The sequence below is a fragment of the Hoeflea sp. EC-HK425 genome (assembly GCF_902498795.1).
GTDB classification, from domain to species: Bacteria; Pseudomonadota; Alphaproteobacteria; order Rhizobiales; family Rhizobiaceae; genus Hoeflea; species Hoeflea alexandrii.
In genome coordinates this window covers 394,002-449,621 of the sequence record NZ_LR701572.1, presented here as the reverse complement: position 1 = coordinate 449,621, position 55,620 = coordinate 394,002, and the positions used below count along the sequence as shown (strand labels likewise).

55 protein-coding genes (2 of these 55 running past the window's edge) are annotated in these 55,620 nt (G+C 61.8%); 33 read left to right on the top strand and 22 right to left on the bottom strand.

What is annotated here, in order from left to right; translation table 11 throughout:
* Positions 1 to 1,773 carry the 5' portion of a DNA primase gene (gene dnaG, locus SPHINGO391_RS05020; RefSeq protein ID WP_152007799.1) on the bottom strand. Its footprint begins 249 nt before the window's first position, so 1,773 of the gene's 2,022 nt are visible here — the first part of the coding sequence; its start codon is at positions 1,771 to 1,773; the stop codon falls past the left edge of the window.
* A 356-nt stretch (positions 1,774 to 2,129) separates the two neighbouring features.
* Here dnaG and SPHINGO391_RS05015 point away from each other — a divergent pair, with 356 nt between their 5' ends.
* On the top strand, positions 2,130 to 3,941 hold the full coding sequence (locus SPHINGO391_RS05015; RefSeq protein WP_152007798.1) for a bifunctional diguanylate cyclase/phosphodiesterase: 1,812 nt from the start codon (positions 2,130 to 2,132) through the stop codon (positions 3,939 to 3,941).
* Between the two features lie 22 nt (positions 3,942 to 3,963).
* Here the strand turns inward: SPHINGO391_RS05015 and SPHINGO391_RS05010 are convergent, their stop codons facing one another.
* From SPHINGO391_RS05010 to SPHINGO391_RS05000, 3 genes are all read right to left on the bottom strand, one after another.
* A complete protein-coding gene (locus SPHINGO391_RS05010) occupies positions 3,964 to 4,704 on the bottom strand; it encodes a LuxR family transcriptional regulator (RefSeq protein ID WP_152007797.1) in 741 nt (246 codons plus the stop codon).
* Positions 4,701 to 5,171 (bottom strand): PAS domain-containing protein, encoded by a 471-nt coding sequence (locus SPHINGO391_RS05005; RefSeq protein WP_152007796.1) that lies wholly within the window; start codon positions 5,169 to 5,171, stop codon positions 4,701 to 4,703. The genes SPHINGO391_RS05010 and SPHINGO391_RS05005 overlap by 4 nt, the downstream gene beginning before the upstream one ends.
* Before the next feature lie 292 nt (positions 5,172 to 5,463).
* Positions 5,464 to 5,913 carry a GatB/YqeY domain-containing protein gene (locus tag SPHINGO391_RS05000; RefSeq protein ID WP_152011433.1) on the bottom strand — a complete coding sequence of 150 codons (450 nt, stop codon included), beginning with the start codon at positions 5,911 to 5,913 and terminating at the stop codon, positions 5,464 to 5,466.
* A gap of 307 nt (positions 5,914 to 6,220) precedes the next feature.
* On the opposite strand from SPHINGO391_RS05000, the gene carA reads away from it, so the two are divergent.
* Positions 6,221 to 7,417 (top strand): glutamine-hydrolyzing carbamoyl-phosphate synthase small subunit, encoded by a 1,197-nt coding sequence (gene carA / locus SPHINGO391_RS04995; RefSeq protein WP_152007795.1) that lies wholly within the window; start codon positions 6,221 to 6,223, stop codon positions 7,415 to 7,417.
* A gap of 110 nt (positions 7,418 to 7,527) precedes the next feature.
* Entirely contained in the window at positions 7,528 to 7,944 is a 417-nt protein-coding gene (locus SPHINGO391_RS04990) for a VOC family protein (protein ID WP_152007794.1), read from the top strand.
* 93 nt (positions 7,945 to 8,037) lie between these two features.
* Here SPHINGO391_RS04990 and SPHINGO391_RS04985 read toward each other — a convergent pair whose 3' ends face one another.
* Positions 8,038 to 8,463 carry a hypothetical protein gene (locus SPHINGO391_RS04985; protein WP_152007793.1) on the bottom strand — a complete coding sequence of 142 codons (426 nt, stop codon included), beginning with the start codon at positions 8,461 to 8,463 and terminating at the stop codon, positions 8,038 to 8,040.
* A 153-nt stretch (positions 8,464 to 8,616) separates the two neighbouring features.
* Here SPHINGO391_RS04985 and SPHINGO391_RS04980 point away from each other — a divergent pair, with 153 nt between their 5' ends.
* Positions 8,617 to 9,423, top strand: coding sequence for a helix-turn-helix transcriptional regulator (locus SPHINGO391_RS04980; RefSeq protein ID WP_152007792.1), 807 nt, complete (start codon positions 8,617 to 8,619; stop codon positions 9,421 to 9,423).
* Here the strand turns inward: SPHINGO391_RS04980 and SPHINGO391_RS04975 are convergent.
* Positions 9,420 to 10,808 carry an MATE family efflux transporter gene (locus SPHINGO391_RS04975; RefSeq protein ID WP_152007791.1) on the bottom strand — a complete coding sequence of 463 codons (1,389 nt, stop codon included), beginning with the start codon at positions 10,806 to 10,808 and terminating at the stop codon, positions 9,420 to 9,422. The genes SPHINGO391_RS04980 and SPHINGO391_RS04975 overlap by 4 nt on opposite strands.
* Positions 10,809 to 11,008: 200 nt before the next feature.
* Here SPHINGO391_RS04975 and SPHINGO391_RS04970 point away from each other — a divergent pair, with 200 nt between their 5' ends.
* Complete coding sequence (locus SPHINGO391_RS04970; protein ID WP_152007790.1) at positions 11,009 to 12,331, top strand: mechanosensitive ion channel domain-containing protein; 1,323 nt, start codon at positions 11,009 to 11,011, stop codon at positions 12,329 to 12,331.
* Positions 12,332 to 12,462: 131 nt separating this feature from the next.
* On the opposite strand, the gene SPHINGO391_RS04965 is transcribed toward SPHINGO391_RS04970, so the two are convergent.
* The 3 genes from SPHINGO391_RS04965 to SPHINGO391_RS25355 form a co-directional block, all read right to left on the bottom strand.
* The gene (locus tag SPHINGO391_RS04965; protein WP_152007789.1) at positions 12,463 to 14,718 is read right to left on the bottom strand and encodes a methyl-accepting chemotaxis protein; all 2,256 of its coding nucleotides are present in this window, start codon (positions 14,716 to 14,718) and stop codon (positions 12,463 to 12,465) included.
* Positions 14,719 to 14,901: 183 nt separating this feature from the next.
* Entirely contained in the window at positions 14,902 to 15,816 is a 915-nt protein-coding gene (locus tag SPHINGO391_RS04960; protein ID WP_152007788.1) for a neutral zinc metallopeptidase, read from the bottom strand.
* A 68-nt stretch (positions 15,817 to 15,884) separates the two neighbouring features.
* Positions 15,885 to 16,793 (bottom strand): DUF2306 domain-containing protein, encoded by a 909-nt coding sequence (locus SPHINGO391_RS25355; protein ID WP_152007787.1) that lies wholly within the window; start codon positions 16,791 to 16,793, stop codon positions 15,885 to 15,887.
* A 135-nt stretch (positions 16,794 to 16,928) separates the two neighbouring features.
* Here SPHINGO391_RS25355 and SPHINGO391_RS04950 point away from each other — a divergent pair, with 135 nt between their 5' ends.
* Together SPHINGO391_RS04950 and SPHINGO391_RS04945 are read left to right on the top strand one after the other, a co-directional pair.
* The gene (locus SPHINGO391_RS04950) at positions 16,929 to 17,831 is read left to right on the top strand and encodes a LytTR family DNA-binding domain-containing protein (RefSeq protein ID WP_152007786.1); all 903 of its coding nucleotides are present in this window, start codon (positions 16,929 to 16,931) and stop codon (positions 17,829 to 17,831) included.
* Positions 17,832 to 17,920: 89 nt separating this feature from the next.
* On the top strand, positions 17,921 to 18,292 hold the full coding sequence (locus SPHINGO391_RS04945; protein WP_244615116.1) for a hypothetical protein: 372 nt from the start codon (positions 17,921 to 17,923) through the stop codon (positions 18,290 to 18,292).
* A gap of 4 nt (positions 18,293 to 18,296) precedes the next feature.
* On the opposite strand, the gene SPHINGO391_RS04940 is transcribed toward SPHINGO391_RS04945, so the two are convergent.
* Positions 18,297 to 19,391, bottom strand: coding sequence for a phosphatase PAP2 family protein (locus SPHINGO391_RS04940; RefSeq protein WP_152007785.1), 1,095 nt, complete (start codon positions 19,389 to 19,391; stop codon positions 18,297 to 18,299).
* A 642-nt stretch (positions 19,392 to 20,033) separates the two neighbouring features.
* Between SPHINGO391_RS04940 and carB the strand changes: the two genes are divergently transcribed.
* Complete coding sequence (carB, locus tag SPHINGO391_RS04935) at positions 20,034 to 23,516, top strand: carbamoyl-phosphate synthase large subunit (RefSeq protein WP_152007784.1); 3,483 nt, start codon at positions 20,034 to 20,036, stop codon at positions 23,514 to 23,516.
* A gap of 34 nt (positions 23,517 to 23,550) precedes the next feature.
* Here carB and SPHINGO391_RS04930 read toward each other — a convergent pair whose 3' ends face one another.
* Positions 23,551 to 24,378, bottom strand: coding sequence for a hypothetical protein (locus SPHINGO391_RS04930; protein WP_152007783.1), 828 nt, complete (start codon positions 24,376 to 24,378; stop codon positions 23,551 to 23,553).
* Between SPHINGO391_RS04930 and SPHINGO391_RS04925 the strand changes: the two genes are divergently transcribed.
* The 3 genes from SPHINGO391_RS04925 (at position 24,366) to SPHINGO391_RS04915 (ending at position 26,489) form a co-directional block, all read left to right on the top strand.
* A complete protein-coding gene (locus SPHINGO391_RS04925; RefSeq protein ID WP_152007782.1) occupies positions 24,366 to 24,614 on the top strand; it encodes a hypothetical protein in 249 nt (82 codons plus the stop codon). The genes SPHINGO391_RS04930 and SPHINGO391_RS04925 overlap by 13 nt on opposite strands.
* A 91-nt stretch (positions 24,615 to 24,705) precedes the next feature.
* A complete protein-coding gene (locus tag SPHINGO391_RS04920; protein WP_152007781.1) occupies positions 24,706 to 25,149 on the top strand; it encodes an SRPBCC domain-containing protein in 444 nt (147 codons plus the stop codon).
* A 113-nt stretch (positions 25,150 to 25,262) separates the two neighbouring features.
* Positions 25,263 to 26,489, top strand: coding sequence for a DUF2235 domain-containing protein (locus SPHINGO391_RS04915; protein WP_193217192.1), 1,227 nt, complete (start codon positions 25,263 to 25,265; stop codon positions 26,487 to 26,489).
* An 87-nt stretch (positions 26,490 to 26,576) separates the two neighbouring features.
* Here SPHINGO391_RS04915 and SPHINGO391_RS04910 read toward each other — a convergent pair whose 3' ends face one another.
* Together SPHINGO391_RS04910 and SPHINGO391_RS04905 are read right to left on the bottom strand one after the other, a co-directional pair.
* Entirely contained in the window at positions 26,577 to 27,938 is a 1,362-nt protein-coding gene (locus tag SPHINGO391_RS04910) for an FAD-binding oxidoreductase (protein WP_152007779.1), read from the bottom strand.
* A 120-nt stretch (positions 27,939 to 28,058) separates the two neighbouring features.
* Complete coding sequence (locus tag SPHINGO391_RS04905; RefSeq protein ID WP_152007778.1) at positions 28,059 to 29,102, bottom strand: endonuclease/exonuclease/phosphatase family protein; 1,044 nt, start codon at positions 29,100 to 29,102, stop codon at positions 28,059 to 28,061.
* A 261-nt stretch (positions 29,103 to 29,363) separates the two neighbouring features.
* Here SPHINGO391_RS04905 and greA point away from each other — a divergent pair, with 261 nt between their 5' ends.
* The 4 genes from greA to SPHINGO391_RS04885 are packed head-to-tail and all read left to right on the top strand — an operon-like array spanning position 29,364 to position 32,929.
* Positions 29,364 to 29,840: a transcription elongation factor GreA gene (greA, locus tag SPHINGO391_RS04900; protein WP_152007777.1), complete on the top strand. Its 477-nt coding sequence runs from the start codon at positions 29,364 to 29,366 to the stop codon at positions 29,838 to 29,840.
* 38 nt (positions 29,841 to 29,878) lie between these two features.
* A complete protein-coding gene (locus SPHINGO391_RS04895; RefSeq protein ID WP_152007776.1) occupies positions 29,879 to 30,949 on the top strand; it encodes a glycosyltransferase family 4 protein in 1,071 nt (356 codons plus the stop codon).
* On the top strand, positions 30,942 to 31,889 hold the full coding sequence (locus SPHINGO391_RS04890) for a glycosyltransferase (RefSeq protein ID WP_152007775.1): 948 nt from the start codon (positions 30,942 to 30,944) through the stop codon (positions 31,887 to 31,889). The genes SPHINGO391_RS04895 and SPHINGO391_RS04890 overlap by 8 nt, the downstream gene beginning before the upstream one ends.
* Positions 31,886 to 32,929 (top strand): glycosyltransferase family 4 protein, encoded by a 1,044-nt coding sequence (locus tag SPHINGO391_RS04885; protein WP_152007774.1) that lies wholly within the window; start codon positions 31,886 to 31,888, stop codon positions 32,927 to 32,929. Before SPHINGO391_RS04890 ends, SPHINGO391_RS04885 begins: the two co-directional genes overlap by 4 nt.
* A gap of 14 nt (positions 32,930 to 32,943) precedes the next feature.
* Here the strand turns inward: SPHINGO391_RS04885 and SPHINGO391_RS04880 are convergent, their stop codons facing one another.
* Together SPHINGO391_RS04880 and SPHINGO391_RS04875 are read right to left on the bottom strand one after the other, a co-directional pair.
* Complete coding sequence (locus tag SPHINGO391_RS04880) at positions 32,944 to 33,708, bottom strand: glycosyltransferase family 2 protein (RefSeq protein ID WP_193217191.1); 765 nt, start codon at positions 33,706 to 33,708, stop codon at positions 32,944 to 32,946.
* Positions 33,709 to 33,798: 90 nt separating this feature from the next.
* Positions 33,799 to 34,269, bottom strand: a complete 471-nt coding sequence (locus SPHINGO391_RS04875; RefSeq protein WP_152007772.1) for an Lrp/AsnC family transcriptional regulator — start codon at positions 34,267 to 34,269, stop codon at positions 33,799 to 33,801.
* A 299-nt stretch (positions 34,270 to 34,568) separates the two neighbouring features.
* Between SPHINGO391_RS04875 and trxB the strand changes: the two genes are divergently transcribed.
* Positions 34,569 to 35,543 carry a thioredoxin-disulfide reductase gene (gene trxB / locus SPHINGO391_RS04870; protein WP_152007771.1) on the top strand — a complete coding sequence of 325 codons (975 nt, stop codon included), beginning with the start codon at positions 34,569 to 34,571 and terminating at the stop codon, positions 35,541 to 35,543.
* 54 nt (positions 35,544 to 35,597) lie between these two features.
* Complete coding sequence (locus SPHINGO391_RS04865; RefSeq protein WP_152011431.1) at positions 35,598 to 36,494, top strand: LysR family transcriptional regulator; 897 nt, start codon at positions 35,598 to 35,600, stop codon at positions 36,492 to 36,494.
* A gap of 393 nt (positions 36,495 to 36,887) precedes the next feature.
* Here the strand turns inward: SPHINGO391_RS04865 and SPHINGO391_RS04860 are convergent, their stop codons facing one another.
* Complete coding sequence (locus SPHINGO391_RS04860; protein WP_152007770.1) at positions 36,888 to 37,931, bottom strand: NAD-dependent epimerase/dehydratase family protein; 1,044 nt, start codon at positions 37,929 to 37,931, stop codon at positions 36,888 to 36,890.
* A 99-nt stretch (positions 37,932 to 38,030) separates the two neighbouring features.
* Here SPHINGO391_RS04860 and SPHINGO391_RS04855 point away from each other — a divergent pair, with 99 nt between their 5' ends.
* The 3 genes from SPHINGO391_RS04855 (at position 38,031) to SPHINGO391_RS04845 (ending at position 40,543) form a co-directional block, all read left to right on the top strand.
* Positions 38,031 to 38,936 (top strand): LysR family transcriptional regulator, encoded by a 906-nt coding sequence (locus SPHINGO391_RS04855; protein ID WP_152011430.1) that lies wholly within the window; start codon positions 38,031 to 38,033, stop codon positions 38,934 to 38,936.
* A gap of 154 nt (positions 38,937 to 39,090) precedes the next feature.
* Positions 39,091 to 40,041 (top strand): diacylglycerol kinase family protein, encoded by a 951-nt coding sequence (locus SPHINGO391_RS04850; protein ID WP_193217190.1) that lies wholly within the window; start codon positions 39,091 to 39,093, stop codon positions 40,039 to 40,041.
* Positions 40,042 to 40,138: 97 nt separating this feature from the next.
* Positions 40,139 to 40,543, top strand: a complete 405-nt coding sequence (locus SPHINGO391_RS04845; protein ID WP_244615115.1) for a DUF2177 family protein — start codon at positions 40,139 to 40,141, stop codon at positions 40,541 to 40,543.
* Positions 40,544 to 40,611: 68 nt separating this feature from the next.
* Here the strand turns inward: SPHINGO391_RS04845 and SPHINGO391_RS04840 are convergent, their stop codons facing one another.
* Positions 40,612 to 41,814, bottom strand: a complete 1,203-nt coding sequence (locus SPHINGO391_RS04840) for a pyridoxal phosphate-dependent aminotransferase (protein ID WP_152007768.1) — start codon at positions 41,812 to 41,814, stop codon at positions 40,612 to 40,614.
* Positions 41,815 to 42,000: 186 nt separating this feature from the next.
* Between SPHINGO391_RS04840 and SPHINGO391_RS04835 the strand changes: the two genes are divergently transcribed.
* Positions 42,001 to 42,945: an EAL domain-containing protein gene (locus SPHINGO391_RS04835; RefSeq protein ID WP_193217189.1), complete on the top strand. Its 945-nt coding sequence runs from the start codon at positions 42,001 to 42,003 to the stop codon at positions 42,943 to 42,945.
* 113 nt (positions 42,946 to 43,058) lie between these two features.
* A complete protein-coding gene (locus SPHINGO391_RS04830; RefSeq protein WP_152007766.1) occupies positions 43,059 to 43,307 on the top strand; it encodes a hypothetical protein in 249 nt (82 codons plus the stop codon).
* Here SPHINGO391_RS04830 and SPHINGO391_RS04825 read toward each other — a convergent pair.
* A complete protein-coding gene (locus SPHINGO391_RS04825) occupies positions 43,282 to 43,797 on the bottom strand; it encodes a hypothetical protein (protein ID WP_152007765.1) in 516 nt (171 codons plus the stop codon). The genes SPHINGO391_RS04830 and SPHINGO391_RS04825 overlap by 26 nt on opposite strands.
* A 127-nt stretch (positions 43,798 to 43,924) precedes the next feature.
* On the opposite strand from SPHINGO391_RS04825, the gene SPHINGO391_RS04820 reads away from it, so the two are divergent.
* From SPHINGO391_RS04820 to SPHINGO391_RS04790, 7 genes are all read left to right on the top strand, one after another.
* Positions 43,925 to 45,091 (top strand): PQQ-dependent sugar dehydrogenase, encoded by a 1,167-nt coding sequence (locus SPHINGO391_RS04820; RefSeq protein ID WP_152007764.1) that lies wholly within the window; start codon positions 43,925 to 43,927, stop codon positions 45,089 to 45,091.
* Positions 45,092 to 45,152: 61 nt separating this feature from the next.
* Positions 45,153 to 45,644 carry a DUF1499 domain-containing protein gene (locus SPHINGO391_RS04815; RefSeq protein WP_193217187.1) on the top strand — a complete coding sequence of 164 codons (492 nt, stop codon included), beginning with the start codon at positions 45,153 to 45,155 and terminating at the stop codon, positions 45,642 to 45,644.
* Between the two features lie 120 nt (positions 45,645 to 45,764).
* Entirely contained in the window at positions 45,765 to 46,649 is an 885-nt protein-coding gene (locus SPHINGO391_RS04810; protein WP_152007762.1) for a DMT family transporter, read from the top strand.
* 303 nt (positions 46,650 to 46,952) lie between these two features.
* Complete coding sequence (locus tag SPHINGO391_RS04805) at positions 46,953 to 47,195, top strand: DUF1344 domain-containing protein (RefSeq protein ID WP_152007761.1); 243 nt, start codon at positions 46,953 to 46,955, stop codon at positions 47,193 to 47,195.
* A 256-nt stretch (positions 47,196 to 47,451) separates the two neighbouring features.
* Positions 47,452 to 47,694: a DUF1344 domain-containing protein gene (locus tag SPHINGO391_RS04800; RefSeq protein ID WP_152007760.1), complete on the top strand. Its 243-nt coding sequence runs from the start codon at positions 47,452 to 47,454 to the stop codon at positions 47,692 to 47,694.
* Between the two features lie 367 nt (positions 47,695 to 48,061).
* The gene (locus SPHINGO391_RS04795; RefSeq protein WP_152007759.1) at positions 48,062 to 48,274 is read left to right on the top strand and encodes a cold-shock protein; all 213 of its coding nucleotides are present in this window, start codon (positions 48,062 to 48,064) and stop codon (positions 48,272 to 48,274) included.
* Positions 48,275 to 48,479: 205 nt separating this feature from the next.
* Positions 48,480 to 48,941 carry a BA14K family protein gene (locus SPHINGO391_RS04790; RefSeq protein ID WP_152007758.1) on the top strand — a complete coding sequence of 154 codons (462 nt, stop codon included), beginning with the start codon at positions 48,480 to 48,482 and terminating at the stop codon, positions 48,939 to 48,941.
* Between the two features lie 140 nt (positions 48,942 to 49,081).
* Here the strand turns inward: SPHINGO391_RS04790 and SPHINGO391_RS04785 are convergent, their stop codons facing one another.
* From SPHINGO391_RS04785 to SPHINGO391_RS04775, 3 genes are all read right to left on the bottom strand, one after another.
* On the bottom strand, positions 49,082 to 49,729 hold the full coding sequence (locus SPHINGO391_RS04785) for an MBL fold metallo-hydrolase (RefSeq protein ID WP_152007757.1): 648 nt from the start codon (positions 49,727 to 49,729) through the stop codon (positions 49,082 to 49,084).
* A 97-nt stretch (positions 49,730 to 49,826) separates the two neighbouring features.
* Complete coding sequence (locus tag SPHINGO391_RS04780) at positions 49,827 to 50,726, bottom strand: mechanosensitive ion channel domain-containing protein (RefSeq protein WP_152007756.1); 900 nt, start codon at positions 50,724 to 50,726, stop codon at positions 49,827 to 49,829.
* Between the two features lie 150 nt (positions 50,727 to 50,876).
* The gene (locus tag SPHINGO391_RS04775; protein WP_152007755.1) at positions 50,877 to 51,335 is read right to left on the bottom strand and encodes an Lrp/AsnC family transcriptional regulator; all 459 of its coding nucleotides are present in this window, start codon (positions 51,333 to 51,335) and stop codon (positions 50,877 to 50,879) included.
* Positions 51,336 to 51,497: 162 nt separating this feature from the next.
* On the opposite strand from SPHINGO391_RS04775, the gene hppD reads away from it, so the two are divergent.
* Positions 51,498 to 52,607 carry a 4-hydroxyphenylpyruvate dioxygenase gene (gene hppD / locus SPHINGO391_RS04770; protein WP_152007754.1) on the top strand — a complete coding sequence of 370 codons (1,110 nt, stop codon included), beginning with the start codon at positions 51,498 to 51,500 and terminating at the stop codon, positions 52,605 to 52,607.
* A gap of 78 nt (positions 52,608 to 52,685) precedes the next feature.
* Here hppD and SPHINGO391_RS04765 read toward each other — a convergent pair whose 3' ends face one another.
* A complete protein-coding gene (locus SPHINGO391_RS04765; protein WP_152007753.1) occupies positions 52,686 to 53,576 on the bottom strand; it encodes a branched-chain amino acid aminotransferase in 891 nt (296 codons plus the stop codon).
* Between the two features lie 209 nt (positions 53,577 to 53,785).
* On the opposite strand from SPHINGO391_RS04765, the gene SPHINGO391_RS04760 reads away from it, so the two are divergent.
* The 3 genes from SPHINGO391_RS04760 to SPHINGO391_RS04750 all read left to right on the top strand — a co-directional run.
* Entirely contained in the window at positions 53,786 to 54,319 is a 534-nt protein-coding gene (locus SPHINGO391_RS04760) for a MarR family transcriptional regulator (RefSeq protein ID WP_244615113.1), read from the top strand.
* Complete coding sequence (locus tag SPHINGO391_RS04755; protein WP_152007752.1) at positions 54,316 to 55,023, top strand: response regulator; 708 nt, start codon at positions 54,316 to 54,318, stop codon at positions 55,021 to 55,023. Before SPHINGO391_RS04760 ends, SPHINGO391_RS04755 begins: the two co-directional genes overlap by 4 nt.
* 255 nt (positions 55,024 to 55,278) lie before the next feature.
* Positions 55,279 to 55,620: the 5' end (the start) of a methyl-accepting chemotaxis protein gene (locus SPHINGO391_RS04750; protein WP_152007751.1), read on the top strand. 1,515 nt of this gene lie beyond the right edge of the window; 342 of the gene's 1,857 nt are visible here — the first part of the coding sequence; it begins with the start codon at positions 55,279 to 55,281; the stop codon falls past the right edge of the window.

Genomic DNA, 55,620 nt, shown 5'->3' with positions numbered 1-55,620 from the left:
CTCGGCCGCGGCCTCCACCGTCGCCGTCCAGATCCGCGCATTGCGGATCTGTGCTTCGAGCCGGGCAATGAACTCGGCCTGCCCCCCGGCTTCAAGCGCCTCAAACAGCCGCTCGCGGTCAAACCGGCCGCCGACCGAGGCCGCGTCAAGCATCACCTGCCAGACCCGCATCAGGTTCTTGTCGTCAAATTCGAGCGCCGCCAGTTCATCAAACTCGTCGTGCAGCATCTGCGGGTGGTTGGCGACCGTCATCACCAGCACCGTTTCGCGCAGCGACGGCATCGCGCCATGGCCGCGCACCAGACCCGATTGCGTCAGCCGCTCGGAAACCGCCACGGTGCGGCCCGACTGCAGGCCGCCGCCACGCCCCTCGCCCGGTCGCCCGCCGCCGCCATAGGATCCGCCGCCACGCCCGTAGGATCCACCGCCGCTTCGGCCGTAAGACCCGCCGCCGGCCTTGCCCGGCTCGCGATTGCCATAGCCCGTCCCGCCGCCGAAGAAGGCCCGCATCCGGTCGCGCATGTCCTGCTGGTAGTGGCGGCGCAGACTTTCATCGGCGATCTGCCCCGTGGTCTGCCTGAGTTTCGCCTCGAGCTCGGCCCGGCTCTCCGGTGTCTCGAACACGCCGCTGCCGGCTTCGCGCGACCAGACCACATCGGCCAGTGGCCGCGCCGAGCCAATCACCTGGTCAAAGGGTTCGCGCCCGTCATCACGGACAAGGTCGTCGGGATCCTTGCCCGGCGGCAGCACCGCTATCCGAAGCGAGCGGCCCGGCGCGATCAGCGGCAGCGCCAGATCAACCGTCCGGTTAGCCGCCCGTTGTCCGGCCTCGTCGCCGTCGAAGCACAGCACCGGTTGCGGCGTCACCCGCCAGAGCAGCTTGAGCTGGTTTTCACCTAGCGCCGTGCCCAGCGGCGCCACCACATTGTCGATGCCCGCCTGCGCCAGCGCAATGACGTCCATGTAGCCCTCGACCACCACCAGCGTACCGTCCGGTCCGCAGGCGCGGCGGGCGCGGGCATAGTTGTAAAGCACGTTGCCCTTGTGGAAGAGCTCGGTCTCGTTGGAATTGAGATACTTGGCAGGCGCGCCGGGCGAGAGCGCGCGTCCGCCAAAGGCAATGACCCGCTCGCGCGCCGAAAGGATCGGGAACATGATCCGGTCGCGGAAACGGTCATAGGAGACGGCGATCTCGGGCCCGTGCACCACCAGGCCGCAGGCCTCGATCTGCTCCTTGTCGACGCCGCGCGAGGCCAGGTGCTCCTTGAGCGCACTGCGGCTGTCAGGGCCGAAACCGAGGCGGAAGGCGGCGATGGTGCGCCCCGACAGCCCGCGGTCGCGCAAATAGGCCCTCGCCTTGGCGCCCTGTGGTCCCTGCAGCTGGTTTTCAAAGAAAGAGGCCGCCATTTCCATGACATCCTCGAGGCTGGCGCGCTGGCGCTCGCGCCGTGCCTCCTGCGGGTCCTGCACCGGCATCGGAATGCCCGCCATGTCCGCCACCCGCTGCACCGCTTCTGGGAAATTCAGGCTTTCGAGCTCGGTGAGAAACTTGAAATGATCCCCCGAAACGCCGCAGCCGAAACAATGATAGCGGCCCTTGCGGTCCTCGCAGTGAAAACTCGGGGATTTTTCGCCATGGAACGGACAGCAGGCCCACCAGTCACCACGCGAGGTGTTGGTTTTCTTCCGGTCCCACGTCACATGCCTGCCAATCACGTCCGAGATCGGAACGCGTTCGCGGATATCGTCGAGAAAGGACGGTGAAAACCGCAATATCGGGGCGCCTCCGGCGCAAGCAGTGGGTCTGAGTGAAGATCTTGCCTATATAGGCACGCCAGGCACCGCTGGCAAAGGCCTTGGCGCCTCACTCCCCGTTATGCACACCGGTGAGCCACCTGAAGACTTCAATGCCCTTGGCCGGTAAAAAAACACCGATGCCTAAAATTATACGCATATTAGAAAACACCAATAAATAATTTGGTCTTAAATATTCTCCGAGGCAATGAGAAAGAGAACAGCGGTCATGAGCCCGCCCTCCATTGCAGAGCCGCGAGAACCGGCATGTTCAGGGTAACTTCACATGAGTGCGGGCCGGCGGTTTGCCGGATTTGAGCCTCGGGGCGGCGTCTATGGCTTGGAAAGCAGTTCGTTACGGCATCGGTACCAATTCCCTGGGGTTCAGGCTGACGGCGATCTATATCGCGCTTGCAGGCATTTGCCTGGCCCTTGCCACCATACCGTTTCTCTCCGAGCACAGCGTATCGGACGTCGCGCTGCACATGAACATGGCGATCGCCGGTCTCATCGGGACAGCGATCCTCATGGCACTTATGAGCCGCCGGCTCACCGGCCCGATCCGCAAGCTGACCGAAGTCGCCAGAAAGGTCGCAGAGGGTCATCTCAATGTGAAGGTGCCGGTCGATTGTTCCTGCGAAATCGGCGAGCTTGGCGCAAGCATGCGCACGATGGTCGCCCGCTTGCAGGCTTCGACGACCGAGATAAGCGAACTGGCCAATCATGACCTTGTCACCGGCCTTCCCAACCGGAACCGGTTGCAGACCCTTCTCGAGCGACAGACCGGCCTCGTCGGCGCCGATGGCGCCCCGGCGAGCGGTTCGGTGTTTTTCATCGATGTTCTTGAGCTCCGCAAGGTCAACGACCGGTTCGGCCACGAGACATCCGACCAACTTCTCAAGACAATCGCCAGCCTGCTCGTCGCGGCCTCGCCCTGCAAAAGCCATGGTGACAACCTGCGCAGTTCAAGCAGCGAGGACGACGCCCTCCGCGAACCGGTCCTCGCGCGGTTCGGAGGAACCGAACTCGTGCTGTCCGTTCCGGATCTCACTGACCCGGACGGGATCGCCTCGGTGGCGAGGCGGCTGCACGCCGCACTGGCCGGCGGTGTCAAGGTCGGCGGACGGCAGTTCCATCCTTCCATCGCGATCGGCATAGCCCGATACCCGCAGGATTCGGCCTCGGCCATCAAGGTCAAACAATACGCAGCACTTGCCTGCAACAATTCGATCGCGCTGCAGGAAACAGAGAGAACCGTCCTGTTCCAAAGCTGGATGATCGAGGTGATCAAGTCGCGCGAAACCATGGAGCGCGATCTTCGCACCGCCATAGCCGATGGCCACTTCGAGGTCTATTACCAGCCCAAGGTCAGCGCTCATGACTGGACCGTTACAGGCGTCGAGGCGTTGGTCCGGCTCAACCACCCGGAGCGCGGCCTGGTGGGTCCCGGCGATTTCATTGAGATCGCCGAAATGACCGGGCTTATCTACGATATCGGCCTGATCGTGCTGGAGGAATCCATTTGCCAGTGCGCCGAATGGCACCGCGCCGGCCAGTCGACCGAAGTCTCGATCAATGTCTCAATCGAGCAATTCAGGAATACCGAATTCTCGAACCTGGTCATCTCTATTCTCAACGAACATGAATGCCCCGCCGATCTCGTCACCATCGAGATCACCGAAACCATCGCTCACACCAACATTGTCAGTGTCTCCGACCATATCAAGGTGCTGAGGGCGGTTGGCGTCCGCATCGCGATTGATGATTTCGGGACCGGATACTCGAACCTTGCACAACTCACCGGCCTGAAGTTCGACATTCTGAAAGTCGACCGCTCCTTCGTTTCCGGCATCGACAGCGAGGGCAAGGCGCGGGAAGTGTCCAGAGCCATCATCCAGCTCGGCAAGAATCTCGGATGCCGGGTCGTGGTCGAGGGTACCGAAACACCGGGACAAGTGGCCGCGGCGGCGCAGCTCGGATGCGATGAGATCCAGGGATTCTTCTTCTCAAAGCCGATGAAACGCAGCGACTTCGACACCTGGAAACAGCTTCGGGCCAGCAATCCGGTACGCAATGCACTGGACAGCATCGTCGCCGGCGGCCTTACCAAGATCATCCCGCCGCAAGGCAGGCTGACCGCGGGTTAGAGAATGGCCAACCCGGCCGGCCCTACTTGAACAACCCGAGCCGGATCGCGTAGACCACGGCCTGCGTCCGGTTGGAGCAGCCAAGCTTCTTGGTCGCAATCGTCGCGTAGTGATTGACCGTATGTTCCGACAGCCCGGTGATGCGGGCGATCTCGGGACTGGTCTTGCCCTCGGCAGTCCATTTCAGGATTTCGACTTCCCGGTCATTGAGAACCGATTTCGCCGCATGATCGGCAACGCTGATCTTGGAAATCTGCTCAACCAGCATGGTCGCAAACAGCGACAGCGTCGACAGCTCCTCTGCAGAAGGAGAATCACGGTCGCCCATGAAGGACACCGCGTGACGCAGGCCGTGATTGTCGTGAACCGGAAAGTACACGCCCATGGTCAGGTCAAAACGGCCGAACAGCTCGTTGGCGTTCTGCGGTTCCTCTCCGGGGCGGTTGCTGTTGACATCCGCAACCTCGAACACGAGCGGCGTAATCCGCTTGCGCAACTGGTCCAGAATCGGGCTGTTCCTGGCGAGGCCCAGCCGGTCGTAACCGGCGATCAGCTCCGGCGGCCAGCTTGAAATCGTCGCCATGCTGGCAATCGAGCTGTCATCACCTGAGACAGCCGAGGGCAACGTGATCACAGAAAAATAGCGAAACCCGTAACTCAGGCAAACCTTGCGCAACACCTGCATGGCATCGAAGATGGTGCGGATATCCTTGATGACGCCGAAGGGTTGGGCTGCATAAGCCGGGCTCTGAAAGAGAGTCACGGCGCCTCCCCTTCCAGTACCACCGCCCGCACCATATCCTGGTACTCATGGCAGTATCCGATCAATTCGCCGTCATTGTCAGCCCTGTATCGGCCCGCCACGGCAATCAGTCGATAAGATCCGGAGCCCCCCTTCACCCTCATGACGAATCGGAAGCCGTTGCGCCGGGTTGTCGCCGATTCCAGCAATGCCTCAATCACTGCCACATCCTCCGGATGATAGCAGGTCAGTATCTTTACCAGGCTGACCGACCCGTTGGTGGCCTCCATGCCATGGATACGCGCCGCATCCTCGGACCAGAACACCAGCCCCGTCGCGATATCCAGCCGCCAGATCCCCAAAGGCACAATGGAACCAAGCAGATCCACAACTTCGCCGCTGGTGACGCCGACGTGCTCCCAGCACTGTTCCGGAAACCGGCGATGAACCTGGTCGAAATGAATTTGCGAGGCGGTATTGAGCATCATGAGTTGTCCTATCCGCGGATCGAATCCGCGCTTTAGCGCGAATCATCTCACCGCCGTATCTCATCGGTTACAGGCGAGGGTTGCGTTGGGATACTCCCAGAATTTAGGGTATTAGACCACCGCGAAATGGTTGTGTACCCGACGCCCGGTCGCCGAAGATACCACCGCAGATTAGGGTGCCCACCCGGACACGCAAGAGATACTTTTCACTTGCAACCCGGTGCCTGATTCCAGTGGCCCGCGGCTCCGCCCGGCCGCAGCGCACTGCATTCCCGGGCGAACTCCCGACAAGCTACTGCAGAAGACCCTTGACCATACCGCAAGCCTTGGAAAAATCCATCTGGCCCGGATAGCGCTCTTTCAGCACGTTCATGCACTTGCCCATGTCGCGCAGGCCCGAGGCTCCGGTTTCCGAAACCACGGACTTGCACAACTCGCGCACTTCCTCCTCCGGCAGCTGCTGCGGCAGGAACTGACGGATGATGGCAATTTCGTCCCGCTCCTGCTGGGCAAGCTCGAGACGTGCATTTTCTTCATAGATCGCAGCCGATTCCTCGCGCTGCTTGATCATCTTGGTCAGGATCTGAAGGATATCATCGTCACTGACGGGATCCTTGCCGGCACCGCGATTGGCGATGTCACGATCCTTTATGGCAGCCTGAATCAGCCGCAATGTCGACATGCGGCGCGAATCCTTGGCGCGGATGGCATCCTTGAGCGTTTCGCTAAAACGTTCACGCATCATCTAACTATCTCCGGCAGTTCCTTCTCGACCCTTTCGGGGCTGCATATGCAGGAGCAGAGGATTACCCCTTTGGCTGCATCCTGTTCAAGCGATTTATTGACAAGGACACAGGACTGTCCTGATTGACCGCAGCCTGCACCTTCTCTATTTACCGGCACTTGAAAGACCGGACCAAGATCCATCCATCGCGAGAACTGCTGACCGCTGGTGGCTTCCGGATGTCTTAAATGGCGATGCCCCGACCAGAGATCAAGGGGCCTCAGCCCGGTGTGACGCCGGCTACTCAGCTGTGAACGGAGTTGACATGACCACGAGCCCCTGGACTGAAAAAAAGCCGACCGCCGTCCTGGTCTTTGCTGACGGAACGGTTATCCGCGGCCATGGTGTCGGCGCCACCGGCCAGGCCCGTGCCGAGGTCTGCTTCAACACGGCGCTGACCGGCTACCAGGAAATCCTCACCGACCCCTCTTACCTGGGCCAGATCGTCACCTTCACCTTTCCCCACATCGGCAATATCGGCGCCAATGCGGAGGATATCGAGGACCTCACCCCCGCAGCCCATATCGGCGCGGTCGGCGTGATCCTGAAGGCCGACATCACCGAGCCGTCGAATTACCGCTCGGCGGAGCATTTCGACGCCTGGCTCAAGGCCCGCGGCATCGTCGGGCTGTCGGGCGTCGATACCCGTGCATTGACCGCCTGGATCCGCGAGAACGGCGCCCCGAATGCGGTCATCGCCCACGACCCTTCCGGCGAGTTCGACATTGAGGCGCTGACCGCAAAGGCCGCCGAATGGAGCGGTCTCGAAGGCCTGGACCTTGCCAGGGACGCCACCTCCGGCCAGTCCTCGACTTGGACCCAGGCCCCCTGGGTGTGGAACGAAGGCTTTGCCGAAACCGGCGAACCGGTGGCCCACATCGTCGCCATCGACTATGGCGTCAAGCGCAACATCCTGCGGCTGTTCTCGGGCCTTGGCTGCAAGGTCACGGTGGTTCCGGCCAGCATGAGCGCCGAGGACATTCTCGCCATGGCGCCCGACGGGGTTTTCCTGTCGAACGGCCCCGGCGACCCGGCAGCGACCGGCGAGTACGCCGTGCCCGTGATCCGCAAGCTGATCGAAAGCGGCATTCCGATCTTCGGCATCTGCCTGGGCCACCAGATCCTGGCGCTGGCGCTCGGCGGCACCACGGTCAAGATGCACCAGGGCCATCACGGCGCCAATCACCCGGTCAAGGACCACACCACCGGCAAGGTCGAGATCGTGTCGATGAACCACGGCTTCGCGGTCGATGCCAAGAGCTTGCCCGAAGGTGTAGAGGAGACCCATGTCTCGCTGTTCGACGGCTCCAACTGCGGTCTGCGGCTGGTCGGCAAGCCGGTGTTCTCGGTCCAGCACCACCCGGAAGCCTCGCCCGGCCCGCAGGACAGCCACTACCTGTTCCGCCGCTTCATGAACATGGTCGGTGAACGCAAGGGCCTGCCCGCACTCGCCGAGCGGTGAAATCCGAAGGCCGGCATCTGGCTGGAGCGGCATGCAAATTCCCGGTCCCGGCAAGGTCGGGATGACGGAGTGAAACCGGCCCCGGCGGTCATGATACACGGAGAAGCGCGATGATTGGCTACGTCACGGTCGGTGTTGATGATCTCGCGCTTGCCGAAAGCTTCTATTCGGCATTCCTGCCGGGTCTTGGCTACAGTCTCGACGTCTCCTCTGAAGGCCTGAGCTATTCGATCGCCGTCACCCCTGACCAAGGGTATCAACCGCCCGATTTCTACGTCAAACCGCCCTTTGACGGGCAGCCCGCATCCACCGGCAACGGCGCCATGGTGGCTTTCGAGGTGCCGACCCAGGCGATGGTCCGCAAGCTTCACGCGGCAGCCCTTGCTTCCGGCGGGCGAAACGAAGGCGCGCCCGGTTTTCGGGCCGCCTACAGCGCGCATTTCTATGTCGGCTATCTCCGCGATCCCCAGGGCAACAAGATCGCATTGTACTGCAGCAGCCGTGACGAGCCCGGACGGCCGGACTGACGGCTGCCGTCAATCAGCCGATTGGCCCGATGCCGACAGACACCGCCGCGACAGGTGAGACCCGCCGCGACGATTGGCCGGAACCTGCAACGCTCAGGCGTGAGCCTGCCGCGGGCGGCGGAACACCAGCAGGAACAGAACCACGAAACTGACATTCGCAACCGCGTTGAGCGGCACGCCAGCTGCAATCGACCCGATCGAATCCACCACGAACCAGGAGTAGAGCCCGGTCATGGTGATCGATCGGACGGCGGCCGGATGCTCGGCCATCAGATGCTCCGCCAGTTTCCACAGCGTTACGCCCCAGCCGACCATGACACCGCCGGAAATCGCCATGAAGACGCGAGTCTCCGGTGCTCCAAGCGTTTGCAATCCGTCGAGCGGCCAGATGATCAGGTCGGCGAGGAACACCACCGGCGCGGCCAGCGGCGGCAAGGCCCCGGCTGCCAGAAGCAGCCCGACGCCGATGACGATACCGGCTGCCGCCTTGAGCCAGGATTGCGTATATGCGATTTCCATGTCGAAACTCCCTTGTTGACCATCCCATGAGAGCTTTACGGCTGACGCTGCGCAATTACCTTGAAGGTAAGTGACAGGCCTTGCCGCCGGTCTATGATGGATCACGGTCAGGCGCCTGAACAAGCGCCGGGCCGGGTGGCGAAGGAGGCGGCAATGACCACGCAATTCGGTGATCTGCTCAGGCACTGGCGTGAGGCGCGAAAGCTGAGCCAGCTTGACCTCGGTCTGAACGCCAATGTCTCGGCCCGGCACATTTCCTTCCTGGAGACCGGCCGCGCCCGCCCCAGCCGCGCCATGGTGCTCAATCTTGGCGGCGTGCTCGACGTGCCGCGCGGCTCCCGCAACGCACTGCTGCATGCAGCCGGATTTGCGCCGAACTATCGCACAAGGGCGATGGACGAGGCCGAAATGGTCCCGATCACCGCGGCGCTCGGCTGGATGCTGGACCGGCACATGCCCTACCCGGCCATGGTGCTCGACCGCCGCTGGACCATCGTCCGGGCCAATGCCATGGCGACGATGATGCTCGGGCAGATGGGGCTTTCCGTCGACGCGAACCTTGTGGAGGCACTGATGGACGAGACCGGGCTGCCGGCACTGATCGAGAACTGGCAGGAGGTGGCCCATCATCTGGTCCACCGCCTGCGCGCCGAAGCGGCCCATCTCGGCGGCGACGCCTGGCTCGGGGAGATGGCAGACAAGCTCGCCGGACGCATTGACACCGCGGTACCGGGAGCGGGCGTCGGCAGCGAGGCCGTCATCCCGACACGCTACCGACTGGGAGAGGTAACGCTGTCCTTCTTCTCGACCATCAGCCAGTTCTCCACCGCGGAGGACATCGCGCTCGCCGACTGGAAGATCGAGCACCTGTTTCCCGCCGATGAAGCGACACGGGACATGGTCGTGGCGCTGGCCCGGGACATGAACCGAAACCCGACGGCGCCTGACCCGCCCGCCTAGGCCTTCGCCACATCCAGATATCGGTCGCGGTTGACGAACCTGAGATTGAGCAGCACCGCTGCCACGCCCAGCCCGATGGCCAGCCCCGCCCAGATGCCGGGGCCGCCATAGCCGAGGCCGAAGCCGAGCCCGTAGGCCGCCGACAGGCCTATCGGCCAGTAGCTGATCACCGCGATTATCATCGGCGTGCGGGTGTCCTTGATGCCGCGCAGCTGACCCGCGGCAATCGCCTGGACCGCGTCGACCAGCTGGAACGCCGCCGCCACCAGCACCAGCGGCACCGCCACCTTCAGCAGTTCCGCCGCATCGGCATTGGCCTCGTCGAGGAACAGGCTGACCAGCGCCTCCGGGAAAACCCAGAACAGCGCGCCGGAGGCAAGCGCGATGACCACCGACAGACCCATCACCGTGTGCGCCGCGCGCGCCAGGCCTTCCATGTCGCCGCGGCCATAGGCCTGGCCGATGCGCACGGTTGCGGCATGCGACAGCCCCAGCGGCACCATGAAGCTGATCGAGGCAAGCTGGATGGCGATGCCGTGGGCGGCAAGCGGCACGGTGCCGAGCCAGCCCATCATCACCGAGGCCGCCATGAACAGCCCGACCTCGGCCAGGATGGTGAAGCCGATCGGCAGTCCGAGCCGGAAGACCTCGAAGAAGGCCGGCCACTCCGGCCGCCAGAAGCGCTGGAACAGCCGGTACTCGAGATGCCTGGGATGCAGCACCGCCCAGCCCGCCATGATCAGGAAGATCACCGTCGAGCTGACCACCGATGCCACCGCCGCGCCGCGCACGCCCATCTCGGGAGCGCCGAAATGGCCGAAGATCAGCGCATAGTTGAGAACGCCGTTGACCAGTGTGCCGATCAGCGCCGACCACAACACGATGCCCGCCCGCGAGCGTGCTGCAAAGAACGAGCGCAGCGCCATCATCATCAGCGCCGGGAACATGGCCCATTGCGCGATCCGGATGTAATCGCTGGCAAGTGCGGCCAGTTCGGGCTTCTGGCCAAGGCCGATCAGCGCCGGTTCGAGAAACCACAGGAACGGCATCACCAGGACCGCGTAGAGCAGCAGGATCCACATCCCCATCCGCACCGAGCGGCGCACATGGGTGGGATCATTTCGGCCCTCGGCCTGCGCCGCCAGCGGCAGGATCGCGCTGGCAAAGCCGGCACCGAAAATGTAGACGACGAAGAAGGCCTGCGAGCCAAGTACGGTGGCGGCCAGTTCCTCAGTGCCGTACCAGCCGAGCATCACCACATCGGTGGTGGCAATCGCGATCTGGGCGATCTGGGTGCCGACCAGCGGCACTCCGAGCGCCAGTGTCGCCCAGATATGAGCGCTCCAGCGCTGCTCTTTCCGCATGTCCGGCGATAATGCGGTCATGAAAAACTCCCAAATCAAAGACCTGCTTATGGTCGGCGGATGTCGTCTTGGCAAGCGGGCAAGCGCCCGAAACACCCCTGACGAAAACGCGGCGGTGAGGCCCGGGAAAGCGACCAGCGAACGGCCCGGCAATCCCACCAGGCGGGGCCGGTATGAACTCGACGCTTCTCATACACGCCGATCGCTCTCATAATGGGGCCATGCAGACCATCGACCTTCCCGCCTTGCTTGACGCCGTGCTCGCCTTCGCCCAGACCGCGAAGGCCTATTTCGGCCTGCCCTGGACCTACTACCAGATCCTGATCATCGGGGGCTGCTACCTCGCGGGATGGCTTGTCTCGCGCAGGGTTGAACCCTGGCTTGATGACTGGGCGCGCACGATCAAGGGTAAACCCGGGCTGCTGCGCCTTCTCATTGCCGTCATGCGCCGGACCAACTGGATCTTCTTCTTGCTATTCCTGGCCGGCGCCCGGCTGGTCACGCTGGAGCTGACCTGGCCGTCCCGCACCTATCTCATGGCATTGGCGCTGGCGCTTGGGTCTGCCTGGCTTGCCATATCGGTGTCGAGCCGGATCATCCAGAACAGGACCATCGCCCGTCTGGTGGCCTTTGCGATCTTTGTCTATGTGGCGCTCGGCATCCTCGAACTGCGCACCGAAACCGCCGATTTTCTGGATCAACTGGCGCTGCAGCTGGGCGATTTGCGTATTTCCGTGCTGTTCGTGTTGCGCACGGTGATCATCACCGCGGGCTTCCTCTGGGTTGCCAACCTGCTTGGCAATTTCTTCGAAAGCCGCATCAGCCAGGTGGAGGATCTCTCACCCTCCTTCAGGGTTCTGGCCGGCAAGGTGGTCAAGATCGGCCTCATCATCGTCGCCGGCATGATGGCGCTTTCCTCCACCGGTATCGACCTGACCGCACTGACGGTCTTTTCAGGTGCCGTCGGCGTCGGCCTCGGCTTCGGCCTCCAGAAAGTCGTGTCCAACTTCATTTCCGGGGTCATCATTCTCATGGACCGGTCGATCAAGCCCGGCGACACCATCGCGCTCGGTGAGACCTTCGGCTGGATCCGGGAACTGCGCGCCCGTTTCGTTTCGGTGATCACCCGCGATGGCCGCGAATATCTCATACCGAACGAGGATTTCATCACCCAGCAGGTGGTCAACTGGTCGTTCTCCGACAAGCTTGTGCGCCTCGATGTGGATTTCGGCGTATCCTATGACAGCGATCCGCACGAGGTCACCCGTCTTGCAATCAGCGCAGCAACTTCGGTTGACCGGGTGCTCTCCACACGGCCGCCGGTCTGCTGGATGACGCAGTTCGGCGCCTCGTCGCTGGATTTCAAACTGCGTTTCTGGATCTCCGACCCGCAGGCGGGCCTGACCAATGTCCGCGGCAAGGTGCTGATCGCGCTCTGGGACATCTTCAAGGAAAACGGCGTCAACATCCCCTTCCCGCACCGCGAGATCATCATGCGTTCGCCGGTGGAGGTGGTCAGCCGCGATGCGCCGGAGGCGGACTGAGAACGCCAGCGGCTTTGTTCAGCCCTGCAGGCCCGGGACAATCAGGGCATCAGCCCCTCACCGTTTTCAAAAAAAGCCGGGAACCCTGAGGTTCCCGGCAAGTTCCTGAAAACACGATGATGCCCAGAAGATCAGAACTCCGACCATTCCTGTTCGACTGCCGCGGAGCCGCCGGATGAGAACGCCTGCCTGACCTGGTTGACCATCTTGTGGGCCGGAGAAGGCCGCGCAACCGAAGCCGGGGCGGCAGCCGCCGGACCGGAAACCCTGCGGCTGGCCTGTGCCGATCCACGGGCCGACGCGGAAACGTGCGCAGCTGCTGATCCGGCTTCCGCAAGCTGGAACCTTTTGACGAGCGACGTCAAACCGGTTGCCTCGTCAGACAGCCGGTGTGTCACGGCTGTGGTTTCCTCTACCATTGCCGCGTTCCGCTGCGTCACCTGATCCATCTGGCTGACCGCCGAGCTGACTTCCTGCAAACCGGTCGACTGCTCCCTGGCGGCCGTCGCGATCGAATGGATATGCTCGTTGATCTCGCCGACCAGTCCCGCGATGGTCCCAAGGGCCGTACCGGTCTCCTTGACCAGGTCGACACCACTGTCCACCGCTTCGGATGATTTGCCGATCAGGGTCTTGATCTCCTTGGCAGCCGTTGCCGAGCGTTGCGCCAGTTCGCGCACCTCCTGGGCGACCACGGCAAAGCCCTTTCCCGCCTCGCCGGCCCGCGCCGCTTCCACCCCGGCATTGAGCGCCAGCAGGTTGGTCTGGAAGGCGATTTCGTCGATCACGCCGATGATCTTGGAGATTTCTTCCGACGCACCCTTGATGTTGCCCATCGCCTGCACCGCATCCGCGACGACTCGGGTCGAGGCATCGCTCGCTGTCTTGGCTTCCGACACCTTCAGATTGGCGTCCTGTGAGCGGTCTGCAGAGCTTTTGACGGTCGAACTGATCTGCTCGAGCGCCGCAGAGCTTTCTTCGAGGGCTGCAGCCTGCTGTTCGGTCCGTTTCGACAGATCATCGACCGCGCTGCGCATTTCCTGCGAATGCCCGAAGATGCTGTCGGTATTGTGCGTGATCTCGATGAGTGTCTCGCTGAGCTTCTCGACGGAGCTGTTGAACGAGGTGCGCAGACTGTCGAGTTCGCCGACGAAGGGCTGGGAGATATGCGCAGTCAGGTCGCCATCGGCGAGCCTGCCGAGCGCATTGTCGAGCGCCCCGATGGCTGTCTCCAGATTGCGCTTGCGCTCTTCGTCCTGACGCGCGGTCTCTTCCCGGCGCTGCCGGTCCGCGGCATCACGTGCATTGGCCTCTTCCTGTTCGCGGCGGGCCTTTTCAACGGCCAGCGCCTGGCAGGCCTCGAAGGCGACGGCAATGCCGCCGATCTCGTCCTTGCGGTCACGGCCTTCGATGACAACGCCGGTTTCACCGCGCGCAAGCGCCTGCAGTGCCTCAACGGTTGCCGCCAGCGGCTTGCCCACCGACCGCGCAACCAGGATGGCCACGGCGCCGATGATCAGCATGGCAAGGCCGGTCACAATGATCACCAGCTGGCCGATACTGGCCTTGGTGGCGGCCAGTTCCTTGGCGGTGGCATCGCGGCGCTCGGTCAGGAATGTCCGGATTTCCGCCAGCACAGGCTCGATTTCCGCGTAACTGGCCGACAGTTGCGACCGCAGTTCGCGTTCTTCCAGCGTTGCCGAGGCAAATTTCTGGAAATCGGACTGATAGCTGTCAATCAGCGAAAACACTTCATCCCGTTTGCTGGCGGAATCGAACAGCGCTGTCGGAAACTGCTTGAACTCGGCCACGCGGTCATTGAGTCGGCCGACGTATTTTTCGTCGACGCGCATGATGAAATCCTTCTCATGACGCCGCATCATCAGCATCTTGACCGTCAGTTCCGGCTGACCCACCGTTTCCAGCACGCTTTCTGCCTGCTTCACGGCATCGCGCAGGGAACCCTGCAGGCCGGTCTCCTCGTCGAGGCCAAGCATCCGGACTTTCTCGGCCAGTTGGCCGAAAATGGCGACATAGCGCTCGAAACCGGTATCCAGCGCCGCCACCCGCTGATCCATTTCCGAGGCGAAGCCCTGAGAGGCCAGTGTTTGCATCCGCTGGATCTGCGCCTCGGCCGCCGCGGCGACTTCGGCATGACGGCTGACATCGGTTTCCCGTTTGCGCAGCAGGAAATCCTTCTCGGCCCTGCGCGCTTGCAGCATCGACATTTCGAGATCCTGGTCGAGAATGTAAAGGTCCTGGATCTTGTCGAGATCGGTGCGGTAGGTCTGCTCAACCCTTTCGCCAAAATAGAAAATCGATCCGACGAGCAGCATGCCGAGAATGGCAAGCGGAGCCAGAAGGAAAATACGGGTTCTGAGGGTCATGGGCTACCTGCCTGGATTTGGGAGCGGGGACCGTTCATCGGCCCCGAAAACAGGCTTCATGCCTTTGCCGGACGTGGGCAATGCAATACCCGCCAGCGGTTCCCATAAAATCCTACGGGGCATCTCAATGAACAGTTAAGCAAGACCTAAACTAGTTACTGGCTACAATTCGCATGCGAGATTTCATACAGGATTGTTGAACGTGTCGCAGGCATCCAGGCGGCCGGTTTCGAAGCCGCGGGCAAACCACTCCTGCCGTTGCGCCGAGGTGCCATGATTGAAGCTTTCGGGCACCACGTAACCCTGCGTCCGGCGCTGCAGCGTGTCATCGCCGATCTGCTCGGCGGCATTGAGCGCCTCTTCCAGGTCGCCGCGCTCAAGCAGGCCCTTCTGCGCGGTGTAGTGGCCCCAGATACCGGCGAAGCAATCGGCTTGCAACTCGACCCGGATCGACATCTGGTTCTGCTCGGACTGGCTCATCGACCGGCGCATCCGGTTGAACTCGGGCAGCACGCCGATCAGGTTCTGCACGTGATGGCCAACCTCGTGGGCAAGCACATAGGCCTGGGCGAAATCGCCCGATGCCTTGAAGCGCTGCGCCAGTTCGTCGAAGAACGCGAGGTCGATATAGACCTTCTGGTCGCCCGGGCAGTAGAACGGTCCGGAAGCAGAGCTGGCATTGCCGCAGGCCGAAGCCACCGCGCCGGAAAACAGCACCAGCGTCGGCTCGGGATAGTCGAAGCCCTGAGATTTCATGATGCCGTTCCAGACATCCTCGGTCTCCGCCAGCACGGTGGCGACGAATTGCGTCATCTCGTCCTTGCGGGTTTCCGAGATCTGGCTGCCCGGCCCCGAAGGCTGCCCGGTGAGCACCGTGCCGGGATCGCCGCCCAGCATCTGCAGCGGATCGATGCCCATGAACTTGAGCACCAGATAGATGACGCCGATGATCAGGATGGTCTTGAAGCTCAGTCCCGAGCGGCGGATACCGCCGCTGGGCAATCGCATGCCGCCGCGCCCGAACGGATTGCCGCCACGCGATGAGGTGCCACGGCGGTCCTCGATATTGTCGCTCTGGCGACGGCCCTTCCATTCCATGCTGTCAACTCCCAAGGCGGCTTCAGCCTTTGCTTATGCAGCGTTTGTACGGGCCGCCGCAACCAGTTTCAACACTGCGTCTCGCTGGTCAACTGCCGGACCTTGAAGCGGAGCGGATTGAACCCGGCTTGCGCCAGCGCGCGCGCTGCCATCAGCGCCGCAAACAAAACCGGGATCAGCACGAAAAGTTCCGCCACGCCTGGAAGTTCTTGAAGAGAGGAACCGGTCGCCTCAAGCATGCCGGCGGCAAAGCGGCTGGCGAAGATCACCAGTATGGCCATCAGCGAGACAAACTCACCGCTGACCCTGACCCGGTTGTCGGCAAGCCGGTGCACCTCGACATCACGCATCGTCCACCAGCCGGCCATTGCCCCCAGCACCATACCCGCGGTCAGCGCCAGCAGTGCCACTGCATTCAGCCCGCCGAAGAAAACCGTGAGCACCGACACCGAGACCAGGAACGCGGGCAGCAGCAACAGCCGCCAGACCGGCATCTCACGGTCGCGCATGCGGCTGATCCCGAGCGCGACCAGCGCCACCAGCAGCGGCCAGACCCAGACCGGCGCTCCATCGGCCCGCCCCGGGGCGAAAACCACCTCGTGCATGATCCGCCCCGGCAGCAGGGTGAACAGCCCGGCAATGCCGATGGCGCCGAAATAGAGCGATTTGACCACCCTTTGGTGACGGACGAAATCGCGCCGCCGCGCCGAGCGGATCACTTCGGCGGCGCTCACCAGAACCACCACCGAAAGAATGTGGATCGGCGAGAAGCCGCCGACGAGCTTGATCTCGTGGATGAAGAAACTCGACAATGCTGTCAGCACCATCAGCGCGATCCACAGCCTGCCGGCCATGCGGTGCAGAGAGGTGCCCTTGCGCATCAGCAGCATGATGCCGCCGATCAGCGCCGCGGGCACGACCGTTGCGACATGAAACTGAATGGCAGGGCTGGCGGTAAGCAGCGGTTCGAGGGTCATGGAAACTATCCGTTGTTGTGGACCGCAACCCAGGAAACTCCGAAAGGCTGGCGGTCCGATTGCCAAATCTGCGCCCATCGGCCATGGTCGCCGCCGATCCTCAACGCCTGATGCGCCTGTGACCCGGAGAACTTCGTGAGCGACACGTTGCTGCAATCCACGCTTCGTGAACTGCGCGCGCTGCTCCTGCGCCCGCGGCTGTGGCTGGTCTTTGCACTGGTCGTCGGCCTGTTTGTGCTCACCGGTCCGTTCGGCACCTATGAGCGCCTCGCCTTCCCCACCCGGCTTGGCTACTGGCTGGTGTTACATGCGGTCACCTGGGCCTGCGCGCTCACGTGCATCGTGTTTTTCGACGCCGCGCTGGGCAAGCGCCTCCCATCGCGCATGAGCCGCATGCTGGTGGGCGCCGCTTTCGCCGCACTGCCCGTCGGACTTGCCATTACAGTGATCAATTTTGCGCTGCTGATGCGGCCGCTGAATCTGGAACGCATTGTGGAGAATGCTCTCGTCTCGCTGCCGATCTCGATCGCCTTCTGCCTGCTGACCTGGCTCAGCCTGAGTGGCAGCGATCAGGCTGACCCGGAAGCAGCACCCGGCACCGCAGAACCACCTGCCCTGGACGGGGCCAGGGCCGCTTCCATTGCTGATGCGCCTGCCGCACAGGCTCGTGAAGCCGGAACAGGCCGCCCCGACCTGCCCGATCGCCCGGCCCTGCTCGACCGGTTGCCGGCGAACAAGCGCGGCACGCTGATCCGGCTCGAGGTGCAGGACCATTACGTGCTGGCGGTAACCAGCAGGGGCACGGATCTGCTGCTGATGCGGCTTGGCGACGCGATCAACGAGACCGGCAACGACACTGGACAGCAGATCCACCGGTCGCACTGGGTCTCCGATGCCGGCGTCCGCAAGATCATCCGGCAGGGTGGCAAGAACCCGCGGCTTGCGGTCGAAACCGTTGACGGCCAGACCCTGCCGGTCAGCCGCAGCCAGCTCGCCGAGGTGCGCGCCCGCTGGGCAGACCGCATGGATGGCGCTTGATCCCGATCATTGCGGTGGCGAAGTGCAGGGTTCACCGTGAACCAAACCGGGCGATCCGGAGCAACAGACGCAAGCAGCGGGCAGAAGCGATGACACCGAGACAATCATCACGCAGCACCATGGCGCCGAGCGCGGTTCCGGCCATGCGCGCCCTCATTCTGGCGGCCTTGCTGATGCCGCTTGCAGCAAGCCCCGCGCTGGCCGACAGGGCGGCGGTCAAGCGCGGCCAGAAAGTCGTCGATGAATGGTGTCGCGACTGCCATGTCCGCGAGGGCGAAAAGCTCACGGCCGACATGGCCCCGCCCTACTCCGTGATTGTCGGCATCGAAGGCCGCGACCGCGCCTGGTTCGAGGCCTTTCTCGAGGACGACCATTTCCCGATGACCACCTTCCGCCTGTTCGATCACGAAAAGGCCGACGTTGTGGAGTGGTTGCTGGACCTGCAGCGGCGGCAGAAATAGCCGCTCAGCCATCCTTTGCGAGGAAGTGCCTCGCGGCATCCGCAGCATCACCGGTCCGAAACATTCGCCTGACCAGGAAATGGCCGGACACGACAAGGGCGATCGAAATGTAGCCGTCGATCGCGTAATGCCATCCCAGATACACCGAGCTCAAAACAATCAACGCCACATAAACAAAAGCCAGCCCCCCAAGAAGACGCGAACGCTCGGCAACGAAAAGCGCATTCATGGTGATGAGAGCCACGTGCACGCTGGGAAAGGCAGAGATACCCGCGCCGAAAGCCTTGATGTCATTTTGGTAGAGCGCCCACAGATAGCGCTGATATCCGTAGGGCGATGCCGTGTCGGGATTCTGGGAAAGCAAGGCCAGCAGATCGGCAAAACGTCCGTGATCGCCCGTTACCTCGCCGTAAAACGCCGGGCCCGCCGACAGGAAAGCGCCCGCAAGAACATTCCCCACGACCATCCAGCACACCATGAACATGACCAGGTAATGGATCCGGATCGTATCGGCCTTGGGTGAGGTGGCGACGAAGAATACTCCCCCGAAACACAGGATGAACCAGATCGTACCGTAATTGAACTCAAGCATGCTCCGAACGATTTCACTGCCGGCAACACCGTGCAGCCAGCGCCAGGGGTCGACGCCGAAATGCAGCATCCGGTCAATATCGGCATGCAGGCGGTCATGGGGAAAACCGTCGAACAACAGCGGCAAGGATATCTTGATGGTGGTGAAGGTCCCCATGAACAGGACAATCCCCGCCATCATGATCATGCCCGCCATCATGCTCGCCATGCGTTCGGAGGAAAACACCATGCGGAACGCAAGCGGTCGGCGCTGATCAAGTCGCACGATCACCCGAATGGCGTCAAAGCCCAGGGCAATGACCGGCATGAAGAGCCCGAACACCTTGAACAAGGGTTCGGCGTACGCGGCATGAGCGGTTTCACCGGTCCCTCCGAGAAGGTAGACGAAGACAAGGCCGAAAGCCGTATAGAAGAAGACCGCGTAGTAGAACCAAGCGTCGCCCAGAAGCCTGTCGCGGGTATTGGAAAACAGCACATCATAAGGCCGGGCGGAGACTTGAGCCGTCATCAGCTCTTCTCCTCAACAGTGCCGCAGCCGTGGTCAGTGACCGGAGGCCGGACGCTTTCCATCAAGTCGATGACAGCAAAATCAGCAGAAATAGGGAAGTCCGGGCGCACAAATCCGCGACACCGGGAAGCCGAAAGGCCCAGGAGGAAAAACATAATATCACCAGCAAATGTACTTTAAGTTGTATTCAAGCCTGACGCTAACCTCCTAAGAAAGTGTTACCAAATTTCGGGATTTGCAATTTCAGCGTGCGCGGGCAAAGATTTCGCCGTACGTCGTTGCACGGACTGAAAACAGCTCACGCGCAATCGATCACCAGCCACCTCGATGCAGGCCTTAAGCAGCGAGGAACCGCCGGATCGTCGCGGAAAAACAGCGCCGGACCGGCTTCAGACCTTCGGCAGGTTTGCCGTCTGGCGGCACTTCCCCCGTTTCGGCCCTCTTGCAGCTGTTCCGCTGCCTCGGCCAACTGCCCGGTCCCGCTCACTTTCCCCTGCACAAAGCCCGTTTTGGGGTTTCGCCCCGGCCAACATTTCCCTATAAGCCGCGTCTAGCCTCAGATTTTGCGCATGGCGTCTCCCGGATGGTCGATCTCCGACGGGGGACTTTTTGCGCGAAGCCCGTACAACAGGGACCCGGACCATGCCAAAACGCACCGATATCAAGTCGATCCTCATCATCGGTGCGGGACCGATTGTCATCGGGCAGGCCTGCGAATTCGACTATTCCGGCACCCAGGCCGTCAAGGCGCTCAAGGAAGAGGGCTACCGGGTTATCCTGGTCAACTCCAACCCGGCCACGATCATGACCGATCCGGGGCTCGCCGACGCCACCTATATCGAGCCGATCACGCCGGAAGTTGTGGCCAAGATCATCGCCCGCGAACGCCCCGACGCTCTGCTGCCGACGATGGGCGGCCAGACCGCCCTCAACACCGCATTGTCATTGAAGCGCATGGGCGTGCTCGAGCGCTACAATGTCGAGATGATCGGCGCCAAGCCGGCTGCCATCGACATGGCCGAGGACCGCGCCCTGTTCCGCGAGGCGATGGCCCGCATCGGGCTCGAGACGCCGCGCTCGTTCCTCGCCAATGCCACCGAGATCAAGGATGCCGACCGCAAGCTGCACGAGGCCGAACGCGCCCGCCTGCGCGCCGAGCTCAAGGGCGACGAACTCGACGCGGCACTCGACGCGCTGGAGAACACCTGGAACTTGGGCGAATCCGACCGCAAGCAGCGCTACATGAGCCATGCCATGGCCCAGGCCGCCAGGGCGCTCGACGAGATCGGCGTGCCCGCCATCATCCGTCCGTCCTTCACCATGGGCGGCACCGGCGGCGGCATCGCCTACAACCGCTCCGAATTTTTCGACATCATCGAGAACGGCCTTGATGCCTCGCCGACCACTGAAGTGCTGATCGAGGAATCGGTGCTGGGCTGGAAGGAATACGAGATGGAGGTGGTGCGTGACACCGCCGACAATTGCATCATCATCTGCTCGATCGAGAACCTCGACCCGATGGGTGTGCACACCGGTGACTCGATCACTGTCGCCCCGGCGCTGACCTTGACCGACAAGGAATACCAGATCATGCGCAACGCCTCGATCGCGGTGCTGCGCGAGATCGGGGTGGAGACCGGCGGCTCCAACGTGCAGTTCGCCGTCAACCCGAAGGATGGCCGCCTGGTGGTCATCGAGATGAACCCGCGCGTCTCGCGCTCGTCTGCGCTGGCCTCGAAAGCCACCGGCTTCCCGATCGCCAAGGTCGCGGCCAAGCTTGCCGTCGGATACACGCTGGATGAGCTCGAAAACGACATCACACAAGGTGCTACGCCCGCCTCCTTCGAACCCTCGATCGATTATGTCGTCACCAAGATCCCGCGCTTTGCCTTCGAGAAATTCCCCGGCGCCGAGCCGCTCTTGACCACCGCGATGAAATCCGTGGGCGAAGTCATGGCCATTGGCCGGACCTTCGCCGAAAGCCTGCAAAAGGCGCTGCGCGGGCTTGAGACCGGGCTGACCGGCCTCGACGAGATCGAGATCCCGGGCCTGGGCGAAGGCGACGACGACAACGCCATCAAGGCCGCCATCGGCACACCGACGCCGGACCGGCTCAGAATGGTCGCCCAGGCGCTCAGGCTTGGCATGAGCGCCGAGGAAGTGCATGCGATCTGCAAGATCGATCCGTGGTTCCTGGCCCAGATCGAGGACATTCTGGCCATGGAAGCCCGCATCCGCGAGCACGGCCTGCCCAAGGACGCCGAGAACCTGCGGCTGATCAAGTCGATGGGCTTTTCCGATGCGCGGCTGGGTTCGCTCACCGGCAAGCGCGGCCATGAGGTCGCCAAGGCCCGCCGCGCCTTGGGCGTGCGTCCGGTCTTCAAGCGCATCGACACCTGTGCCGCCGAATTCGCCTCGCCCACGGCCTACATGTACTCGACCTACGAGACTCCGTTCGCCGGAAGCCTCGCCTGCGAGGCGCGCGTCTCCGACCGCACCAAGGTGGTCATCCTCGGCGGCGGTCCCAACCGCATCGGCCAGGGCATCGAGTTCGACTATTGCTGCTGCCACGCCGCCTTCGCGCTCAAGGATGCGGGCTATGAAGCGATCATGGTCAACTGCAACCCCGAAACCGTGTCGACCGATTACGACACCTCCGACCGGCTCTATTTCGATCCGCTGACCGACGAGGACGTGCTCGAGATCCTGACCAAGGAACAGGAGCAGGGCAAGCTGCTCGGCGTCATCGTCCAGTTCGGCGGCCAGACCCCGCTGAAGCTCGCCGACGCGCTGGAAAAGGCCGGCATTCCGATCCTCGGAACCGCGCCCGACATGATCGACCTTGCCGAGGACCGCGACCGCTTCCAGAAGCTTTTGCACAAGCTCGACCTGGTTCAGCCCAACAACGGCATCGCCTACTCGGTCGAACAGGCCCGGCTGGTGGCCACCGACATCGGCTTCCCGCTGGTCGTCCGCCCCTCCTACGTGCTCGGCGGCCGCGCCATGCAGATCATCCGCGACGAGACCGGGCTGTCGAACTACCTGCTCGGCACCGTGCCGGAACTGGTGCCCGAGGACATCAAGGCGCGCTACCCCAACGACAAGACCGGCCAGATCAACACCCTGCTCGGCACCAACCCGCTGCTGTTTGACAGCTACCTGACCAATGCCATCGAGGTCGATGTCGACTGCCTGTGCGACGGCACCTCGGTCAATGTCACCGGAATCATGGAGCATATCGAGGAAGCCGGCATCCACTCGGGCGATTCTGCCTGCTCGCTGCCGGTTCACACCCTGTCGCCCGAGATGGTCGACCGGCTCGAGGCGCAAACAGAGGCACTCGCCCGCGCACTCAATGTCGGCGGGTTGATGAACGTGCAGTATGCCATCAAGGACGACGTGATCTACGTGCTCGAGGTCAACCCGCGCGCGTCGCGCACGGTGCCGTTTGTCGCCAAGACCGTCGGCGCGCCGATCGCCAAGGTGGCCGCCCGGGTGATGGCGGGCGAAAACCTCGCCGACGCTTTCGGTGCCTATGGCGCCGTGCCCGACCACCGCAAGCTCAACCACATCGCCGTCAAGGAAGCGGTCTTTCCCTTTGCCAAGTTCCCCGGCGTCGACACGCTGCTGGGACCGGAAATGCGCTCCACCGGTGAGGTCATGGGGCTGGACCGCGACTATGCCCTGGCCTTTGCCAAGGCCCAGCTCGGCGCCGGCAACGAGCTGCCGCGCTCGGGCACCGTTTTTGTGTCGGTCCGTGACGAGGACAAGCCGCGCGTCGTCGAGGCGGTCCGCATTCTCACCGACAACGGCTTCAAGCTCATGGCCACCGCCGGCACCGCCGATTATCTCAGCGAACAGGGCTTTGCCGTCGAGCGCGTCAACAAGGTGATGGAAGGCCGTCCGCATATCGAGGACGCGATCCGCAACCGTCAGGTCCAGATGGTGCTCAACACCACCGAGGGCGCCAAGACGATATCGGATTCCAAGTCGCTGCGCCGCGCCGCGCTGATGCAGAAGGTGCCCTATTTCACCACCATGGCCGGCAGCCTTTCGGCCGCCAAGGCCATCGCCGCACTCAAGGCCGGAAACCTGGAAGTGCATCCGCTGCAGAGCTATTTCTGAGGGCGGAGCCGGGAGCGGTTAGGGGATCAATATTCTACCTCTTTTGTCGTAAATCAACGGTTGCTCGAATCCGAACCGGGGCCTTTGGATCACGATCCTTCTCAGGCACAAATGCCAAAATGATTTGAGGGAAGGCCGGATCATTGCGAATTGCTTCGATCAATAGGTCTTCCCCCAACTTCAGAAAATTATCAATTGTCACTGAGATATCTTTATATAGATCTGTTGGTCCAATTGGACTTGCACCCTCTCGAGACCAATGCGGTGGGATAATCCCCGCCGCAATCCTCTCATAATTTACAACCTTCAAAACACCAGATTTCCCATTTGGGTGTTCAACGGCATTCCGTTTACGAACGATTTCACCAATCCAGTCAGCCTCTGAGAGGAGCATGCGTGTCGTACCATGGTCTTCACCAAAGCGATCATTCGCCCATTGGGCAACCTTGCTCTCTCCTCCCTTGGGATCCCAAAATATTGCCGCTTCGTTTGGCAGATTTGCCCGAAACAAGTTATTCAGAAGCCGCGCAACCTCGCGTAGATAGGTCTTTGCGGAGAATAGAAAATTTTCTACTTCGTCCTGCATTCCTATGACGTGAGGAACCGTATTTTGACCACTTTTCCAGATTTCAACAGCTCCGCTGAGCGCCTTGTCTCTAGCTGCGAGCAGTCTTTGTTGAATATCGAAGCAGTTTAGGAGACGGCGCTGCAGGTCAAGATAGTTATCGATAATAGCTTTCTTTTCTTCGTCGGAAACATTGAGCCACTGGATCAGGTCAAAAGTCTGAATTGCAAGACGCGCAACAATTGGATTTGAAGACCCGTGGTTTGAAATCTTTTGGAATACAAATGGCTGTTTCATCGTATCAAGACCGGGTAAACGGGGTGCTTTGGTATTTGACCGTTGATAGCAGTGCTTTTTTGCATACCTTGCTGGCAACGCTTTCGGGCTGTGGTGATCGACCGGAGCTGCAATTATTAGGTGACAGTTATCACAAAGCCAAAATCCATGAAATGCGTTCGGACTTCCTGATCACTTTGAACTGGAGCTTCAATCATGTTCCCGAAGATGGGAGTATTTATTCGAGTCCAGAGTGACGATTTCACGAACGCAGCTAATCGAGGACCAAGAAAACGGGCATCTGAACGGCGCAGAACTGCAAGAATGGAAATCAGATAAGAGCGGACCATGACCGACAAGATTGAAATCCTCAACGAACGCCTGTTCCCGGTGGACCGCGAAACCCTCTTCGAGGCCTTCGCCGACCCGGCACAACTGGCATCATGGTGGGGACCGGAAGGCTTCAGCAACAGGATTGCCGCCTTCGATCTGAGACCCGGCGGCACCTGGCTGATAACCATGACTGTCGACAACGGCACCGATTTCCACAACCGCTGGACATTCGAGGAGGTGGTTGAGGGTCAGATGGTTCGGATGACGCATCACGAACCGGTCCACATCTTCACGCTTGAGATGCGTTTTGCCGACGAGGATCATGGCGCACGTCTGTCCTGGCGCATGCTGTTCGATCGCACCGAGGAGAACGAGCAGCTTGAAAAGTTCCTGCACGCAGCCAACGAGCAGAACTTCGATCGGCTGGAACGGCTGCTCGAACAGGGCGACCGACACTGACCGGGAACATCGCTGCACCATGACGGGTCTTGCTAGAGCCAGGATCTAGCCACCCCCTCTGATTGCTGAACCCCGCCGTTTCGCGTATCCTCTTTATGGTGGAGGGCCGCGCCATGGCCAAGAACATCGTCATTCTGCTGGACGGCACGTCGAACCAGATTTCCGGCGACCGCACCAATGTGTTGAGACTCTATGGCAGCCTCGAGCGGTCGAGGAGCCAGCTGGTGTTCTACCAGCCCGGCGTCGGCACCTTCGGGCTCAATGGCTGGTGGCAGCAGCTGAAATCCAAGACCCGCATCGTGCTCGGACTCGCCACCGGCGCGGGCATTGCCGACAATGTCATGCAGGCCTACGAATTCCTGGTCAGGAACCATGAATATGGCGACCGGATTTATGTTTTCGGCTTTTCCCGCGGATCCTACACTGCCCGGCTGCTGGCCGGCTTCATTCGCATTTTCGGGCTGGTGCGGGAAGAGCAATTGCAGCTGGTGCGCTATGCCTGGCGCGCCTATGCGCGGCTCGGCCAGCCGGGATCGAAGGATTTTTCCGCCGAAATCGGCCACTTCCAGAAGGTGCTGGATGGCAAGGGCATCCGCATCGAATTCATGGGCCTGTGGGACACGGTGGCCTCGGTGTTCGATGCGAAGGCCGGCTTTCCCTGGCTCACCATCACCCAGAAGGCCTATACCAACCAGAATGACCGGGTGAAGATCGTCCGCCATGCGGTGGCCATCGACGAACGCCGGACCTATTTCCAGCCATCGCTGTGGGAACCGGGGCAGGACTACGAGGAATGGTCGCAAAAGACCCGCTCCTACGAGAAGCGGCCGCAGGATTTCGAGGAGGTCTGGTTTGCCGGCTGCCACGGCGATGTCGGCGGCGGTTACCCGGACAAGAAAAGCGGCCTTGCGAAAATCCCGCTGGAATGGCTCTACCGCGAGGCGGTTGCCGCCGGCGTCGAGGGCGATGAGGCGGTTTTCGAGCTTCTCACCCATGGCAAAGACCATGCACCGGTCATCACCGGCGAGGCCCGCGACGAGGCGGAAAAGGACAAGAAGCGCTACGGCGCCCCCGATCCGCTGGCCGACAGCAACAATTCCATGAACTTCGCCTGGGGTTTCGTCGAGTTCCTGCCGCGCAAGGTGCCCAGGACCTCGTTTTACCGGCAATTGCAGATCGGCAAGATCTATTTCCCGGTCTTCGACTACCGCCGCGTTCCCGAGGGAGCAAAACTGCATGAGGCGGTGATCCAGCGGCTCGAAAAACGCAAGGACTACCGCCCCCCGAATCTGCCGAAAACCTATGAAGTGGTGAAGACGCGGGCGAAACCCGCGTCGTAAGCCACCACAGGGCATCGCACGCGATCCGACACGATCATGCGACGCGGAGGCAGCGGCGCGTTCAGCACGGTCCCTCCCCGCGGTTCCTTACAACGCTGGACCGGGGATCAGCTTGCTGCCGTCGGTAAAGCGCGAGAAGCGGAAGCGCGAGATGTCATGGCCGGTTGGCCGGCCGGTGGCGATACTGGTAACCACCTTGCCGAAGCCCGGCCCGATGCCGAAACCATGGCCGCTCATCCCGGTGGCGACAATCAGCCCTTCGATCCCCGGCACCCGGTCGACCACCGGAACCACATCCGGCATGGCGTCGATCATGCCCGCCCAGGCATGGGTGATCTCGGGTTCGCCAAGCTCGGGGAAGCGCATCGCGAAGCGCCGCTTGAGCACGCCCATCCGGTTCTCGTTGGGTTTGGGATCAAGCACCCGGCAGCGTTCGAACGGGGTCTCGTCGCCCGCGCCCCAGCGCCGCGCCGTGCCCCAGGCATCGGGATAGTGTTTCGGCGCAGCCGGCAGGAAGCGGGTCTGTCCCAGCACCCTTGCCGCTGTCGGCAGCCAGGTGCGAAGGTGCCGGAAGGAATCCGGTCCGATCAAGAGGTCATGGGCATCAAGCGCCGAGACCGTGTAGCTGCCGTCCTCGCGTCGCCGCAACGCCAGCTCCTCGTCGAGTGCCGCCCCGTCATAGACCTCGGGCATCGGCGCGGTGCGCATCACCGTCGAGCGCACCGAGAGCTGCGGCAGCGAAATGCCCTGGTTGCGCAACAGCAGCGATGTCCAGGCGCCGCCGGCCACGACAACCTGAGTCGCTGGAATGAAGCCGTGCTCGGTGTGGACACCCGACAGTTTGCCAGCTTCGGTTTCCAATGTACGGATCGCGCAGTTTTCGCGAATGCCCACCCCCTCGCTGTGCGCCAGTTGAGCCACCGCCGGCACCGCCACCCACGGCTCGCCACGGGCATCGCTGGGCGACCAGACCGCACCGGCCCAGCGTTTGCCCCCGGCCCCGGTGTCGATCCGGTCCGCAACCGCGTCGCCATCGATGGCCCGCACGTCGAGCTGGTGCCGGCGGGCCACATCGAGCCACTTGGTGCGCTCTTCCATCTCGTTCTCGGTGCTCGCCAGATACATGATCCCGGTGCGCCTGAAGCCGGTGCGGTTGCCGGTCTCGCCATCGATCTGCTCCCACAGCCGCGAGGCTTCCATCATGATCGGCAGTTCCGCCTCGTCGCGGCCGAGCTGGCGGATCCAGCCCCAGTTGCGCGACGACTGCTCGCCCGCCACCCGGCCTTTCTCGACCACGAACACCGACAGCCCGGCCCGCCTGAGATAAAGCGCGCTCATCATCCCGATCACGCCGGCGCCGACAATGACCACATCAACCCCGGACGGCAGCGGATCGGAAAAGGTGACGGGAGAAGCCGTGGTGATGGGGGCGGCAGAGCGCACAGACATGAGAACTCCAGAACGGGAATGGGAAAGCTTACCGGTCGGTCCCGATCTTGATATCGGCGCGGTCCAAAAGCAAGCGCGTCGGCGGCGGCGCCGTGTTCCGGCAGGCCAGCTTGGGTCTGCTCAGGCCTGCCCGCTGCTCTCGATCGTCGCAACCACCGGCGCGTGGTCGGACGAACGGTCTTTCGGCGGACCGCTTTCGAAATGTTCGTCGTGGACTTCGACCTTGCTCACCGTGCCCCGCCGCCGCGGGTTCTTCGGGTTGAGGCCGTTGGAGACGATGCAGTAATCCAGCACGGAGCCCGAGATGATGCCGCCATGGGTGTTGGGTCGCGTCAGCCCCTGCATCACCACCAGGTTGAAAGCGTCATAGAGCTTGTAGACATGCTTGAGATAGGCGACGGACTCGGGAAGCGCATCGGCGGCGACACTGCCCCAGGACCAGACCCGGTCGGCTTGGGTAAGGATCGAGATCATGTGCGAGCCCGGCGCCTCGTTGAGGTCTCCAAGCAGGATCACCGGCGCATCCGGATCGGCATCGATCACCTGCCGGAACATCCGGTAGATTGCGCCGGCCTCGGCGGCGCGCTTGGCCACCTGGTTCACCCCGGCCATGGCGCGTTCCATGTAGGTGGTGCGGATCTTGGCGCCCCAGTCCGCAAGCGCATCAATCTGGTCATCGTCGACAAACGCGCCCTGCGACTTGAAGTGGCAGACGAAAATCCGCGTCTCGCCGATCCCCGGCAGGTCGATCACCGCGTCGACCGGCGTGCGGGAAAAGTTGAAATCATCATCGATCACCGTCTCAGCGGGCAGGCCGCCGACGCCCGAGAGCGGGCGGACGCTGACAAAGGGATGACGCGATGCAATCGCCACCGTGGCGTTGACATAGACCGCCGGATCTTCGGGGTCGAACATCGGGTGACCGGTGCAGAAGAAATGCGGATAGCCATTGGCCGCCATCAGTGCCCCGAGCTCCTCATGCGAGACCACTTCCTGGAACCCGATCACATCGGCATCCATCTTTCTCACGACGCCCGCAATCCAGTCCTTCTTCTCGACCCACTGCGCAGGTGAATAGGTCGCCGTCGATTTGCGCTCGTGCCAGAAAATGCCCGGCGCCGCGAAGTGATAGAGATTGAGAGTTGCAACTTTCACGCTTGTCATGGCGACCCTCCGGACGATCAGCACTTGCAAAGGGCCATCATGGCACCGAAGTAGGAAGGGTCCAAATGCAGCGTCCCGACGGCCTTCCGGCAGTGCGTTTTAGAGCTTCTTTTTTCACGTGAATTATCGTGTCAGATTTGATAAGCCTGAAAACAGGAACTCTGGAACGGCTCCGAAGTGTGTGCTTCGGGGCGCGTTTTATTTTTGTGTCCTGCCGCTGGCAATGCTGGCGTCGGGGCGATGCGAACAAGGAAGAGACTGATGGTTGAGAAGGTTCCGATGACGCAAGGAGGCTATGCCAAGCTGCAGGAAGAACTGCGCTGGCGTCAGCAATCCGAACGGCCGCGGATCATCGAGGCGATCTCCGAAGCCCGCGCCCATGGCGATCTCTCGGAAAACGCCGAGTATCACGCCGCCAAGGAGGCCCAGAGCCACAATGAAGGCCGCATCGGCGAGCTTGAGGATTACACCTCGCGCGCCGAGATCATCGACGTCTCCAAGATGTCCGGCGACACCGTGAAGTTCGGCGCCACCGTCAAGCTGGTCGACGAGGACACGGAAGAGGAAAAGACCTACCAGATCGTCGGCGACCAGGAAGCTGATGTGAAGGCGGGCCGGATTTCCATTTCCTCGCCGATCTCGCGCGCGCTCATCGGCAAGTCGGTGGGTGATTCCATCGAGGTTGTGGCACCCGGCGGCTCCAAGGCCTACGAGATCCTCGCGGTGAAGTGGGGCTGATCCCGGGCTTCCGCAAACAGGTTCAGGTCTGAGGTTCCATGCTTGCCGATCCATCCTCGACCCTCGTCATCGCTCCCAATCTCAAGCGGCGCCTGTCCGGAGTGACGACGTCGATCATCCAGCTTGTCCCGGTGCAGAACCGGCTGGGGCAGGAGATCGCCGTTTTCGGCCCCGGCCTGCCCGACCATCTTCCCAGGCTGCGCTACCGCGACCTTGTGAGACTATGGCGCGCACCACAAGAGCGGCCAGCGCGGATCTGGCACGCGCGGCGCAATGTCGAGATGCTGATGGGCCTGGTCATGCGCGACATCCTGCGCATGCCGCTCAGGCTGGTCTTCACCTCCGCCTCGCAACGGGTGCACACCGGATGGACCCGGTTCCTGGTCTCGCGCATGGACGGCATCATCGCCACCAGCCACAAGACCGCGTCCTATCTGAAGGTGCCGCACCGGGTCAGCCTGCACGGGATCAACGCCGAACGGTTTTCGCCCCCGTCCGACCGGGCGGAGACACGGCGCACGCTGTCGCTGCCCGAGGCACAGAAGATTGCCGGCTGTTTCGGTCGCATCCGCCGCCAGAAAGGCACCGACCTTTTTGTCGACGCGATGATCCGGCTGTTGCCTGACCGGCCGGGCTGGAGTGCCATCGTTGCCGGGCGTGCCACCGCCAGCCATGCGTCCTTTCTCAGCGAGCTCAAGGCCCGTGTCGCAAGAGCTGGCCTCGAAGACCGGATCCTGTTCGTCGGCGAGCACACCGATATCAACGCCTGGTACCGCGCCCTCGACCTGTTTGTCGCCCCCCAACGCTGGGAAGGCTTCGGCCTCACCCCGCTCGAGGCCCAGGCCTCCGGCGTGCCGGTGGTCGCATCCGATGTCGGCGCCTTTGATGAAATCATCGCCCGGGGCACTGCCGAAACCGGTGTGGTGGTTGAAAAGGACAGTCTCGAAGCACTTGCCGCAGCAGCAGCAGATTTCATGGACGATGATGCCCGGCGCGATGCCGCCGCCGCGAGGGCGAGACCGCATGTGCTGGCCAACTTCACCATCGAAGGCGAGGCCAAACGCCTCTCCGAAACCTATGAAGAAGTCTGGCAAAACGCCCATGCTTGATATCCTGATCATCGGCAAGGACTCCAAATACGGCCTGACCAAGGACAGCCAGTTGCTCGAGGAAGCCATTCGCGCAGCCGGCCTTCCCCACGTCATCGGCCATGCCGATCACAAGTCGAGATCGTTCGCGGAGCGGCTCTTCAGGACCAGGCGGGCACGCATCGCCATTCATATCGAGCGGGTCTACCCGGCCTGGTATTCGGCAGCCGACGTCCATTACCTGCTGCCCAACCAGGAGCGTTTTCCACGCCGCCAGCTGGGACGGCTGCGCCATATGGATCTGGTCCTGTGCAAGAGCCGCCATGCGGCCGAAGTGTTTTCAAGGGAAGGCGCCAAGACGTTTCATCTGGGTTTCACCTCGGAAGACAGGGCGGCTGCCTCAACCTCCAAGGACCGCGACCGGTTTGTGCATATCGCCGGAGCCAGCACCCTCAAGGGCACCGAAGCCGTTCTCGCGGCCTGGCAGGCGCACCCGGAATGGCCGGAGCTGACGCTGGTGATGAACGCGCGCCTGGCCCCCGCCTCGGTGCCTGGCAATGTCCGGCTGATCAGCGAATATCTCGGCGACGAGGAGATGCGCGCCCTGCAGAACGCCTGCGGGATCCATCTCTGTCCCTCGCAGGCCGAAGGCTGGGGACACTACATCGTCGAGGCGATGTCGACGAACGCCGTGGTGATCACCACCGACGCTCCGCCGATGAATGAACTCGTGGATGCGCAATCCGGGATGCTGGTCGAGGTCGCATCGAGCACACCGCGTCATCTCGGCACCTGTTTTAAGGTCGACCAGTCGGCAATCGAGGCCGCGATCACCAGAGTGATGGCCATGGACACCGAGGAAAAGGCAGCGATGGGCGCGCACGCAAGAGCCGGTTTCGATGCCATTCGCAGCGGCTTTGCCGAGCGGCTGAGGGAGCTGCTGGGCAGCGCCGGGCGATGAACCTGCTGCACCTGTCCAGCGAAAAGGGACTGCGCGGCGGCGAACACCAGCTGGTTCTGCTGGCTCGCCAGGCACGACCCGACATGTCGGAATGGTACGGCATCCCTCCGGGCTCCGAACTTTACAACGCCCTCCCCGCCGATGCGGCGAGACTTCCGGTCCGGTGCCGCGGGCTGTTCGATCTGGCTTCGGTCGCCCGGATCAGAGGCCTGTTCAGCGCAGAGAAAATCGATCTGATTCACACCCATTCCAACCGCGCCCACAAGACCGCGGTCGCGGCAAAGCTTGGGGGCCGGCAGCGCCTGGTCGTTTCGCGACGCAACGCCTTCAAATGCCGCGGCGGATTCGCCTATCGCGCCGTGGATCAGTTCATCACGGTTTCAAAGGCCGGCTATCAGGCCCTGCGCGAAGGCGGGGTTGCCGGCGACCGGATCGAGATCATTCACGACGCGGTGGACGAGGCGGCACTTGCCGCAGCACGACCCGAGCGCCTGGGCCTGGGTGACGAGGTCCAGATCGTCCTGTGTGTTGCCGCCTTCACGGCGGAAAAGGATCATGCAACCCTGCTCAGGGCCTGGGAAACGGTGCAGAAGACCACGCCAACCGCGCAGCTGGTGCTGGCCGGTGACGGCCCGCAGCTTGCCCTGATGCGGCGGCAGGCCGAGGGGCTGGCGCGCGTGACCTTTCTCGGCTGGCGAGATGACGTCGCTTCGCTGATCAAGGGCGCTGACATTGTCACCCTTGCCTCGCGCGAAGAAGGCCTTGGCTCCAGCCTCTGCACCGCGCAATGGGCCGGCAGGCCGGTGGCGGCAACCACTGCCGGAGGCATCGGCGAAGCCGTCAGCGACAGGCAGACCGGGCTCTTGAGCCCGCCGGGGGACTCCGAAGCGCTGGCACAAAACCTCGCCACTCTGTGCCGGGACCCGGCGATGCGCCGAGATTTCGGTGAAGCCGCAACCCGGCGCGCCCGCGGCCTCTTTTCCCTTGAGACCTTCAACGCCCGGCATGTCGACCTCTACCGACGCCTGCTCGACAGCTGAGGCATTCCGGCCGGCTAGCTCTGCCGGCGTTGTCCGGTGCGGCGGTCAAGATGGGCGATCATGTATTTCCAGAACACCGTCTGGCCATGGATCCAGGCATTCACGAAGCCTTCGACCCCGCCCAGAAAACCGCGCTTGATCAGGTAGGTCTTGATGAAGGCCCCAAGCGCATGGGTGAAGGGGCTGGCCAGCGAAACCCGCTTTCCGGTCTTCTTCAATTGCTCGGCACCGAGAACCGAGTAGTGATGCGCCTTGGCAAGCGCCTGCTTCAGAGAGCGCACGGTGTAATGGTCGAGATGATGCGACAGTCGGCCAGTCGGCCGGTCGGTCTCGGCGAATTCATGCACCATTTTCGAGTTGAAGCGCGCCGCATCCCGGCGAAACAGCCTGAGTGGAGCATCCGGCCACCAACCGGAATGGCGGAACGGCTTGCCGAGAAAATAGGACAGGCGCGGCACCAGGTAGGCGTCGTGCCCGGGCGCAGCCACGGTGGCGATAATCTCGTCGGCCAGCGCGGCCGGAACCCGCTCGTCCGCATCGATCGAGAGGATCCAGTCACCGTTTGCCTGGGTCCGGGCAAATTCCTTCTGATCGCCGAACCCGTTGAAATCGCGCTCCATCACACGGGCGTTGAAGCTTGCAGCGATCTCGCGAGTGGCGTCCTGGCTGTGGCTGTCGACGACGACGATTTCGTCGCAGAAATGCAGGCTTTCCAGAAGACCTGGAAGCATCTCTGCTTCGTTGCGGGTAATGATGACGGCGCTGATCGTCGGGCTCATGCATCTGCTTCCATCATTATCTGAGCCGCCTGGATGAAGAAGGGCCATAAGCCCTGTCGCCTGGCCTGAAGCTCCTCGCCGGGGCGGCCACTACAGCGCCACCAGACCTTCGTTCTTGACCTTGCGGATCGTCAGCATGGTCCGGACCGTGTCGACGTTATCGGCCGCCGTGAGCTCCTCGATGACGAAGTCCTGGAAATGGCTCAGGTTGCGGGCCACGCAATGCAAGAGGAAATCGCTTTCGCCCGAGACCATCCAGGTTTCCCGCACGATCGGCCATTCATTGGTCCTGGCGGCAAATGCCTTCAGGTTGGCATCGCTCTGGTGCTTGAGGCCGACCATGCAGAAAGCGACCAGATCGAACCCGAGACTGGGAGCATTCAACTGCGCCCGGTAGCCCTGGATGATGCCGGCCTGCTCGAGCTTGCGCACACGCCTCAGGCAGGGCGGTGCCGAGATCCCGACGCGCTCGGACAGGTCGACATTTGTCATCCGCCCATCCTTCTGCAGTTCGCGCAGGATCTTGAGGTCTATCGCATCGAGTTCGGCCTTGATTGCCATGAAGTCTTCCCTGTCATGAGCGGCTCCGTCCGGCTTCCGGCTCCGGCGTGCGCGAAACTTTATTGCGTCAGTGCGCAGCATCTGTAAAGCCTCGACGGCCTTGTTGACGCGAAGTTCTGTGCGTAACTTTGCCTGCAAGCTTGAAACACCGGCTTGCTCACACCTAAATGGTGGCAAGTCACACCTCATCATGGCACCAGCCGCCGAATTTTTGTCGCCAAATTCTTGGCTTTCGTCATTGATGGGTCACCGGGGATGCCGCAAGATGGCAGTCTCACCACTTGTTTCAGGATTGTTCCATGTCCAACCGCCACGTCCCCGTTCTCATCATCGGCTCCGGTCCCGCAGGCTACACGGCCGCGATCTATGCAGCGCGCGCGATGCTCAAGCCGGTGCTGATTGCCGGCATGGAACAGGGCGGGCAGTTGATGATCACCACCGACGTCGAGAACTACCCGGGCTATGCCGATCCGGTGCAGGGCCCCTGGATGATGGAGCAGATGCTCAAGCAGGCCGAGCATGTCGGCGCCGAAATCGTCAACGACCTCGTCACCGAAGTCGAGATGACCGACCGCCCCTTCACGGTCAAGACCGATTCCGGCGCCGTGTGGACTTGCGACGCGCTGATCATCGCCACCGGCGCCCAGGCCAAGTGGCTTGGCATTCCGACCGAGAAGGAATTCATGGGCTTTGGCGTTTCGGCTTGCGCCACCTGTGACGGCTTCTTCTATCGCGGCAAGAACGTCGTCGTGGTCGGTGGCGGCAACTCCGCGGTCGAGGAGGCGCTGTATCTTTCCAATCTCGCCGCACGCGTGACCGTGATCCATCGCCGTGACTCGTTCCGCGCCGAAAAAATCCTGCAGCAGCGGCTGTTCGACAAGGACAACATCGACGTCATCTGGGACACCGAAGTGGTCCAGTATCTGGGCGCGCCGGCCATTCCGCCGATGCCCGCCTCGGTCAACGGTGTCAGGCTGAAGAACCGCAAGACCGGCGTGAGCACCGACATGCCGATCGACGGTGTCTTCGTCGCCATCGGACACGCCCCCGCCGTCAGCCTCTTCAAGGACAAGCTCAAGCACAAGCCGAACGGTTATTTGTGGACAGCGCCGGATTCGACTGCCACGGATGTACCGGGCGTTTTCGCTGCCGGGGACGTCACCGACGATATCTACCGTCAGGCCGTGACTGCGGCCGGCATGGGGTGCATGGCGGCCTTGGAGGCCGAGCGCTATCTGGCGGGACATGTCAGGCACGCCGAAGCTGCAGAATAGGCGCATGAGCGCCAGATAGAGGCTCGATCAACGGGCCAAGGGGAAGAGAGCTTGGTGCCACTCGATTGGGACAAACTGCGCATTTTTCATGCCGCCGCGGAAGCCGGCTCCTTCACCCATGCCGCCGAAAAGCTGCATCTGTCGCAATCGGCCATCTCGCGGCAGGTCTCAGCACTTGAGATGGACATTGGCGCCAAGCTGTTTCACCGCCATGCCCGGGGCCTGATCCTGTCGGAACAGGGTGAGATCCTCTACCAGACCGCTCACGAAGTGCTGATGAAGCTCGAATCGGTCAGAAACCGTCTGACCGAAACCCGCGAGCGCCCGTCCGGCAAGCTGCGGGTGACGACCACGGTCGGCTTCGGCCAGGGCTGGCTGACAGAGAAGGTTCAGGAATTCCAGGGCCTGTATCCCGACGTCCAGGTGCAGTTGCTGCTCGACAACGAGGAACTCGACGTCAACATGCGCCAGGCCGATTGCGCCATCCGCCTGCGCCAGCCGCAGCAGCCCGACCTGATCCAGCGGCGACTGTTCACGGTGCACCTGCACGTCTACGCCTCGCCGACCTATCTGGCGCGCCACGGTGAGCCCAAGACCATCGAGGACCTCGACAACCACCGAATCATCACCTTCGGCGAACCCGCGCCAGGTTATCTGACCGATGTAAACTGGCTGGAAACAGCCGGCCGCACGCCCGAAAACCGCCGCCAGGCGCAACTGCAGATCAACAATCTGCCGGCTATCCGGCGGGCCACACTCAACGGCGCCGGCATCTCACTGCTGCCAGATTACATGATCAACCGCGACCTCGCGCTGGTCCAGCTCAACCTTCCGGCAGACATCCCGACCTTCGACACCTATTTCTGCTATGCCGAGGAAATGAAAAACGCGGCCAAACTCAAAGCCTTCCGGGATTTCCTGATCTCAAAGGCGCGCAACTGGAATTTCTGATCAGAGCGGCGCACATGCTCGCATTTCCGGACTGGACAGTACTGAACACGATTTTTGCATCTCCAATTCTGCCTGTTTTTTGGACATGCAAGTAGCCATGCAGTATTCGCATGGCTGACATGCGCATCATTCCCTTGCCTATTGCATAAATAAGCACCATATCGATTACAGCTGATGCACCTTTGGCGGCCTACTCCTCCCAGTGCCGCCGCATGAGCTGTTCCCCTCTGGAGGTTTTTTGACCTTCATACCTATTGGGCCCGAGAGCAATCTCGCGGCCCATTTTTTTTGGCCCTTGCCTTGTCCGGGCAAGCCGCTCGGCGGATTCAGGCCGGTGCGGCGCTGGCCGACAATTGGCGGCGCCCGGGCCGCCAATGACCGGATGCTTCGAACTCAGACGGGCTTGCCGCGGGAGACAGACCCAATAACCGGAGCATTGCGCGGATCCTGCCCCAGACAGCCCATGCTGCTCAACGTATCCCTCACGGCCTGGTCGATGGGCGTGTGCGGCTCGGCGCCGAGAAATGCCACCAGCCTGTCATTCCGCATATGCAACTCTCTCTGCCACAGGTAGCGCATCTCCAGAAGTTCGCGCGCAAGCGGCATGACCGGTCTTGCAAGGCGCAGCAGCCACCAGGCAAACCGCTTCGACCGCAGCTCCGTCCGGCCGGTGACGCGGCGGATCGCGCTTGCCAGCTGTTCGCCGTCATGGTCCCAGACCCCTTCCATGTGAAACCGCGCGAACGCCGGCAGTTCTCCGGCCCGGGCCACCAGTTGCATCATGGTCTCAGCGACATCCGGCAGATAGGCCCATTGATGCCCGACACCGGTGTCGGACGGGATGGTGATTGCCTTGACGGGCCGGCCTGGCTTGACCACGGCCTGGGCAAACCAGTTGTTGCCTGCGCCCGGACCGAAGAAATCACCGGCCCGCACGATGATCACGCGTGTACCGCGGCGGGTTGCGGCCTCGAGCCGCTGTTCAAGCTCCACACGGATCTTCCCCTTCACCGTGACCGGCCTTTGCGGGCTGTCCTCGGTAATGGCGTCGAACGTCTCAGGCCCGAAATTATAGACCGTTCCCGGCATCAGGATGAGCGCGCCCGCTGCCTCTGCGGCCGCAATGGTGTTGTCGATCATCGGCAGCACCAGTGTACCCCAGTTGCGGTAACCGGGCGGGTTGACCGCATGCACGATCAGGTCTGCCCCCTTGGCTGCTGCCATCACATCGGCGCGATTGATCGCGTCACCGGCGATCCATTCATATTGCGGCGTTTTTGCTGCCTGCGCCCCGGCATTGCGGTGCATCGCCCGCACGGTATAGCCCTTCGCCAGAAGCTTTGCCGCAACCGCGCCGCCGATGCCTCCGGTGGCGCCCAGTACAAGCGCCAGCGGCCTGGCGGTCATTGCTACCGAGTTTTCCTGAGTCTCAGTCATCACAGATCTCCTTTGGTTGTGATGGCCGCATCATCGCAACACCCGGCCCTAACCGGAATTGCGGAATTCTATGGATATGCTATACATTTTTGTATGCCTATGAATCTGCTCGACTGGGATCATTATCGGACCTTCCTCGCCATCCTAGAAGAAGGCTCGCAATCGGGAGCGGCGCGGGCGCTGGGCCTGACCCAGCCAACCGTCGCGCGCCATCTCGATGCGCTGGAATTCGCGGCGGGCAAGCCGCTGTTCCTGCGCTCCTACCAGGGGCTGCTCCCCACCGAGACCGCGCTGAGCATGCGCAGCTATGCCGAAACCATGGCCGCCAGTGCAGCCGCGCTTGCGCGGGCTGCTTCGGCAGACAGCGAAACCCCCGAGGGTTCGGTGCGCATCACCGCCAGCGAGGTGATCGGGCTGGAAGTGTTGCCTCCGATCCTGGCAATCCTCCAGGAACGCCATCCCCGGCTGTCCATAGAGCTGTCACTCTCCGATGCCGTCGAGGACCTGCTCAAGCAGCAGGCCGACATTGCCGTGCGCATGGTCAAGCCAACCCAGGGAGCGCTGATCAGCCGCAAGATCGGCGGCATCCCGATCGGGATCTACGCGCACCGCAGATATCTTGACCGTCACGGAACGCCGAACAGCTTTGAAGATCTCGCCGCCCACCGCTTCATCGGCTTTGACCGTGAACTGGCCTATGTGCGCGAGATGCTGAAGAACATTCCCTATTTTCCGGACACCCGCTTTGCTTTCCGCAGCGACAGCAATGTCGCTCAGCTCGCAATGATAAGGGCCGGAGCCGGCATCGGCATGAGCCAGGTCGGCATCGCCGCCCGCGATCCGGATCTGGTGGAATTGCTGCCCGGTCATCTGAAGCTCGAGTTGATGACATACCTGGTCATGCACGAGAACCTTAAGTCAGTGCCCCGCTGCCGGGTCGCTTTCGACGCTCTCGCCGAAGGCCTTCTCGCCTACCGCGCCACCTGCCTGGCGGCCGCGGGCTGAAGGCGCGACAATCCGGGGCCCGTCCAGCGGCCTGGACAGCCGCCGGTGATCCACAGCCAGCCAGCGCCCGTATCCCTTTACAGTGGAAGACGTGATGGAACTTTGCCGCCCCAGTATTGTTGACTTGCGTTGTTCCACGCACACGGGGTCTGAAATGCGTATTACCATGATATTAAATCAGGACGGCGGTACCATTCGGGGAATGGATGCCCGCGAGTTCGGCGACATGGCGTGTGCCAGACTGGCCGGGCGCGGCGGCGATTGCGAAGTCCGCCTGGTCTCCGGCGACACCCTGATCAGGACCCTCGAAGAGGTTGCCAATGATCCGCAGACCGGCACCATTGTGGCCGGCGGCGGTGACGGCACGATTTCGGCCGCGGCAGGCGCCTGTTTCAGGTCAGGAAAGACCCTCGGCGTGATCCCCCTGGGCACCATGAACCTGTTTGCCCGCAGCCTCGGCCTCCCGCTCGACCCGGCAGAAGCCCTTGATGCTCTCGCCGCGGCGGATGAGCGGCCGATAGACATCGCGACCGCCAACGGGCGGCCCTATGTCCACCAGTTTTCCGTCGGCCTCCACGCCCGGCTTGTGCATCAGCGCTCGCGGCTCGACACATCGACGCGGCTGCGCAAGATCAGCTCAACCGTCAAGACGCTCGGCCGGGTGATCCTCCACCCGCCCCGCTTCGGCGTCGAGATCGACACCGGGTCTGGACGCACACGCCAGATCGTCTCGGCCGTGTCCATATCCAACAACCTGTTTGGCAACACCCCCCTGTCCTACGCCACCGTGCTCGATGAAGGCGTGCTCGGGGTCTATCGGGCGAAAGCCCTCGAACCGGGCAAGGTGTTTCGCATGACGCTGAATGCGGCTTTCGGCAAACTCCGGGAAGACCCGGACATGAATGTCGAGACCGCACAGAAGGTCACGCTGAACTTTCCCAACCTCCGCGGTGGATCGAAAGCAGCCATTGACGGCGAGATCATTCAGCTAGAGCAGTCAGTCGAATGTGTCTGCCACCCGGGCGCCTTGCGCGCACTAGTCCCCCAAGCCTATGCGGCCAATGCCGGAACTGCTCCGGCCTCACTGAAAATGGCGTCGGCTTAGATGCGCGCACCGTCAAGAAAGGTTCTTCAATGATCAGAAACCACCGGCTTTTTGCCGCAATCGCCTTCTGCTATCACCGGCAGACCGGAGCCGGCCTGTGATCCCGGCGGGTTTTCTCAAGGCCTGGGCCGGAACGGCGGCGTTCATCCTGGTCATCGATGCAATCTGGCTTGGTTTCATCGCAAGGGGCTTCTACGCCCGTCAGCTTGGCGATCTGATGCTCGATCAGCCGAAACTCTCAATCGCCGCGCTCTTTTACATCATGTACTCGGCCGTAGTGGTCCTGCTCGCCTCTGCCCCGGCATTCCGCTCGGGCTCGCTTCAGGACGCCTTGCTGCTCGGCGCGATTCTCGGCTTTGCCGCCTACGGCACCTACGACATCACCAACATGGCGACACTGAAGAACTGGCCTGTCACCATGAGCCTGGTCGACATGGCCTGGGGAACCCTGCTGACAGCTGCGGCATCCGCCACCGGTTACTGGGTGTTGCGCTGGGTCTGAAACGACAACGACCGCCCTTTTCAGGGCGGTCGCAGGGATTTGTCAGTCGATTGCGCTGGATCAGGTGATCAGCGCAGGGCTGCACAGAAGCGCTGGATGCGGTTGCAGGCTTCTTCAAGCTGCTCTTCCGAGGTCGCATAGGAGATGCGGAAGTTCGGCCCCAGGCCGAAAGCCGAACCGTGTACCACGGCCACACCTTCGGTTTCGAGAAGCTCGGTGACGAAATCCTCGTCGGTCTCGATCACCTTGCCAGACGGCGCGGTCTTGCCGATGCACCCGGCGCAGGACGGGTAGACATAGAATGCACCTTCGGGGACCGGGCACTGGATGCCCTTGGCCTGATTGAGCATCGAGACCACCAGGTCGCGACGGCCACGGAAGATCTCCTTGTTGGCCGGAATGAACTCCTGGGTACCGTTGAGTGCCTCGACGGCGGCCCACTGCGCTATCGAGCAGGCGCCCGATGTCTGCTGGCCCTGGATCATGTCCATCGCCTTGATCAGCTCCAGCGGACCGGCGGCGTAGCCGATGCGCCAGCCGGTCATCGCATAGGCCTTCGACACGCCGTTCATGGTCAGCGTGCGATCGTAAAGCGATGGCTCGATCTGTGCGGGTGTGCTGAAGACAAACTCGCCATAGGTCAGGTGCTCATACATGTCATCCGACAGGATCCAGACATGCGGATGGCGCATCAGCACTTCGGTCAACGCCTTCAGTTCGGCTTCCGAATAGGCCGCACCCGAGGGATTGGACGGCGAGTTGAACATCAGCCATTTCGTCTTCGGCGTGATTGCGGCCTCCAGATCGGCCGGCTGCAGCTTGAAATCATTCTCGATGGTGGTCGAGACAAACACCGGGGTGCCGCCGCAGATCGCCACCATTTCCGGATAGCTGACCCAATAGGGCGCAGGAATGACGACTTCGTCGCCCGGGTTCAGCGTCGCCATGAAGGCGTTGAACAGGATCTGCTTGCCGCCGGTGCCGACAATTGTCTGCTGCCAGTCGTAATCGAGATTGTTCTCGCGCTTGAACTTGGCGGCGATCGCCTTGCGCAGCTCAGGGATGCCGGAGACCGGGGTGTACTTGGTCTCGCCACGGTTGATCGCGTCGATCGCTGCCGCCTTGATGTTGTCGGGCGTGTCGAAATCCGGCTCGCCCGCGCCCAGTCCGATAACGTCACGGCCCTTGGCTTTGAGTTCCCGCGCCTTCTGGCTGACGGCAATGGTGGCGGACGGTTTGACCCGGGAAAGGGCGTTGGCGAGAAAGGCCATGGAATGCGCTCCGGTGCTGGGACGTGATGCAAAGGGACGCGGCGCCCGCGCCCGTTGCCCTCTATGTCGCAACCGGCCCGCCGATGCAAGCCGCCAGGTAAGCTTGTAACGGTACATTTAACCTTGGCGAAAGTTTTGAGGATTACCCTTTGCTGCCGACACGCAACGGAAATCGGAGTCCAGGACATGATGGCCGGGCATCGCGAACCGCATTTTTTGCAGGACGACCGGGGTTTTTACACAACCTCCTACGGGCCTTTCGTCCTGCGCTCGGCGTTCCAGCCGATCTTCAGCCAGAACGATCAGGGCCACCTGACCATCGAGGCATTCGAGGCGCTGATCCGCGCCCAGCAGGACGGCAAGCCGGTCTCTCCCGGTCATTTCTTCTCGGTGGTCGAGAAGGCCGATGCCGTCACCGTCGACACGCTCTGCCGCGAATTGCACATCCTCAACATGGGCAAACTCGGCCGCCGCAAGGCAAAGCTGTTCATCAACTTCAATCCCGGCCTGTTTGACAACGTCACCAATATCGATGCCGAGGTCGACCGGATGGTGGAGGTAACACTGCGCGCCGGCCTTCGGCCTGGCCGCATTGTCTGCGAGATCACCGAACAGGGCAGCGGAGACGAAAGGGTCCTCGACCGGTTGGTCAACGGATTGCGCTCGAGACTTTTCAAGATCGCGGTCGATGACTTCGGAGCCGACGATTCCGATTCCAAACGGGTCTCCGAGCTCAAGCCCGACGTGCTGAAGTTCGACGCCGCCTGGGTCCGCCGATTCACCGAGACGTCAGCCGGCATGGGATTGCTCAAGCTGATGGTGGAGCAGTTCATCGAACGTGGCATCACGGTGCTGTTCGAGGGACTTGAAGAAGACCACCAGATCGAGTTCTGTCAGAAGATCGGTGTTCAACTGATGCAGGGCTATGCGCTTGCGCGCCCGGAAATCGTGCCGCGCACGTTTGACGACCGTTTCCCCGAACCCGAGCTGACGCAGGTCGGTGATCCGGTCCGACCCTACTACGAACCGGCCCCGCGCGCACCGAGCCAGCCAGCGGCTCCGACAAGCGATTTCGTGCCGCGTCCGCCGCTGGTGCGCCGCGCGGCAGCCTTCGGCAAGCGCACCCGTTAACCCGAAACACAATCTTGACATCATAACACTCCGGCACCGCCACAATCCGGTCCGATTGGCGACGCGATCAGCCGCTTAGATGCGCCCCGAACAGCAAAGAACGGGGAAACACGATGCTTCCGGACGATGACTTCCTGTCAACAAAGCCCGCCCGCCGAGAAAGCGTCACGGCGATGCGCATTGCGCTGATGGCATTGCTTGGATGCCTGATCCTTCTGTCGGTTCTTGTCTTCCAGGCCCGGGCGGCGCCCGATGCCATGTTTGACCGGCAGATCAGGGCCGGACACCAGACAACAGACCTGCCCGTGTCCGGCGTTCCGGCGAGCCCCCGGCATCTCAGTCCGCGAATTCCCGCCCCTTGAATGTCCTGCACCGGTTCGAAAGATCGGCAAGCGCCGCATCAGGGTTGGACAGGCCGGATACGATGACCGGAGACCCGCTTTCCCTCTCGATGACAAGCGAGCCAGCACCGGTGATCCAGCCCGACAATCCGCGGCGCAGCGACAGGCCGGCAATCGCGGGATAATTCACCACGATCGGGTCGCGTGCAGGGAACCCCGGATGCGCCTCCAGATGGGCGCCGCGCAGCATCAGGCGGGTTGTCGACAGCCTGAGCCCGGCATAGGCGAACAGCAGCGGCACAACGATGACAAGCACCAGCAGACAGACCCGAGCCAGCGCACCGTCTCCCCTGCCATTCACAAAGAGGATAATCCACAGCGCCGCATAGCCTATAGCCACGACGAGACCGGGAAGAAACAGCGCCATGGCGCTTGCCCGCCACTCGGCGCGGCGGGGTTCCCGCCCGGATCCGGAGGGCGAGGGTTTGGTGGGCGAATCAGCGCTGTCCATGACTGATGATGTTATCTCGAAATTCGGCATCGTCACCGGAACACAACACGCGCGCAGGGGTTTTCCTGCACCTTTCGTGCACCATATCTGGTCAGGGGCACCAACACGGATCGCAAACGAGGTACTCATGACACATCACCGCAAACGGAAAAGGGCAGGCGCATCACTGATCGCGGCTTCGGCGGCTTTCCTGCTGGCTGCCGCGACGAGCGCATTCGCGGGCGAAATCATTCCCACCAGCGAGGTCAGGGTCGAGGTTGATGTGATCGCCAAGGGACTGGACCATCCCTGGGGCATCGAGCAACTTCCCGATGGAGCGCTGCTGGTCACCGAACGCTCCGGCACCTTGCGCCTGGTGCGCGGAGGTGAGGTGTCAGCGCCGGTAACAGGCCTGCCCCCGGTCACGGCCTCTGGCCAGGGCGGCCTGCTCGATGTGGCGCTGGCACGTGACTTCGCCGACAGCCGGACCCTCTTCCTGAGCTACACGGCCCGCGGCGACAACGGCCTCGGCACCGCGATTGCCCGCGCCCGCCTGTCCGAAGATGGAAGCCGGCTGACCGAGGTGACGGAGATCTTCCGGATGAACCGGTTTTCCGGCACAGGCCGTCATTTCGGCTCCCGTATTTCGGTATCGGATGACGGTACACTGTTTTTCACCATCGGTGACCGCGGCGAAGCCGAACGGGCGCAAGACATGGATGACCACGCCGGCGCGGTTCTCAGGATCAATGCAGACGGCTCTATCCCTGCCGACAACCCCTATGCAGACGGTGGCGCCGCCGCCGAAATCTGGTCGAAGGGACACCGCAACCCGCAAGGCCTCGACATCGATTCCGAGACCGGCGTGCTGTATGCGGTCGAACACGGCGCCCGCGGCGGCGATGAGGTCAACCGCCCGAAGCCCGGACAAAACTATGGCTGGCCCGAGATCTCCTACGGCCGCCACTATTCCGGCGCGGAAATCGGCGTCGGCACCAGGGCCGAAGGCTTCGAACAGCCGCTGCATTACTGGGATCCCTCGATCGCGCCCGGCGGAATGGTGGTCTATCGCGGCGACATGTTCCCCGAATGGGATGGCGACCTTCTGGTGACCGCACTCAAGTTCCAGATGCTGGTGCGGCTTGACCTTGATCGGGAAACCGGCGAAGTGCTTGCCGAAGAGCGCCTGCTCAAGGGAGATTACGGACGCATACGCGATGTCCGTGTGGCTTCCGATGGCGCCCTGCTGATGGTGACCGATGAAGGCAACGGCGAAATCCTGCGCCTGTCGCGGGCACCGGCATCGAGCAACTAGCCGGCAAGCACGTGTTTCGCGCCGTGCCCGCCTGGTCAAAGGTGAGAGGTCACGTCGCGCCATGGTCAAGACCGTTCTGTTAAGCGTCGCAATCCTGTGCGGCGCATTGGTGGCGGCATTTGTGCTCGTCGGTCGGGAGCGAAGCTGGGAACTGATGGCAGGTTCGCCTGATCGCGGGCAGCGCGATTTCGGCACCAACAAGCGAAGCCCCACCCCGAACGACGCGCTCGCCTGCAGTCCGGGCCTTTGCCAAGATCCGGATTTCGAGGTCGCCCCGTTCGACGACGCTCCACCCATCGCCATCGAACGGCTGTCGCAACGGCTTCTCGACACCGATCCGCTGGCCCGCAGGATCGACGACCGCAGCAACCCGTCCAGGGCGCGCTTCGTCACCTACTCACCGATGATGCGGTTTCCCGACGTGATCCATCTCGAAGCCACCCCCATGGCTGATGGGCGGACCGGTATCATGGCCTATGCACGGGCGCAGCTTGGCAAGAGCGACATGGGCAAGAACCGCGCCCGCCTCGAGGCGCTGCTGCTCAGCCGCTGAGACAGCGCACCCTCCGGAAGGAATGGTATCGGGCGACAGGAATTGATCACATCGGCCCTTGCCGCTCACAGATCCACCTGATAGCCGTCCGGCATCATTTTCGCTTGCCCGGACCACTCCATGCCGCGTCATCTCGCCAATCTGCTGTTGCTTTCGGCCGGTGCCATCTGGGGCGCGGGTTTCGTCGCGCAATCCACCGCAATGGACAATCTCGGTCCCTACCTCTTCATCGGCCTGCGCTTTCTCGTTGCCTCCGTGGTTCTGGCCCCTTTCGCATGGCTGGAAAGCCGCAGGGCCGTTCATCCGGTCGCACCGGCCCATCTCGGAGGATTTGCCCTCGCCGGCCTGGCGCTGTTTTCCGGCATGGCGCTCCAGCAGGTCGGCCTGACCATCACCACGGTGACCAATTCGGGCTTTCTGACGGGCCTCTACGTGGTCTTTGTCCCCTTCATCACGCTTATGGTCATGCGCCAGCGGCTGCATCCGGTGATCTGGCCCGCCACCCTGATGACCTTTGTCGGGATCTGGATGCTGGCCGGCGGCAGTCTGGCTGATCTCAATGCAGGGGACGTGCTGACCATCGGCTGCGCCGTGATGTGGGCAATACAGGTCATCCTGGTCGGCCGTTTCGTCGGACCGAGCGGGCGGCCGTTGACACTCTCCTTCGTGCAGTTCTCGCTCGCCGGCGTCCTCGGACTTGGCCTGGGACTGACGGTCGAAGGCTTCGACCTTGCCGCGGTGATTGCCACCCTGCCCGAGATCCTGTTCACCGGCGTCATCGCCACCGGCCTTGCCTTCACGCTTCAGGTCATCGGCCAGCGCTACACCACCGCACCTCAGGCGGCGATCTTCCTGTCGACGGAATCGCTGTTCGCCGCTCTTTTTGGCGCCGTCATTCTTTCCGAGCAGATCCCGGCACTTGGTTATGCCGGTGGCCTGCTGATCTTCCTGGCCATTCTGCTGGCCGAACTCGGCCCTGTTCTCAGACCACGGCCAGCCGCCTGACTTCTTTTTCTCCGGCATCCGCCGCGGTTCGTGATCGCACCTTGTCGAGGCAGGTCCAGAACCTGCCATGATCGGGGCGGAAACGGGGCAGTTTCAACCGCTTGTCTTGCAGCCTTCTCGTGCATCAAGGATCTGATCTGCAGGTGGGAGCCGCCTTGGAGAGCTCACATTGCGGCAATATTATGTCGTTGATATTGTTGATTTTATTTACGCCAAGTGATTTGCATCCGGGCTCCCGCGGCCACAGGTTTGGTCCTGCAAGCACCACTGACGGTGCGCAATGCAAAACAAGGGAGACATCACATGAAGAAGATTTTCATCACCACCGTTTCTGTCCTGGGCCTGACAGGCGCTGCCTTTGCCGCGGAAGTCGAAGGCGTGGTCACCAGCTACGACCCGGCCACCAAGATGATCGTGCTGGAAAGCGGTGAGGCATTCCGCATCACCGACGGCGTCCAGCTTGACGGGCTCCAGCCGGGCGGCAAGGTCGTCATCACCTATGACGACGGCACCACCGACGCCACCGCTGTCACCGTGGTGGAATGACAAGTCGCGGTCTGGCCGGACGTTTTCGGTCCGGTCAGACCTTTCGCTTTCAGGGCTGAAATCTTCACAAAAGCCGTAGCGATCTGATTGGATCATGGCAAAATTTAGCCGGTTTCAGCCTTGAAAAATATATCTTTTTGCCGCTTGCGCGGCGCTTTCATCGGGCGCATATCAGCGCCGCCCCGCCGCAACCGACACCAGTCTGGCAAATCTGCCAGCCGGTCGCGGATCGGGTAACAACCTATGGAAAAGACCAATGAAAAAGATCGTTGCAATCGCTTTCGCATCCGCAGCCATGCTCTCGACCGCCTTCGCCGGCGAAATCGAAGGCGTCGTCAAGACATTTGACCCTGCTGCGAGCACCGTCGAACTTGAATCCGGTGAAGTCTACACCATCGCTGCAGGCGTTGAAGTGGAAGGCATCGAAGCCGGCAAGACCGTGATGATCATGTTCAACGACGGCACCACCGAAGCCACCGAGATCGCAATCGTCGAGTAACCGCAGACACCTGGCCGGATCACCCTGTGGTGATCCGGCCAGGTCCTGGACTTGTGGCCGGCAAGCGTCACCAAACTTTTGCTTGCCAATTTCAAACAAAACAATCATCTTTGATATGTTCGGGCAATTTGCGAACACGGGAAGACCAGAAACATGCGCGCCGAAGCCGCACAAAAAACTTCGGACGACTTCAACACACACTCACACGCCATACCGCGTGCAGGAGCGAAGCCGTTAAAATCAGGACCTTTCCACACACTTCAAGAACTGCCTGCCATAACCCCCGCGCCAATGCGGGATATGACATGATGCTCGCCAACCGGACAATCCGAGCGGAGACCGGAAGGCAATCAAAGGACCTGACAGCATGGCCGAAACTGGTACCGTAAAATTCTTCAATGTCGACAAGGGCTTCGGCTTCATCAAGCCTGACAATGGCGGTGCGGACATCTTCGTTCACATCTCAGCCGTCCAGGCTTCGGGAATGACCGGCCTTGAGGAAAACCAGAAGGTGGCCTTCGACACCGAGCCCGATCGCCGCGGCAAGGGACCGAAGGCCGTTAATCTGCGCCTCGCCTGATTGACATCGACCCTGTAGACAATGAAAGCCCGGTGCCGCAATCACCGGGCTTTTTTGTTTCCGCACAATTGACGCTTGTCAGATTTTCGCCTGACTGCGGTGTTATGATACTGTTCAGCTGGCGTTCAGCTTGAGCCGGATAGGGTTCATTCAAGCCGGGAAAACCGGTCATCACAAAGAGACGCCAACCGGGAAGGATACACCGATGAACATGTTTGCAAGAAAGCTTGGCATCACCCTGCTCACCGCCGCGACCGCTTTCGCGCCGCTGACGACCGGTATTGCCAGCGCCGGTGAGGCCGAATTCTTCGACCCGAACCAGCCGCATCTGTACCGGCCTCACGAGCAACGCTGGGTCAATCCGAACCGCAGCTACCGCCACCACAAGTATCGCGGCTACCGTCATCACGACAACAGCGATGCCATCGCGCTCGGCATCATCGGCCTGGGTGCGGCAGCCATCATCGGCGGAGCGATTGCCAACAGTAACCAGCCGCGCGTCATCTACCGGGAGCGTTCAGCCCCGCGGGCCGTCAGCGGCGGCAGCTACGAGCCGTGGAGCCGTTCCTGGTACCGCTATTGCGCCAACAAGTACCGCTCCTTCAATGCCTCGACGGGCACCTACCGGGGCTATGACGGGCGCGACCATTTCTGCGTCGTCAGATAGAAAGCCACCGGCGAGCGTCCACAGCGACACCTGCCACAGGCCCTGATACGACCCGCTCGAAAAAAGAACCGGCCTCGCTCTGACAGCGATGGCCGGTTTTTTGAATGATTCATGGCAATCAGGCTGGCGCCGCAGCAGCGCTATAGCCCCTTGAGGAACGGGTTTGTCCGGCGCTCCTCGCCGATCTTGCCGCCAGGTCCGTGGCCGCAGATAAAGCCCGTCTCGTCGCCCAGTGGAAACACCTTGTCACGGATCGAGTTGAGCAGGGTCTGGTGATCGCCGCCAGGCAGGTCGGTGCGGCCGATGGAGCCGGCGAACAACACATCGCCAAGATGCGCAAAGCCTTCGGCCCGGTTGAAATAGATCACGTGACCCGGCGCGTGGCCGGGCGTGTGCAAGACTTCGAACTCGTGTACGCCAAACGACACCTTGTCGCCGTCCTCAAGCCACTGGTCGGGCGCAACATTGCGCACGTCCATCTCCAAACCGAACATCTTGGCTTGCGCCTCAAGTCCCGAGAGCAACGGCAGGTCGTCCTTGTGCGGACCGATGATCTTGACCCCAAGTTTTTCGCGCAACTCGTCCGCACCGCCGGCATGATCGATATGCCCGTGCGTAAGCCAGATCGCCTCGATGGTAAGTCCGTTTTCGCTGATCGTCTGCAGGATCACGTCGACGTCACCGCCCGGATCAACCACCACCCCTGACTTGGTATCCTGATCGAACATCACCGTGCAGTTCTGCTGAAACGGTGTCACCGGGATGATGCCGGCTTGCAAATTGCCCATTTTGAACGTTCCTGTTCTTCGACTCGCTGACCGCAAAATGAACGCACAGACAATGGATGTCACCCTCCAATGCCTGTGCTTCACGCCATGATGCGGATTATTGAGCCTGTTCGGAAGCCGTCTTTTCGGGCTCGCGAGGTTCGACGTCCAATGAACCGGAATAAGTGACCTGCGGGAATGGGATCGAAATGCCGTTCTCGTCAAAGGCGATTTTCGCCGCCTTGGTCATTTCGCGGCTTGTGGTCCACCAGTCGGCGGACTTTGTCCAGTAGCGCAAGGTCACGGCAACCGCGCTGTCGCCAAGTTCCGAGACATAGGCCCAGGGTTCAGGATCGGACAGCACCCGGCTATCCGCACGCGCCAGATCCATGAGAACCGACTGCGCCTTCTCGATGTCGTCCTCGTAGCCTATCCCGATGACAAGGTCATGCCGGCGCTCGGGCAGACGCGAGTAATTTGTCACCGGAACGTTCCAGAGCTGCGAGTTCGGCGCCATCCGGTACAGACCGTCGAGTGTTTTCAGTTCGGTGGCGAAAAGCCCGATCTCCTGGATCGTGCCCGATACACCGTCCGCATCGATGTATTCGCCCACACGGAACGGCCGCAGCACCAGGAGCATGATACCGGCGGCAATGTTCTGCAACGTGCCCTGCAACGCCAGGCCGATCGCCAGACCGGCAGCACCCAAGGCTGTGATGATCGATGCTGTCTGAACGCCGAACTGGCCCAGCACCATGATGACGACCACCACCAGAACGGCGTAGCGGACGAAGACCGAGAAGAACCCGACCACCGTTGGATCGACCCTGTGCGACCTGGTGAGCAGGCTTCGCACCCAGCGCCCCAGCAGGCGCGAAATGCTCCACCCGACAATCAGGATCAGGATCGCGCCGATCACCGAAAAGGCGTAGGTGACGATCAGCACCTGAAGCCCGTTGAATGCCTCGCCCCAGCCGCCCAGCAATTGTCCCAACTGGGATTCGGATGCACTCGCCATCAGATCTTCCATTCTGTCTCAATCACCTTTTTTGTTACTGTTGCGCCACAAGTCGCCGTTACCCGGAACGCTTTCGGAGGGGTTTGGTTCCATCCGCAGGCAAAAAAACATGCCCGCACCCGCGCCGCCAGTCAGCGTGGCCGCTCCTTGTCATACTGGAAGGCCGCCGCCCTCTTTCAAGGTGTCGAGAACGATCGCGGTCTTGACGTGCTGGACGGATTCATGCGGCAGCAGCACATCGCTGACAAAGGCCGAAAGGCTGCGCAGGTCTGGGGTGACCACCTTGATGATGTAATCCATCTCTCCGGTCAGCGAATAGGCTTCCAGCACCTCGGGCAAGCCGCCGATCAGTCGGGCGAATCGCTGGGCATTGTCGCGATTGTGCGTTGCCAGTGTCACCGTGATCAGATTGACGATACCGACACCAAGCTTCTCCCGGTCAAGGTCGGCGCGATAGCCCCTGATATAGCCGTCCTGCTCCAGCCGTGTGCGCCGGCGTGAGCATTGCGAGGCCGACAGGTTCACCTTCTGCGACAGCTCGTTGTTGGTCAGGCGGCCGTCCGCCTGCAACAGGCGGAGCAGCTTGCGATCGAACTCATCCAGATGCACGAGATGATCTCCATTTCACATTTTCATGCACATTTCACGCAACATTCATCCGTTAATTGTCGTGAATGCATGCACCTTGCACCGAATATGCAGCATCATGTGCAACAGTCAACCAGCGCTGCCGAGATCATGAGCCGCGCGGACAAAACGAGGAGAGAAACCATGGGTCCGTTCCCCCACGACGCACCACGCGCAACCATTTCCGAAGACAACCCGGCCGGCACAAACGGCTTCGAATTTGTCGAGTTCGCCCATCCGGAACCGGAAGTGCTTGAGGCGCTGTTCGCCCGCATGGGATACGAGCCGGTTGCCCGCCACCGGACCAAGGCGATCACGGTCTGGCGCCAGGGCGACATCAACTACATTCTCAATGCCGAGAAAGGCTCCTTCGCCGATCGCTTCGTCGGCATCCACGGCCCCTGTGCACCGTCAATGGCCTGGCGCGTTGCCGATGCAAAACAGGCGCTTGCCCATGCCGTGTCGAAGGGCGCCGAAGAATACAAGGGCAGCGACAAGACACTCGACGTACCGGCCATCGTCGGCATCGGCGGGTCGCTGCTCTACTTCGTCGACACCTGGGGCGACCAGGGCTCGGCCTACGATGCCGATTTCGACTGGCTCGGCGAACGCGATCCCAGGCCGAAGGGCGCGGGCTTCTACTATCTCGACCACCTCACCCACAATGTCATCCGCGGCAACATGGACAAGTGGTGGGATTTTTACCGCAACCTGTTCAATTTCAAGCAGATCCACTTCTTCGACATCGAGGGCAAGCTGACCGGCCTAGTGTCGCGCGCCATCACCTCGCCCTGCGGCCGTATCCGCATCCCGCTCAACGAATCCACCGACGACAAGAGCCAGATCGAGGAATATCTTCGCAAGTACAATGGCGAGGGCATCCAGCACATCGCGGTCGGCACCGATGACATCTATTCGGGCACCGACTGGATTGCCGACAAGGGCGTCAGATTCATGCCCGGTCCGCCCGATACCTATTACGACCTCTCGAAGGAGCGGGTTCACGGCCACGACGAGCCGCTCGACCGGATGAAGAAACACGGGATCCTGATTGACGGCGAAGGCGTGGTCGATGGCGGCATGACCAAGATCCTGCTGCAGATCTTCTCCAAGACCGTAATCGGCCCGATCTTTTTCGAGTTCATCCAGCGCAAGGGCGATGAAGGCTTTGGCGAGGGCAATTTCCGTGCGCTCTTCGAATCCATCGAGGAAGACCAGATCCGCCGCGGCGTCATCGGCGACGCCGCGGAGTAAGCCACCCACACCGACAGCAAAAAAGGCGGCGCTTCCATTGGGGAGCGCCGCCTTTTCGTTCTGAATGGGTCACAGGGATTACTCGGCGGCAATCTTTTTCGGCTGCACCTCGGACATGTAGTCATTGACCAGATTCTGCGTGATCTCGCCGACAGTGAAGCTGTAGGGACCGATCTCCGAGACCGGAGTGACTTCGGCGGCTGTCCCGGTGAGGAAGCACTGCTCGAAACCCTCGAGTTCTTCGGGCTGGATCGCCCGTTCAATCACTTCGTAGCCGCGCTTCTTGGCAAGGCCGATCACGGTGCGCCGGGTAATGCCGTCCAGGAAACAGTCGGGCGTCGGCGTGTGGATCTTGCCGTCCTTTACGAAGAAAACATTGGCGCCGGTGGCTTCAGCCACTTGGTCGCGCCAGTCCAGCATCAGCGCATCGGCATAGCCGCGTTCTTCGGCGCGATGCTTGGACAGCGTGCAGATCATGTAAAGCCCGGCAGCCTTGGATCGCGACGGCGCGGTCCGCGGGTCTGGACGCCGGTACTCGGCCATGTCGAGCCGGATGCCCTTCATCCGCTCTTCCGGCTTGAAGTAGCTGGGCCACTGCCAGATGGCGATGGCCAGGTTGATCCGGTTGGCCTGGGCCGACACGCCCATCATCTCCGATCCGCGCCACGCGATCGGACGCACATAGGCATCCTCAAAACCCTGCCGCGCCAGCAGTTCGACGCAGGCCTGATCGATCTCGGCGACGCTGTAGGGGATCTTGAAGCCGAGAATATCAGCGGACGTATGCAGCCGCTCGGTGTGTTCGGTCAGCTTGAATATCTCGCCACCATAGGCCCGTTCACCTTCGAAAACGGCGCTGGCATAATGCAGCCCGTGGGTCAGGACATGAATTTTTGCATCTTTCCACGGCACGAACTCGCCGTTAAACCAGATTTCGCCTTCGAGCTGGTCAAAAGGTACGGACGCCATCGCGTTTCCTCCAGGCGGTATGCCGCCGTGATAATGGTTGTCTTTAAGCCGGTGTCGGTGACCGTGGCTCAAGCGCCAAAATCAGGCGTGAGGCAAACGGGCATTGGCAAGCCGGCGGGCAAGGCCAGTTTGCCTCGCGCGCAAATCGAAGCTAGCAATTGCGCCAAATTATGTCAACATAGCTGACATATTTGAAAGGAAAAGTCGCCATGAACCGTGCCGGCGCAATCAAGCCCGAATCCGACCAGATCCTTGACCGCCCCATGGGGGACAATGACGGTATCGACTTCGAGATCATAGAGCTTTTGTTCTTCGCCTACCGTGATTTCATTTCCGATCCCGACGCCATCCTCGACACGTCCGGGTTCGGACGCGCCCATCACCGTGTCGTCCATTTCGTCAACCGCGAACCCGGACTGACGGTCGCCGCCCTGCTCGACACGCTGAAGATTACCAAGCAGTCGCTGGCGAGGGTTCTCAAACAACTCATCGATTCAGGCTATATTGCCCAGGTTGCCGGCCCGGAAGACCGCAGGCAACGTCGTCTCTTCCCCACCGACCGGGGGCGCGAACTGGCGCTGGCACTGGCAAGGCCACAGTCTCGCCGTATCGCCAATGCACTGGAAGGTCTGGATGAGAATGGACGGACAGCGGTCACGACCTTCCTTTCCGGCATGATCAATCCCGGTGCGCACAGGCCGGAAGAGGATCACAGCGAGATCAATGAGGGACGAGACCAATGACAAACCCCTTGCCGGAAGATGATGCAGCCCACCTGCTGGTCGTCGACGACGACACCCGGATCCGTGACCTGCTGTCACGCTATCTCACCGAACAGGGGTTTCGTGTCACCACTGCCGCCGAAGCCGACGAGGCCCGCCGCAAGCTCGAAGGTCTCGATTTCGACCTGCTGATCATCGACGTGATGATGCCCGGTGAAAGCGGCCTGTCACTGACCCGATCGCTGCGCGAGATCAAGACGGTACCGATCCTGATGCTCACCGCGCTGGCCGAAGGCGAGGCCCGGATCGACGGCCTCGAAGCCGGCGCTGACGATTATCTAGCCAAGCCGTTCAACCCGCGCGAACTGGTGCTCAGGATCAACAACATCCTCAAGCGCGGCGGCCAGCCCTCGCCGCCAAAGGTCGAGCAGGTGGTCTTCGGTCCGTTCACCTTCGTCATTGCCCGCCGCGAACTGAAGAAATCCGGCGAGCCCGTCCGCCTCACCGACCGCGAACGCGAGATCATGGTCGCTTTTGCCGAAAACGCCGGCGAGACCGTTCCCCGCCATGAACTCGTCGGCGGCGACATAGAGGTCGGAGAACGTACCATCGACGTTCAGATCAACCGCCTGCGCCGCAAGATCGAAGACGATCCGGCCAATCCGGTGTGGCTGCAGACCGTGCGTGGCATCGGCTACCGGCTGAGCGTGGAGACAAAGGTCTAGAGCGCCAGCTCCATCGGAGATCCAGGTATGTCCCCCAGCCTCGGGCCAGGAAACGCCGAGGCTGCTTTGGTTCCGCTTGCCACTCCAACGGCAAGACTGTCACTGCAATTCAAGCGGGAATGATGCGAAAAATGCTACCGATAACGCCTGTATCAATGCGGATCATCTTGGCTTGAACCCCTCAAAACGTCGGGGGTTAAGTCTAATTTCCTTAACCATTTAGAGCTAATTTCCATCAAAACCATGGGGGTTAGCATGTCTATATTTTCACGCTTTGGGGTCGTCAAAACCGTAACGGTAATGACCGTCTCTCTTCTTCTGATTGCACTTGGTGTGGTCGAACTGGCGGTCTCCGCCAATATCAGTAAACGTATCCAGGCTCAGGCGATCGAAAGCCAGAACACAAGCTTGCGGACGGCGGCGACCATCGTGGCTCGCGACCTTCCGGGCACCACCATCGCATGGGCGGCCGACGGCAACGTCCAGCGAATCGAGATGGAATCGATCCCGACCGGCTTCGAAAGCCACGAGATGATCGACACCATCGGTCGCATGACCGGCCAGACGGCGACGATTTTCGCCTGGGATGCAGAAACC

Coding starts and splice junctions, on each gene's coding strand:
- SPHINGO391_RS04875 (WP_152007772.1), bottom strand. CDS start 34,269: ATGGCAATCAAGGCCGAACTCGATGCGATAGACCTCAAGATCCTGCGC.
- SPHINGO391_RS04890 (WP_152007775.1), top strand. CDS start 30,942: ATGCTTGATATCCTGATCATCGGCAAGGACTCCAAATACGGCCTGACC.
- SPHINGO391_RS04800 (WP_152007760.1), top strand. CDS start 47,452: ATGAAAAAGATCGTTGCAATCGCTTTCGCATCCGCAGCCATGCTCTCG.
- SPHINGO391_RS04895 (WP_152007776.1), top strand. CDS start 29,879: ATGCTTGCCGATCCATCCTCGACCCTCGTCATCGCTCCCAATCTCAAG.
- SPHINGO391_RS04885 (WP_152007774.1), top strand. CDS start 31,886: ATGAACCTGCTGCACCTGTCCAGCGAAAAGGGACTGCGCGGCGGCGAA.
- SPHINGO391_RS05000 (WP_152011433.1), bottom strand. CDS start 5,913: ATGCGTGAACGTTTTAGCGAAACGCTCAAGGATGCCATCCGCGCCAAG.
- SPHINGO391_RS04830 (WP_152007766.1), top strand. CDS start 43,059: ATGCTTCCGGACGATGACTTCCTGTCAACAAAGCCCGCCCGCCGAGAA.
- hppD (WP_152007754.1), top strand. CDS start 51,498: ATGGGTCCGTTCCCCCACGACGCACCACGCGCAACCATTTCCGAAGAC.
- SPHINGO391_RS04835 (WP_193217189.1), top strand. CDS start 42,001: ATGATGGCCGGGCATCGCGAACCGCATTTTTTGCAGGACGACCGGGGT.
- SPHINGO391_RS04910 (WP_152007779.1), bottom strand. CDS start 27,938: ATGTCTGTGCGCTCTGCCGCCCCCATCACCACGGCTTCTCCCGTCACC.
- SPHINGO391_RS04960 (WP_152007788.1), bottom strand. CDS start 15,816: ATGGAATGGAAGGGCCGTCGCCAGAGCGACAATATCGAGGACCGCCGT.
- SPHINGO391_RS04785 (WP_152007757.1), bottom strand. CDS start 49,729: ATGGGCAATTTGCAAGCCGGCATCATCCCGGTGACACCGTTTCAGCAG.
- SPHINGO391_RS05005 (WP_152007796.1), bottom strand. CDS start 5,171: ATGATGCTCAATACCGCCTCGCAAATTCATTTCGACCAGGTTCATCGC.
- SPHINGO391_RS04980 (WP_152007792.1), top strand. CDS start 8,617: ATGACCACGCAATTCGGTGATCTGCTCAGGCACTGGCGTGAGGCGCGA.
- SPHINGO391_RS05015 (WP_152007798.1), top strand. CDS start 2,130: ATGGCTTGGAAAGCAGTTCGTTACGGCATCGGTACCAATTCCCTGGGG.
- SPHINGO391_RS04855 (WP_152011430.1), top strand. CDS start 38,031: ATGAATCTGCTCGACTGGGATCATTATCGGACCTTCCTCGCCATCCTA.
- SPHINGO391_RS04860 (WP_152007770.1), bottom strand. CDS start 37,931: ATGACTGAGACTCAGGAAAACTCGGTAGCAATGACCGCCAGGCCGCTG.
- SPHINGO391_RS04985 (WP_152007793.1), bottom strand. CDS start 8,463: ATGGAAATCGCATATACGCAATCCTGGCTCAAGGCGGCAGCCGGTATC.
- SPHINGO391_RS04925 (WP_152007782.1), top strand. CDS start 24,366: ATGGCTGTTTCATCGTATCAAGACCGGGTAAACGGGGTGCTTTGGTAT.
- SPHINGO391_RS04965 (WP_152007789.1), bottom strand. CDS start 14,718: ATGACCCTCAGAACCCGTATTTTCCTTCTGGCTCCGCTTGCCATTCTC.
- SPHINGO391_RS04920 (WP_152007781.1), top strand. CDS start 24,706: ATGACCGACAAGATTGAAATCCTCAACGAACGCCTGTTCCCGGTGGAC.
- SPHINGO391_RS25355 (WP_152007787.1), bottom strand. CDS start 16,793: ATGACCCTCGAACCGCTGCTTACCGCCAGCCCTGCCATTCAGTTTCAT.
- SPHINGO391_RS04815 (WP_193217187.1), top strand. CDS start 45,153: ATGGTCAAGACCGTTCTGTTAAGCGTCGCAATCCTGTGCGGCGCATTG.
- SPHINGO391_RS04760 (WP_244615113.1), top strand. CDS start 53,786: ATGAACCGTGCCGGCGCAATCAAGCCCGAATCCGACCAGATCCTTGAC.
- SPHINGO391_RS04930 (WP_152007783.1), bottom strand. CDS start 24,378: ATGAAACAGCCATTTGTATTCCAAAAGATTTCAAACCACGGGTCTTCA.
- SPHINGO391_RS04970 (WP_152007790.1), top strand. CDS start 11,009: ATGCAGACCATCGACCTTCCCGCCTTGCTTGACGCCGTGCTCGCCTTC.
- SPHINGO391_RS04825 (WP_152007765.1), bottom strand. CDS start 43,797: ATGGACAGCGCTGATTCGCCCACCAAACCCTCGCCCTCCGGATCCGGG.
- SPHINGO391_RS04840 (WP_152007768.1), bottom strand. CDS start 41,814: ATGGCCTTTCTCGCCAACGCCCTTTCCCGGGTCAAACCGTCCGCCACC.
- SPHINGO391_RS04765 (WP_152007753.1), bottom strand. CDS start 53,576: ATGGCGTCCGTACCTTTTGACCAGCTCGAAGGCGAAATCTGGTTTAAC.
- SPHINGO391_RS04755 (WP_152007752.1), top strand. CDS start 54,316: ATGACAAACCCCTTGCCGGAAGATGATGCAGCCCACCTGCTGGTCGTC.
- SPHINGO391_RS04975 (WP_152007791.1), bottom strand. CDS start 10,808: ATGACCGCATTATCGCCGGACATGCGGAAAGAGCAGCGCTGGAGCGCT.
- SPHINGO391_RS04850 (WP_193217190.1), top strand. CDS start 39,091: ATGCGTATTACCATGATATTAAATCAGGACGGCGGTACCATTCGGGGA.
- greA (WP_152007777.1), top strand. CDS start 29,364: ATGGTTGAGAAGGTTCCGATGACGCAAGGAGGCTATGCCAAGCTGCAG.
- SPHINGO391_RS04780 (WP_152007756.1), bottom strand. CDS start 50,726: ATGGCGAGTGCATCCGAATCCCAGTTGGGACAATTGCTGGGCGGCTGG.
- SPHINGO391_RS04820 (WP_152007764.1), top strand. CDS start 43,925: ATGACACATCACCGCAAACGGAAAAGGGCAGGCGCATCACTGATCGCG.
- carA (WP_152007795.1), top strand. CDS start 6,221: ATGACCACGAGCCCCTGGACTGAAAAAAAGCCGACCGCCGTCCTGGTC.
- SPHINGO391_RS04880 (WP_193217191.1), bottom strand. CDS start 33,708: ATGAGCCCGACGATCAGCGCCGTCATCATTACCCGCAACGAAGCAGAG.
- SPHINGO391_RS04945 (WP_244615116.1), top strand. CDS start 17,921: ATGACACCGAGACAATCATCACGCAGCACCATGGCGCCGAGCGCGGTT.
- SPHINGO391_RS04790 (WP_152007758.1), top strand. CDS start 48,480: ATGAACATGTTTGCAAGAAAGCTTGGCATCACCCTGCTCACCGCCGCG.
- trxB (WP_152007771.1), top strand. CDS start 34,569: ATGTCCAACCGCCACGTCCCCGTTCTCATCATCGGCTCCGGTCCCGCA.
- SPHINGO391_RS04905 (WP_152007778.1), bottom strand. CDS start 29,102: ATGACAAGCGTGAAAGTTGCAACTCTCAATCTCTATCACTTCGCGGCG.
- SPHINGO391_RS04990 (WP_152007794.1), top strand. CDS start 7,528: ATGATTGGCTACGTCACGGTCGGTGTTGATGATCTCGCGCTTGCCGAA.
- SPHINGO391_RS04805 (WP_152007761.1), top strand. CDS start 46,953: ATGAAGAAGATTTTCATCACCACCGTTTCTGTCCTGGGCCTGACAGGC.
- carB (WP_152007784.1), top strand. CDS start 20,034: ATGCCAAAACGCACCGATATCAAGTCGATCCTCATCATCGGTGCGGGA.
- SPHINGO391_RS04915 (WP_193217192.1), top strand. CDS start 25,263: ATGGCCAAGAACATCGTCATTCTGCTGGACGGCACGTCGAACCAGATT.
- SPHINGO391_RS04795 (WP_152007759.1), top strand. CDS start 48,062: ATGGCCGAAACTGGTACCGTAAAATTCTTCAATGTCGACAAGGGCTTC.
- SPHINGO391_RS04940 (WP_152007785.1), bottom strand. CDS start 19,391: ATGACGGCTCAAGTCTCCGCCCGGCCTTATGATGTGCTGTTTTCCAAT.
- SPHINGO391_RS04810 (WP_152007762.1), top strand. CDS start 45,765: ATGCCGCGTCATCTCGCCAATCTGCTGTTGCTTTCGGCCGGTGCCATC.